Below are 56575 nucleotides of genomic sequence, written 5' to 3'. Positions count from 1 at the left end.
GCCTGCCCAAGCCGGGCCCGTGGATGGAAACGCTCAAGCACGTGCTGGCCTTCCCGATGTATGCCACCGCGCTGTGGCTGCTGTGGGTGCTGGGCAAGCAGCGTGGCGTGGATGGCATGGCGCTGGTGCTGGGTGGCCTGCTGCTGCTGGCGTTCGGCCTGTGGCTGTTCGAGCGCAACCGCTGGACCGGCTCGCGTGCGGTGACACTGCTGGGCGTACTGCTGGCGATCGGCGCGCTGGTGCCGGCCTGGGGTGTGACCCAGCTCGCACCGCCGGCGCGGGCCGCACAGGCCGCCAGCGACAACGTGGTCGAGTATTCACCGCAGTTGCTGGACCGCCTGCGCGCCGACAACCGCGTGGTGTTCGTCAACATGACCGCCGACTGGTGCGTAAGCTGCAAGGCCAACGAGCGCGCCGTGCTGTCGCGGCCGGAATTCAAGGAACTGCTCAAGCGCACCAACGCGGTGTACATGCGCGGCGACTACACCAATGTCGACCCGCAGATCACCACGTTCCTGGAAGAGCACAAGGCCGTCGGCGTGCCACTGTACGTGGTGTACGGCCCCGGCGCGCCGCCGACCGTGCTGCCGACCCTGCTGACCCAGGCGGTGGTGGAGGAAGCGCTGCTGCGCACCGCACGATGAAGTGGCAACGGCCAGCGCTGCTGTGGACAGCGGTGCTGGCCGCCGGCCTTGGCCTGTGGGCCGGCCATCGATTGACACCGGCGCCGGTGGCGCCTGAGGCCGTGCCGGGAGCGCCTGCTGTGGCGGCTGCCGCACCCACCCTGCAGGTCGGCGACAGCCTGCCCACACTGTCGCTGCCGGATCTTGAAGGCCGGCCGCTGGACCTGCGCCAGCACGCTGGCGGTCGCCCGCTGTTGATCAATGTCTGGGCCAGCTGGTGCGCGCCCTGCGTTGAAGAAATGCCCGAACTGGCGCGTTTCGCACATATCCAGGGCGAGCACGGTGTGCAGGTGCTGGGACTGGCGCTGGATACGCCGGAGGACGTGCGCCGTTTCCTGCAGCGGGTACCGGTGGATTACCCGATCGTGATCGAGACCCCGGGGCCGCGCGATGCCAGCGTGCAGCTGGGCAATACACAGGGCCTGCTGCCCTACAGCGTGCTGTTCGATGCACAGGGGCGGCTGGTGAAGGCGAAGCTGGGGCCGTTCGCCCACGGCGAGATCGACAGCTGGGTGAAGTGAGGGTGTTTTTTTGCAGGGCTTGCAGCCCTGCACCCTGCTCAATGCAACGGCAACGGCCAGAGCCAAAGCCAAAGCGGGCTTTCCGTGGGATGGCGGGGCGCTGTGGCTGTGCAGGACACGCCGTAAACCCGTCCATGGGGGCTCGATGGCGCCATCCATGGCGCCAACGGTCCTGCACAGCCACACCGCCCCACCTTCGACAGTTCCGCCGGCTGTTGGTAGGTGTCGACCTTGGTCGACACATCTGTCAGATATCGATATTCAGAATGGAATCAGACCCCGTGCCGACCAACGGTCGGCACCCACCAAAGCAGAACGTCGTTCCGACAGATCGCGGAAATCTGTCGAAGGCGGGGTGGGTCCGGTTGAGGGGGCGTGAGCCGCATGGGCCTGAGGCATGCCTCAGGCGGGTTGGGCAGGACGCCCAACCCCGGTCTTGCCGTGTGCGCAGGACTGCGCACACGAGCAAGCGGCGACCGAGCTTACATGGACGTACTTGCAGCGTCCCCCTCAACCGGACCCACCCCGCCAACCCACGGAAAGCCAGCTTTTGACGTTGACGTTGCTCCGGCTTGTAGCGGGTGCAGGGCTGCAAAGCCCTGCAACAAAACCCTCCTTGACCGTAGCCCGTCCGCCACGGAGAATTCCGCGATTAATTCTCATTTGCTGTTGCGCAGGATGCGGGCGGCAGCCTTCGGGGCCCCCTCCTTCGATGTTCAAGAACGTCCTGTTCCAACTGCACTGGCTGCTGGGCATCACCGCCGGCGCCGTACTGGCCATGATGGGCCTCAGCGGCGCCGTGCTGTCCTTCGAGGATGAGCTGCTGCGAGCGGCCAACCCCGGCTTCGCCGAGATCGCTGAACACCATGCTGATGGCCAGCTTCCGCTCGAACTCAGCGAACTGGCAACGCTGCTGCAGGCCGGCGGTGATCGCCCCCTGCAGCGCCTGCGCGTGGATGCCACCGGCCAGCGACCGTCGGTGGCGCGCTTTGCTGGCGGCAAGGAACACTGGGTGTACTTCGACCCCTACAGCGGTGAGCGCTTCAGCGCCCTGCGCGGGCAGGCGCTCTTTGACTTCGTCGAGGACCTGCATCGGCATCTTGCCGCCGGTGAGCGCGGCAAATGGATCACCGGCAGCTGCGCCATCGCCCTGCTGTTCTTCACCTTGTCCGGGCTCTACCTGCGCTGGCCACGACGCTGGTGGCACTGGCGCAGCTGGCTGGCAGTGGAGTGGAAGCGCAGTGGACGCGGCTTCCTGTGGAGCCTGCACTCCGTGGCCGGCACCTGGGTGCTGTTGATCTACCTGATGAGTGCGCTGACCGGCCTGTGGTGGTCCTTCGACTGGTACCGCAGCGCAGCCAACACCCTGCTGGGCGTCGCACCGGCCGCCAAACACAAGGTCGCCGCCGACGCCGCCCTGGACCTGGAGCGCATCGAAGCCACGCTGTATGCGCTGCCCGGCGTGCGCACCGGCTACATCGACCTGCGTCTGCCGGAGAAACCGGGGCAGGTACTGAATGTGCGCGTGATGGCCGGTGACCCGTCGCAGCGCGGTGGGCGGCATGACCGCGCGCACGATCTGCTGCAGCTGGATCCGGCCAGCGGGGCCATCCTCGATTCACGCCCCTACGCGCGCCAGGGCACCGGAGGACAGCTGGCCACCAGCGTGTTCGCATTGCACTCGGGCAGTTACTTCGGCATGCCCGGGCGGGTGGTGGTGATGCTCAGCAGCCTGGGCATGAGCCTGTTCTTCATCACTGGCTGGCTGCTGTACCTGGACCGGCGCAGCAGCCAGCGCGCTGCGCGCGGGCTGCGCAAGTCGCTACCAGCAACACCTGCAGATGGCGATGGCACGCCGTGGCTGGTGGTGCATGCCAGCCAGAGCGGACTGGGCGAACAACTCGCATGGCGCGCTGCCGCGCAGCTGCAAGCATCCGGCCATGCAGTGCAGGTTCTGCCGCTGGCCCGCGTCGATGCCGCGCGGCTGGCACGCACCGCACAGGCATTGTTCGTGCTGAGCACCTTTGGTGATGGCGAACCTCCGGATGCGGCGCGGGGCGCTGCGCGACGGCTGCTGGCACAAGCGCCGGATCTGTCGGGCCTGCAGTTCGGCCTGCTCGCCCTGGGTGACCGCCAGTACCCGCATTACTGCGGCTTTGGCCGCCAATTCGATGGCTGGCTGCTGGGCAACGGGGCACGTGCGCTGTTCGAGCGCATCGATGTCGATGCCGCTGCGATACCGGCGCTGCGCCAGTGGCAGCAACATCTCGGCGCGCTGACCGGCATCGCCACCGATGACAGCGTGTTGCCGACCGCGACGCAGATGCACGAGTGGCGCCTGCTCGGCCGTGACCGCCTCAATCCAGGCAGCGTGGGCGGCGCCATCTGGCACATCCGTCTTGCGCCACCGGCCGATGTGCAGTGGCAGGCGGGCGACATCCTGCACATCGCGCCCCGCCACAACGCGCGGCACGCCGTTGCGGTGCTGAAGGCACATGGGCTGGATCCCCAGCAGCCGCTGCTGATTGACGGCCAGCCGCGCACGCTGTTGGCGCTGGCCAGCGAGCGCGAGCTGCCCGATGCCGATGCTGCGCTGGCGGTGCAGGATGCCTGCCTCTGGCTGGCAGGGCTGCCACTGCTGCCGGGGCGCGAGTACTCCATCGCATCCTGTACGGATGACGGTGCGGTCGAACTGGTGGTACGGCTGGTCCATGACGAAACCGGACGCACCGGCCTGGGTTCGGGCTGGCTGTCGCTGCATGCGCCTGTCGGTGCCAGCATCGTGGCCCGTGTGCACCGCAACCCCGGTTTCCATCGCGTTGGCGGTGCGCCAATGGTGCTGATCGGCAATGGCACCGGCATCGCGGGCCTGCGCAGCCTGCTGCGCGAAGCCGCGCATGCAGGTGAGCACGGGCACTGGCTGCTGTTCGGCGAACGCCAGCGCGCGCACGACTTCCTGTTCGCCGATGAGATCGAAGCGTGGCAGGGCGATGGCCATCTCGCGCGGGTGGACCTGGCGTTCTCGCGCGATGGTAAGGGCGGCTATGTGCAGGATCGCCTGCGTGCAGCAGCCGATGCCCTGCGCGACTGGATGCAGCGCGGTGCGGTCATCCACGTCTGCGGTTCGCTGCTGGGCATGGCCGAAGGTGTGGACCAGGTGCTGCGCGAAGCACTGGGTGATGAAGCAGTGGAAACGCTGCTGGAGACCGGGCGCTACCGTCGCGACGTGTATTGAGCCACAAGGGTAGTACCGGCCGCCGGCCGGCATGATCAGGGCGTGCCGGCCAGCGGCCGGCACTACCGGAGCAGGATCAGGCCGCAGCGCGCGCCTGTGGCATCGACTGCAACTGGAACGCGCCCACCGCTTCGGCCAGCGCGTGTACCTGCGCCTGCATCTGCGCGGTGGAGGCACCAGCCTCTTCCACCAGGCTGGCGTTGCGCTGGGTGCTGGCTTCCATCTGCACGATGGTCTGCTTCACCTGCGCGATGCCGGCATGCTGGTCCTGCGATGCACTGCGGATACCGGCCAGCAGCTCGGCCAGCTGCTGCACGCTGCCAACGATTTCGCCCATCGTGATGCCCGCCTGCTCGGCCTGCTGGTTGCCCTGGCCAACACGCGCCACCGAATCCTCGATCAGTCCTTTGATCTGCTTGGCCGCTTCGGCACTGCGCTGGGCCAGCAGGCGCACTTCCGCAGCCACCACGGCGAAGCTGCGGCCCTGCTCACCTGCGCGCGCAGCTTCCACCGCGGCATTCAGCGCGAGGATGTTGGTCTGGAAAGCGATGCCATCGATCAGCTGGGTGATGTCGCCGATCCGCCGCGAGGCCTCGCTGATGCCATGCATGGTTGCGACCACCTGGCCGACGGCCTCGCCACCGCGCTGGGCCACCGCGGCCGCCCCCTGCACCAGGGCATCGGCGCGGCCCGCGGCATCGGCATTGCGGCCAACGGTGTCGGTCAACTCGTGCATCGACGCTGCCGTCTCTTCCAGGTTGGCCGCCTGCTGTTCCGTACGCTGCGACAGATCATGGTGACCGGCAACGATCTCACCCACACCGGTGTCGAGGCTGGACGTCGCCTGCTGGATGCGGGTGACGATGCGGCCCAGTTGCGCGACCGTGGCGTTGGCATCGTCGCGCATGCGTGCGAACACGCCCTGCAGCTCACCTTCCATGCGCACGCTGAGGTCACCACGGGCCAGCGCCGCCAGAAGCGCCTGCAGATCGCCGAGGTTGGTCTCGAAGGTCGCCAGCAGGCGGTTGATGCTGGTCGACAACGTGCGCACGAAGCCCTGTTTTCCCTCCAGCGCGATGCGGCCGTGCAGGTCGCCATGTGCGGCGGCGTCGACCAGTGCTGCCACTTCGGTTTCCAGCAGCGTTTCCAGCGCGCGGCTGCGCCACTCCACTGCCACGCCGAGGAAATGCCCTTCGTCGGTGATGGCATTGGCGATCAGCTGGTAGCGCACGCCGGCATGGCCGATCTCGCGCTCCTCGCGCTGGCGTACGCCGGCCAGGCTGGCCAACGCCGGATGCAGGCGTACCGCGTCGCTGCCCACCAGCGCTTCGTTCGTCAGTTCAAGCAGCTGCAGCAATGCCGGGTTGGCGTAGGCGACCTGCCCTTCCGCATCGATCACCATCAGGCCGGTCTGCGCGCTGTCCAATGCCTGGCGCACGCGGGTGTTGCCGCGGGCCACCGCACGCTCGATCTCGATGCGCGCGCGCAGGCGCTGCTGCATGTCGACCAGGCGCTGGGCCAGTTGGCCGATCTCGTCGTTGGCGTTGTAGACGCGCAGGGTGGTGTCGAGGCGGTCGTCGGCGATGTCGCTGGCGAAGCGCAGGGTGTCCTGGATCGGCCGGCGCACCGCACGCAGCACCAGCACCAGGCTGGTGATCAGCACGCCGGCCACCAGCAGCAGGGTCAGTGCGAACAGCACGCTCATGGTGCGCGCGCCGGCCTGCTGGCGTGCCTGCGCCCTGGCCAGCGCCGCCACCTGCGCCCGCTGGAATGCGGCCAGTGCAGGCGCTACGTCCGCAGCGGCACCCAGCAGCGACTGCGCTTCCACATCCAGGCCGACACGGGCAGCGGCATACCCCAGCAATGCGGCCTGATACGCCTCCATCCCGGTGCGCAGGGTGTCCTGCACATCCGCAGGCAGGCCCGCCAGCGCGAGGTCGAACGGCAGCTTCTCCTCGCTGGCGCGGTCGGCGTGGGTGGAATCACCGTCGAGCAGCAGCAGTGCCTCCTGCCTTCGCATCTTCTGCAGGGACAGCGCCAGCGCGGGCCGTTGCTGCACATCCACCTGCGCCTGCAGAGTGTCGGCGGCCTGCTGCAGCTGCGCAGCGAGGCCGGCATCACCACGGCCCATCTCGTCGACCCGTTCGAACAGGGCGGCCACACCCTGCGAGAACGCGTCGGCGGCTTCGGTCAGCGCCTGCAGAGCCTTGCGCCGGCCAGCATCCATCGGCATCGCGCGCAGCGCCTGCAGATCGGTCTGCAACGCCTTCTGCGTGGCCAACAGCTGCGCGCGGTCGGCATCATCGAAACTGCGTGCATACTGGGCCTGCAGGCGACGCGCTTCGGCCACCCGCGTGGACAGGCTGGCAGCCAGATCGCTGCCGCGCTGGTAGCTGGCCTGGCTGCGCGCAGCCAGTGCGTTGGCATGGCCAGTCCAGGCGTAGACAGCAGCGATCGCCACCAGGCCCAGGCCGCAGATCCACAGTGTGGCCTTGAGCTTGTTGGCCACGCTGAGCCGATGTGGCTGCAGCCAGCGCAGCAGCCCGGGGGACGCCGAGTGCAACGCAGCAAGGCGCGTGCGCAGGGACCGGAGGTGGGGGACAACGGCCGACATGACAGACTCCAGGCGGAAAGACGCACCTGTATCGGCCGTATGCGAAGAAACTTTAGGTCTAATTTTCTTCTTCGCGGATCCGATCTCGCTTCTTGTACCGGCAACAAGCGACGATGCGATGACAGAGAACACCTCCATTTCTCATCTCCTGAGAATCCCGACTGATAGAACTACGTTTCACACAACTACCTTGGAGCAACTGCAGCCATGCTTAGCAGCACGGTACTGAATCAGATTCAGACGCTTGGCATCCCTGTCGGGATCGGTACTGTCATAGTTGTCCTCGCAACTATCGTGCGCTGGTTCTTCGGACCTCCTATGGACAGTTTCCACCGCTGGAGAGAGTCAAAGCATCGGGATCGCGAGTACTTGCTGAAGATCGCGGATCATTCAGAGGATGATCTGGAAGCAAGCTAGGTAAAGGAGTCCACGTTGCAGGAGGCATTTCGAGGGCGCTATGGCCTCCTGGTCGGGCGCGAGGAGCGCCGGGCCTACTTCAACCTCATGCGCTGCTACTCGCCAAGCATAAAATGGCGCCATATCAGGGGCATAAGCACACTGGCACGGCGCAGCATGGATGGCGCCGGCATTGAATTTCACATGCCCAAGCGAGAGCGCCGCTGGCGATACGCTGCCGCTGCTACTGGCATGATCTTCTATCTGTTCGGCAGCGTGCTTTGGGTTGAAGGCCTGCTTTCCGCCATGCATGGCTCTTGGGCGGGAATTGTTCTGGGGGTTCCGGTCGCAGTAATGGGCGCTTTCACAACGCGCGTATCCCTGTTCCCTCTGCAGAGCTACGACGCAGTTGGAAAAGTTATCCAGCCTAATGAGCGTAATGAGTTTCTTTTGATTCCGATCCCCGAGGCAAAGAAGCCAGAGCCCTCCTCTCTCAAACCGGCGCCAATTGACGCTATTCCGCGCCACCGCGCTTGACCTCAACCCCGGTTTGGGGAGCACAGTGGACGCCCCTCCCCCGCCCGGTGTCTCCATGACGACGCTCGATGTCCCCCGCTACCTGCAGCGCCTGCAGCTGGATGCACCGCCACCGCGGACTCTGGCCGGCCTGACCCTGCTGCAGCAGCGCCACAACGCACTGCTGCCCTTCGAGACCCTCAGCTGCCTGCTGCGCGATGCGGTGCCGATCGACCTGGACAGCGTGCAGCGCAAGCTGCTCGACGAGCGCCGCGGTGGTTACTGCTTCGAACTCAATGGCGGGTTGCTGGCGCTGCTGCAGGCATTGGGCTTCGATGCGCAGCCATTGAGCGCGCGGGTACTGCTGGCCGCCCAGAACGGCGAACTGACCGCGCGTACCCACCTGCTGCTGCGCGTGAACGTAGACAGCGACGACTGGCTGGTGGATGCCGGTTTCGGCAGCCTGACCCCGACCGTGCCGCTGCGCCTGCATGATCCGCAGTCGCAGGCCACGCCGCACGAACGCTATCTGCTGCAGCGCCTGCCCGACGAGGGTGATTTCGTGCTGTCGGCCGAGTCCAACGATGGTTGGCGGGCGATGTATCGGTTCGACCTGCAGGCGCCGGCACCGATCGACAACGTGGTTGGCAACTGGTACGTGTGCACCCATCCCGATTCCAGTTTCCCCGGGCAGCTGCGCGCGTCGCTGACCGGGCCGGACTGGCGCCGCACCATCGGCAGCGGCAACTACACCGAGTATCGCCCCGGGCAGGCACCGGACAAGCGCCCGCTGCATGATGTGGGTGATGTGCGTGCCGTGCTGCAACACCGCTTCGGCATGCAGCTACCGGACGACCCGCGACTGGACCCGGCCATCAATGACTGGCTGCAGCGCTCGCGCGCCGCGACCTTGTAGGGCCGAGCCCATGCTCGGCTGAGCTGGAGCGGCTGGGCCAACAGCAGCCGAGCGTGGTCTCGGCTCTACAGAGCTGCGCGCGCCTGCAGCGCAATGCCGTTGCCTTCGCTGTCGCGGATCTCGGCCACGCTCCAGTCGCCCGCGTCGGCGGGTCCGAAGCACAGCTCGGCGCCCGCTTGCAGTGCTCGCTCCAGGCTCGCATCCAGATCATCGACGCCGATGTAGACGCGCGCCCCCTGTTCGGAAGGCCGGTAGTCCGCGCCGAGCACCAGCGCAATGCTGGCACCGGCGGCCTCATCGGAGAACGGCAGGTAGGCCATCCGGCAGTCGTGCAGCACGACAGGTTCGTCCACCGCGACCTGCAGCCACCGCTGGTAGAACGTGATGGCACGGTCCAGGTCACTGGCCGGGATTTCCACATGCAGGATCGGATTCACTGGCACTCCTTGCTCGGTCCACTCAGATGATGCGCAGGGTAATGGCCTTCAGCACCGCACGGGTGCGATCGCGGGTGCCCAGCTTGTCGAGTATGGCGGACACGTAGTTCTTCACCGTGCCCTCGGCCAGGAACAGGCTGCGCGCGATCTCCTTGTTGCTGTAGCCACCGGCCAGCAAGCGCAGGATCGCCACCTCGCGTTCCCCGAAGGTATCGGTGGGCGGTGCTTCATCGTGGAAGCGGTAGCGGGCGCGTACCGGCTCGGTGCTGACCGGCAGCAGCAGGGTTTCACCTGCGGCGACGCGCTCGATCGCCTCGCGCAGGTCTGCGGGTGCGGCGTCCTTGAGCAGGAAGCCCTGTGCGCCGGCCTCGCTGGCACGCAGCAGCAGGTCACTTTCATCAAAGGTCGTCAGCAGCAGCCACGGCGTGGCATCGCCGCGCGCGCGCAGCTGGCGCACTGCTTCGATGCCGTCCATCCCGGGCATGCGGATGTCACTGAGCACAACATCCACGCGCTGGGTGGACAGCGCGTCCAGCAACGCCTGGCCCTCCTCGGCCTCCAGCGCCACGTCCACGCCCAACCCCTGCAACAACGCACGCAGCCCGGCGCGGACCAGCGCCTGGTCGTCGGCCAGGGCAACACGGATCGCGCTGCCGTTCATGCCGGCACCCAGGCGGTCAGGTGCATGCCGCCCTGTGCGGTGCGGGCCAGTTCCAACTGGCCACGCACTGCGGCCAGGCGCTCACGCATGCCGGCGATGCCGTTGCCCTCGCGGATACGTTCGGCGCGCTGGCCGTCGTCACGGATGTCGATACGCAACCGGGAGTCCTCCTCGTTGATCGTGAGCCATACGGTGTCTGCGTTGCCATGCCGGGCGGCATTGGTCAGCGCTTCCTGTACCAGGCGCAGCACGGTCTCGGCCATCAGCGGGTCAACCACGCGCACGCACTCGCCGATCTGCAGCTGCAGCTTCGGGCGCGGGAACGGCGCGGCCAGCGCGTGCAATGCGGTCGCCAGATCGAGGCCGCGATCATCGCGCATCGATTGCACCACCTGGCGGATGTCGGTCAGCAACTCGCCGGACAGCTGCTCGGCCAGCACCAATCCTTCGCGCCCGGCCAGCACAGGGTCGGCCGCAAGGGCACGCAGGTTCAAGCGCATCGCGGTGAGCTTGTGCCCGGCCACATCGTGCAGTTCGCGCGCCAGGCGCAGGCGCTCGGCATCGCGTGCGCTGTCGGCCAGCAGCGCGCGGGTGGCCAGCAGGTCGGCGTTGACGCGGGCCAGGTCATCGCGGGCCAGCGCCGTGCTGCGGGCATAGTGTGCGGTCAGTGCGGCAAAGGCCTGGAAGCCGCCATAGAGCAGCACCACCAGCAGCGGCTGGCTGAAGCCGCTGTAGCGCAGCACGAGATACATGGCGAGGTTGGCCAGCAGTGCAACAGCCAGCACGAAGCGCGGTGGCCAATGCTCGGCCAGCTGCGCCACCAGCACCACCAGCAGTACCGGTGCGGTGCCGGTACGCGGCTGCAGCGCAACCAGCACGACCGCCAGCAACGCCTGCAACACCGCCGCGACAGCGCGCACGCGGGATGGCACCGACGCCCAGCCGTGCACCACGAACAGCAGCAGGAACACGGCAAGCAGCAGCAGGCTCAGCCCGGCACCGTTGCGCTGCACCGCGAATGACAGGCCCACCACCAGCACGGTGGCCAGGCCGGCGAGGCTGAGGGGACGCAACAGATGGCGGAACAGGCTGGGCATGGCCAGATGCTGACCGCCGCGCACGCCGGCGGCAATGGGTCCGGCGCAGAAAGTGACTTCTGGCACGTCGAATCGATGACCACTGGCCCTGAACCCGGTGCAGCGCCGCACGCAGACTGGCGCCACACCGCCACACACACTTCCGGAGCCACTGCCATGATCCGCACCGCCCTGCTCAGCACCGCCCTGACTGCCCTCGCCCTGGCCGGCAGTGCCCACGCCGCCGACCTGGCCGTGACCGTGCACGACGTCCGTGTGCAGACCGGCACCCTGCGCGTTGCGCTGGTCGACAGCGCCGCCGCCTGGGACGGCAAGGCCAGGCCCGTGCAGGCCCAGCAGGCAGCGCCCAGCGGCGACAGCGCCCACTTCACGTTCAAGGGCGTTCCGGCCGGCAGCTATGCCGTGCTGCTCACCCACGACGAGAACGACAACGGCAAGCTCGACACCAACCTGGTCGGCATGCCGGTGGAGGGCTACGGCTTCAGCAACAACCCGCAGGTGATGCGCAAGCCGACCTTCGACGAGGCGCGCGTCGACGTACCGGCCGCCGGCACCGCCATCGACATCACCCTGCGCTGATTCCTGCATCCAGACCCGAGGCCACCATGGACCGTCGCCGCTTCCTTCGTACCCTGCTCAGCAGCAGTGCCTGTCTGGCCCTGGGCACCACCGCGCTGCGCAGCGCTCCCGCCTTCGCCGGCGACCCGGCGCGGTTCGCGCAGGGCATGCAGGAACACCCTTGGCTGCTCGGCTGGCGTAGCGTCGACAGCGAAAGCCTCGGTCCGGCCACCGTGCAGTTGCAGGGAAAGCTGCCGTCAGGCCTGGCCGGCACGCTGTACCGCAACGGTCCGGCGTGGACCGAGCGCGATGGCTTCCGCTACGACCACTGGTTCGACGGCGACGGCATGGTGCATGGCTGGCGCTTCAATGGTGATGGCAGCCTGACCCATCACGGGCGCATGGTTGCCACGCCGAAATTCACCCGTGAACAGAAGGCCGGCCGCTTCCAGTATCCGGCCGCCGGCACCAGCATTCCCGGTGCGCTGGCGGTACGCAACAACGATGATGCCAACGTGGCCAACACCTCGGTGACGATGATCAATGGCCGCCTGTTCGCCCTGTGCGAATCCGGTTCGGCGTTCGAAGTGGACCCGGATTCGCTGCAGACGCTTGGCCCGGTCACCTGGCGTCCGGACCTGGCGGCGCTGCCGTTCTCGGCGCACCCGCTGGCCGACCACGACGGCAGCCTCTGGAACTTCGGCTCGATCAGCCTGATGGGGGGCCATGGCCTGCTGGTCTGGCACATCGGTGCGGACGGCCAGCTGCGCAGCGCCAATGTGATCGAAACACCCGAGCATGGCTACCTGCATGCCTTCGCGATGACCGACCAGCACCTGGTGTTCGTGATGATGCCGTTCGATTTCACCGGCGCAGGTGGCAGCTTCTTCGAGCGCATGCAGTTCGCACCGCAGCGTCCGGTGCGCATCGCGGTGGTCGCCAAGGATGCGCCGGACAAGGCGCAATGGTTCGAGGCCCCGTTCGCGGCGATCTACCACTTCGGCGACGCGTTCACCCGCGATGGCGGCATCGTGCTGCGCGCAGTGCGCCACGACGACATCAATGAGGCGCGCTCGCCGATGAAGGAAGCGATGGCCGGTGATGGCGCACACGCGGCCAACAGTGGCGCCAGCCTGGTCGAGCTGCATCTGGACCTGCGCCGTGGACAGGCCCGCTGGCAGACGTTGGGCATCAGCGCCGTGGAGTTCCCGTTGTTCGACCCGCGCTCGGCGAACACACGTGGCGCACGGCTGTATGCGCCGACCATCGACGGCACGGCCACTGCGCCGTACTTCAACGCGGTGGCCGCGTTCGAGATCGAGCACGGGCGCCGCCAACTCTGGAACTACGGGGCGGACATCATGGCCGAAGAGCATGTGTTCGTACCGCGCCCGGGCAGCCGCAACGCCGATGACGGCTGGCTGATCGGCACCCTGCTCGATCCGGTGAACCAGCGCAGCGGTCTGGCCGTGCTGGATGCGCGCCATGTGGATGACGGTCCGCTGGCCCAGGCGTGGCTGCCGTATGCGGTGCCACTGGGCTTCCACGGCACCTTCGCCGCGCGCGGCTGAGTCCACGCCACGCGGACACCGTTGTTGGCATGCTGGGTCTCCCCTGCCCCGTGGAGTCCTGCATGTCCCTGGCCGACCACCGACGTACGCTGGCACCGCACGGTTTCCTGCGCGTGGCGATCAACCTGGGCAACCCGGTGCTGGCACAGGGCGATGCGCGCTCACCGCGCGGCCCCTCGCTGGAACTGGCTACCGCGTTGGCGCAACGGATGGGGGTGCAGGCACGCTTCACCTGCCACGGTGCCGCAGCCTCGGTGGTCGCCGCAGCGGGCGAAGACGGCTGGGATCTGGCCTTCCTGGCGATCGATCCGGCGCGTGCCGACCGCATCGCCTTCAGTGCCCCGTACGTGGAGATCGAAGGCACCTATCTGGTGCGCGAGAACAGCTCTGCGCAACACGTGACCGACCTCGACCGCGACGGACTGCGCATCGCGGTGGGGCGTGGCGCGGCCTATGACCTGTTCCTGAGCCGGGAACTGCGCCATGCCACGATCGAGCGGGCGGACACCTCGGCAGCGGCCATCGCCCTGTTCGACCAGCACCGCCTGGATGCCGCCGCCGGTGTACGCCAGCCGCTGGCGGCCTGGGCGAAGGCACATCCCGGCCATCGGGTGCTGGCCGATCGCTTCACCGCGATCCAGCAGGCAGTGGCGGCACCGGCCTCACGCCCGGCCAATGCGCTGCGGGCGCTGTTTGAGGAAGTGGAAGCGATCAAGGCGGGCCCGTTGCTGGAGGAAGCGTTCGCGCGTGCCGGGCAGGCGGTCACCCTGGTGCAGTGACTGTAGAGTCGGGATCGAGCACCGCGCGGCGTTACAGATGCGCGTCCGCCATGTGCTGCACATGCTCGGCGGCCTGCGCATGCAGCCAGTCGCGGAACGCGAGGAAGCCGCGATGGCTGGCCGAGCGCTGCGGGTACACCAGCCAATGCGGCCACGCCGTCTTCAGGCGCTGGCTGGACAGCGCGACCAGCTGGCCGGATTCCAGCAGCAGGCGTGCCCGCGTCACCCGGCCAAGGGCCACGCCTACGCCATCCAGTGCGGCGCGATGGTGCGCCTCCGAATCATCCAGCACCGCCACGAAGCGCGATGGCGGGCTCTGCCCGCTCAACGCGAACCAGGCGCCCCACGCGCCGTCGGGATCACCGAGCAGCGGCCACTGGGTCAACGGTACACGGTCGATGCCCCCCATGCGCTCGATCAGCGCGGGGCTCGCCATCGGCACCAGCCACTCGTCGAACAGCGGTTCCACCACCAGGCCCGGCCATTGCCCGCTGCCCAGCCGCAGCGCGGCGTCGAACTGGCGCTGCCGCTCGAAATCAATCAGGCGCTCACTCGACTGCAGGTTGATCTCGATCTGCGGATGCTCAGCCACGAAGTGACCCAGGCGCGGCACCAGCCAGGCCGATGCCATCGATGGCACCGCACTGATCGTCAGCACGTGCTCGGCACGCGCGGCATAGGGCTGGAAGGCTTCGTTTATCGCATCCAGATGCGGCCCCACCTGCTCGAGCAGGCGCTGCCCCTCAAGGGTAAGGGTGATACCACGCGGCTGGCGGATCAGCAGCGGCTGCCCGAGCCGTTCTTCCAGCTGCCTCATCTGGTGGCTGAGCGCGCTGACGGTCAGGTTCATCGACGCCGCCGCGCGCGACAGGTTGCCAAGCCGGGCGGCAGCCACGAAGCCCTGGAGGGCGTGGAGCGGAGGGCGGGACATAAGGCTTGAAATTCTCTCAAGTCATAATTGCGGAAATGTCGCTTTTTGCCCGTCCATGCTGCCCGTATCGTGCAATCCACTCAAGTGGAGGCACGCTCATGAACATCTTCGGCGGCTTGTTGTTCCTGCAGGGCCACGTGGCCAGCGCCGAGCTGGCACGCCAGCTGGCCAGCCCGTCCACACCTGCCCCGCAGTGCGCGCGGCAACCGGCCGCGCCGGTTCAGCCGCCGCGAACCCGTTGAAGGCTCCTCAACCTGCATACCAGCGTTGGACGTGTTCAGGCAGCCACGGGATCGGATCGATGTCCAATGCCTGACAACCGTCGAGGGTGTCACGCAGCGCTCTTTCGCCGGGGCCACCGGGGATCCGCAGGCCTTCCTCTTCGGGAAGCTGCACCGCAGCCCAGTCGTGCAACCGGTCCATGCGCAGGCGAAGCGCGGCTCGCAGCCACCCCTTCAGTGGATAGCAGCGATAGCCCTGTTCGCCCAGGCCGGCAACCGCAAGCGACAAAGCGTGGTTGGCACCACGTACCCATTCGGTGCGGCCTCCAGCCTTGTCCTGGACCGTCATCGGCGCCGGCGCGCGGTGCGCCTTGAACGGCGAACGCAGCTGCAGCTCCAGATCCCGCGCATCGCGCTCGCTTTCCGCTTCCACCAGCGCACCGGCGTCGAGATCGAAGAACTCGAACCAACGCCGGTGCAATGCGCTGATGCGCCCAAGCGGATCACGTGAGAAACCAATCTTCGCGTAGTCTTCCCATGCACAGGGGAAGACGTAGGCGAAGACACGACCGTCGATGCGGATATCCGACTGCATGTACGCAGGCTGCCTCGACAACAGCCCGCGTGCAACCGGGCGTTACCGTGGACGCTGCAGCGCTTCCTGCACTGCGGCAGCCACGTCGGTATTGTCGATGTAGCTGCCGTCGTTCCAGCGCACGTGCTGACGGTAGCCGGCATCGACGCCCCGCACGCGCTTGCCCAGCAGCTCCGCGCCGGCGCCCCTGGCCCACAGCGGCACCAGCGCGTTGGAGTGGTTGCCGGTGGGGCGGAAGCTGATTCCGGGCATGCGGCCGCGACCGTTGTTGCGTACCGGCGCGAAAGCCACGTCCTGTGCATCCGGGCCCATCGGCATGCTGTTGTCGTGGTCGGTGGTGACGATCAACAGGTTGCGCTCCCAGCCACCGTTGCGCTCGATCCAGTCGACCACCGCCGCCACCGCGTCATTGAACTCCACGGTCTCTTCGATCAGCCGGCCATGCTGCGGCTGATCGCTGCACTGGCCGTAATGCCATTCGGTGCCGCACGCACTGGTATGTGCGGCCCAGTCGGTGGCGCCGCCTTCCACCATCAGGTACAGCCCCTTGGACGAGCGCTGCTGCAGGAACTGCAGTGCGCCACGCGTCATCGTCGCCAGATCGGGCACGCTGTCGATCTTCCTCACTCCCGAAGGCGTGGCTGCATCCTTGCCCAGCACCTGCAGCTGGCGCGCCTGCTGCAGTGTGTTGGCCACGCGCGGTACACCGATCAGCGGCCGGTCGGCCGGCAACCGTCCCTGCGCCAGTGCGGCGAACGCTTCCTTGCTGCGGATCAGGCGCCACGGTCCCGCCAGATTGCCGCCGATGGTGCTGCCCGCTTCCAGCTGCTGCCAATCCTGCTGCGACACCCACTCCCATGGATTCGCACAGCCCTCCGCCTTCGCCGCGTCCGTACCTTCATGGCAGGCGCGGCCGTCGACGCTGTAGCCCGGGCCACCCGTGCCCATCACTAGGTCCATGTGGCCCTGCGCCAGCATCTGGTGTGCGATGGCGTGATGGTTGCTGCGCGATTCGTTCTGCGCCGCGAACGCGGCCGGCGTGGCATGCGCGAACGGCACCGAGGTGACCACGCCGGTGGCCATGCCCAGGCGCTTGGCGCGCAGCGTATTGAACTCGACCGGCTGGCCATCGTTGTTGAAGTTGATGGCGTTGTTGTAGGTCTTGATGCCCGAGGACAGCGCAGTGCCCGCCGCCGCACTGTCGGTAGCCACCGCGGCCAGGTACTGGTAGCCCGCAAAAGGCAGGTCCTGCGCAGGAACCGGCGCGTCATCCCAGGCCTTGCCCGGGTCGTAGCCAAGCGTCTGCGCGTTGTCACCGGTCGGCTGGCTGCTCGCGTTCAACGGAAAGGTGGTCACCGCCAGGCGCAGTGGGAAATCCGCATAGGGTGCGCCTTCACGGCTGCCGTACTGCCAGTAGGCGGCGGCGTCCCAGGTACCCCAGCCGGCACCGTCGTTGATCATCACGATCACATTGAGCGGACCGGCTTCGGCGCTGGAAACAGCCTCGGCGCGCAGGTTGGGCTGGCAACCGCCAAGTGCGGCCAGCGCGAGCAGCAACGAAGAATGAAGCCAGCGGCGTGGAATGCGTGCAGTCATCGGATGTCCCGTCGGGCCATCGGCGGCCCACAATGACGATACGTTATATCGTTTCAATATTTCAGCTTCGTGCAGTCGCCGCACACTATCCTCCTGGGTCCCCACTGCCATCGTCGCTTCCATGCCGTCTCCTGCTCCTGCGCGTGCACCGCTGTCGTCCATCACCCTCGATGCGGCAACTTTCGCGGTGATTCACCAGCACAACGCGGATATCGCCAGGCAGCCGGCCTCGCTGACCAAGCTGATGACCGCCTACGCGGCTTACGAATGTGTCGAGGAGCGCGGGCGCTCGTGGGGCGACGAAGTCACCATCGCCGCCGGCGACGTGCATGCGGTTGCCGACGATGAAACGCGCATGGGCCTGGTGCCCGGCGAAACGGTCACGCTCGCGCGCCTGCTGGAAGGGTTGATGATCGTCTCCGGCAATGACGCGGCGCTGGCCATCGCGCGCCACCTGGACGGATCGCAGCCTGCGTTCCTGGAGCGCATGAACCGGCACGCACGCCAGCTCGGCCTGCGCAGCAGCTGGTTCGCCAGCGTCTCCGGCATCACCACGCCGCACCATGCATCCAGCGCGCGCGACATGGCAGTGCTGGCCGCCTGCCTGCTGAATGACCATCCGCAGATACTGGCAATCACCGCGCAGCGCGCGTTCGTGCATGGCAGCTTCAGCCGCAACAACCAGAATGCGCTGCTTGGCGATGACGGCGTGGATGGCTTGAAGACCGGCTACACCCAGGCAGCAGGCTTCTGCCTGGCCGCCACCGCATGCCGGGCAGTGCCCGGGCGGGATCAGCCGGTACGCCTGATCACCGTGGTATTGGGTTCTGAAAGCCGCGACGCGCGCGACGCACTGGTGCGCGATCAGCTGGCGGCAGGATTCGCCACGCTGGCCAGCACCACCGCCGGGGCCTGACGCCCGAAGCCGCTCAGCGCCGCTTGACCGTCGCCACGATCAGCCGCTGCAGCTCGGCCTCGGCGTTGGTCTTGTCCAGCGCGCCTGCCGCCACGGCTTCGGACAGGGCTTCAGCCGCACCGAGAATCGCCCAGCGCCCAGCAAGTGGCACCGTGCCATCGGCGGCAAACGGACCCAGCCATACGTCGCAGTTGTCGATGAAGTCCTGCTGGTAACGCCGCCGCACCTCGTGCAGTTCCGGCGCTCCCACCAGCGCGGCGAGGATGCCCTGCACTTCACTGCCCTGGCTGAGGATGCAGTCGATGTAGCCGGAGGCGATGGCCGCCGCACGATCGGCCAGCTGCGCGCGGACGCGGCCGATACGCTCGTGGAAGACCACCGTCTGCCGCCCGTCATAGTCATCGTAGAGCGCGGCCAGCAGGCCGTTGCGGGTCACGAAGTGATCGTAGGCCACCGGCTTGGTCACGCCCGCCGCCTCGGCCAGCCGTCCCAGCGTCAACGCGTCGGTGCCTTCTTCACCGACCAGCGCCCAGGCCACGTCCAGCAACTGGCGGGCGCGTTGCTCGCGGGTCAATCGGCGGCGCGTGGGAGCGGCGTTGGCGGGCATCGGCGGAACACGGCGATCAGCACATCGGAGTGCCTATTTTACGGCCGATCGCCAGCGCGGTCTGCAGATGCGCTCCGGCCGCACCGGTATCGGCATCCAGCAGCAGGTCGGACGTCAGCACGCGTGCGCCACAGTAGTCGAAGATGCCCATGTCGATCTGCGTCTTCATCGCCGCATCGTAGCCGCGTCGTTCGACCATCGCTGCGTCGGCACCGCCCAGCCCCACCAGATGCACGTTCAGGCGCTGCAGCTTCTTCACCAGCTTGCCCTGCGCGTCCTGTGCGTAGGCCCATTCGTTGGTGAAGACACGGTCGATCCAGCCCTTCAGCAGTGCCGGGAACGACCACCAGTACAACGGGAACACCAGCACCAGCGTATCGGTGGCCTCCAGCCGTGCGTGCTCGGCGGCGATGTCGGCCGGTACCGCGCCAGTGCTGCGGAACAAGGCCTGGTCCTGGGCGTTGAAGCGCGGATCGAAGCCTTCGGCCATCAGATCGGCGTAGGCCACGGTGTTGCGGGCGTCGGCGGCAGTGATGGCATCGCCGATGCGATGCGCCATCGCATGGGTCAGCGAACCGGGTTCAGGGTGGGCGATGACAATGAGGCTGTGCATGGGGGGGTCTCCAGAAATCAATACCTACCAATAGTAAGTAGCGATTTACGGGATACCAGCGCCATCGATGGGACGCTGTTTTCGCATCCACCGTATAGTGCGGCGGTGCCCTGTGAGACACCCGAACATGGATCGACGCCTGCCCCTGACGATGCTGATGCTGCTGTCGCTGTTGCTGTTGCTGCCATCCGCCTTCGCAGGTGAACTCAGTCCCAGTGATGCGAAGGCTCTGCGCGAAGATGTGCGCGCCATGATGGCTGCATACGCCCGCGGCGATGCGGACTTCCTCATCGAACGCACCCATCCCAGCCTCAAGCGACTGGCCGGCGGCGATGACGCCTTCCAGGCGATCACCCGTGATGCGTTGAAGAAGCAGCACAACGCCGGTGTAGTGATCATCAGCGAAGATGTAGGTGTGCCGACCCGGACCTATGCTGCCGGAGAGGAAGAAGTCTGCTTCGTGCCACGCCAATCCCTGATACGGGTGCGTGAAACCCCAATGCGCAGCACCACGTTCATGGTGGCCGTGCGCCGCGTTGGTGGTTCCGGCTGGACGTATCTGGATGGCACCGGGCTGCAGGGCAATCCAAACCTGCTTCGCCAACTGCTGCCAGCGCTGGAACCCGACGTGACCTTACCCAAGCGGGAGATCGAGGCGCTGTAGTCGCCGGCCCCTCCCGCCTTGCACGGCGTGGATCTAGCGGAACAGCGCGTTCAAGGCAGCCCCGGAGGCCGCCTGCTGCAGGCCATCGAAGCGTCCGTCCTGCACGATCGGCTGTGCCGCCTGCATCAACCCGCCCCACGCAGCACGGGCCAGCGCGCCGCCCAGGCTGACCCGGCGCACGCCGAGCGCGGCGATGTCCTGCAGGCTCAGCGACGTCGGTCCACCGACCAGCAGGTTCACCGGCTTCGACCCGGCAGCGGCGACCACCGCGCTGATCTGCTCGCGCGTGCTGATGCCAGGTGCATACAGCACATCGGCACCGGCCTCTGCGTAGGCACGCAGGCGCTGCAGGGTGTCCTGCAGATCCGGCACGCCGACGAAGAAGTTCTCCGCACGCCCGACCAGCAGCACGTCGCCACCCGCGCGGTCGATGGCTGCACGGGCAGCGCGCAGGCGCTCGACCGCCTGGTCGATCGGACGCAGCGGTGCATCGGCCACGCCGCTGGCATCCTCGATCGACAATGCCGCAATGCCGGTGTCGATCGCCGCGGCCACCGCCTCCTGCACCGCCTGCGGCGTGGCGCCGAAGCCATCACCGAAGTCGGCATTCAACGGCAATGGGGTCGCTGCCGCCATCACGCGCAGATGCGCCAGCGTGGCCTGCAGCGAAACCGCTCCGTCCGGCCGTCCTTCGCTCCAGGCGCAGCCGGCACTGGTGGTGGCCAGTGCCTGGAAGCCCTGCCGCTGCAGGTAGCGGGCACTGCCCACATCCCACGGGTTGGGCAGCACGAAGCAACCCTGCGCGTGCAGCTGGCGGAAGAACGCGCGCTTTTGCTGTGTGTCGGCATCGGGCGAGATCATGGAAGGGCTCCGGGCGGCAGACCTGCACCCTAGCCCGCCCAGCGGCCACGCTCAACGACAACGGGGCGCACCTGCATGAGGTGATGCCCCCTGCTTATTGGACGCTGTGGATGCGGGTGCCCGAGCGTGCTTGCCTGCCCACACGATGCCGCCACGGAGCCCTTCATGCACCCGGACCCGCAGACCCTCACCGACGCCGGCGATGATGACGCCCACTGGGCCGACCTGCTGTCGCCGGCGCGGCGCCGCCTGATCGCTTCGGCGGGTCTGGCCGCTGGCGGCCTGGCCAGTGCATCGACCGCCGCCGCAGCACCGCGCGGCAACGACGCGGTGAACACCACCGAGCCTGGCCGCCCCGGCTTCCGTGCCATCGTGCCGCCAGCACCGGAAGGGCGCAGCCCCTGGGGCCAGGCCACGGCCAGCGAACCGACCCCGCGCCCGGCCAGCGTGCGTCCCGGCGAGGCCACGCTTCCCACGCGCCCGCGCGCCTACACCGACATCAAGAGCTACCACGCTCACATCTACTTCGATGAGGACAGCTTCGAAAAGGCCGCGCTGCTACGGCGCTGGGCCGCCGAGCGGTTCCCGGTGGAGCTGGGCAACTGGAACCTTGAGCCGCGTGGGCCGCATGTCACGCCCTCGTTCTATTTCGGCTTTACCAACGACCTGCTCCCCGTGCTGGTGCCCTGGCTGCAGCTCAACAGCCTGGGCCTGACCATCCTGATCCATCCCAACACCGGGGACGGCCGAGCCGATCATCTGCATTACGCGTTGTGGGTGAACCGCGCGCAGCCGGTGAACGCGTACAACTGGCCGGCACCGAAGCCTGGGGAACGGGAGCCGCTGGAAGAGGTGTTCCCGAACGTGGTGCCGACGGTGCCGCTGGAGACCTGACCCGCCCTTCCGGTGGGTGCGTGGCTTGCTGCATATGGAACTTCCTTCATCCACGCATGGCGTGGATCTACTGACCGCCGGCCCCGTCGCCCGCGCTTGGCGCGGATCCCCCGGCGTGGCCCTTGCCGCCATCGTCGGCCTACGTGCATCCATCCCCCGCCCGCAAGGCATTCAGCGCGCCTTGATCCGCCGCCCCGCATAGGGCCGCAAGCGCTTCCGCAGATTTCAAACGGTCGATTGAAACGCTGCAAACTTCGCCGAACTGGACAGCATCCGCCGGTTCCGCCAGACTGCCGCCCTTTCCCGTCTTCCGGATCCCATGGCGAAGCTGCTGGTCCTGCACGGCCCCAACCTCAACCTGCTCGGCACCCGCGAGCCGGAGGTCTACGGCCACACCACGCTGGCCGACATCGACCAGGCCCTGGTTGCCCAGGCCTCGGCCGCCGGGCACGCCGTAGAGAGCCTGCAGTCCAACGCCGAGCATGTACTGGTGGACCGCGTGCAGGCCGCACGCAACGACGGCACTGCCTTCATCCTGATCAACCCCGCCGCGTTCACCCACACCTCAGTGGCCTTGCGCGATGCGCTGGCGGCGGTGGCGGTGGCGGTGCCGTTCATCGAAATCCACCTGTCCAACCCGCATACCCGCGAACCGTTCCGCCAGCACAGCTACTTCAGCGACAAGGCGATGGGCGTGGTGTGCGGCTTCGGTGCCGACAGCTACCGCTACGCGATGGACGCGGCGCTGCTGCGGGTATCCGCCACCTGATTGTCGACCCGGGCGCCCACGGCGCTCTCCTCACCTAGAAGAAACCAAAGAGGCCCTCATGGATCTGCGCAAAATCAAGAAGCTGATCGACCTGCTGGAAGAGTCGAACCTGGCTGAGATCGAAATCAAGGAAGGCGAAGAGTCGGTGCGGCTGTCGCGCGCGCCGGTGGCCGGCTACGCCGCCCCGGTCGCCGCCCCGGTGTATGCCGCTCCGGCCGCTCCGGCGGCGCAGGCGATGCCGATGCAGTCGCCGACCGAAGCCTCCACCGGCGGCACCGCCAAGCCGGGCCCGGCACTGCCGGAAGGCCACGTGCTGCGCTCGCCGATGGTCGGCACCTTCTACGCCTCGTCCGCCCCGGACAAGCCGGCCTTCGTTACCGTTGGCCAGCAGGTCAAGGAAGGCGAGACCCTGGCCATCATCGAAGCGATGAAGATGTTCAACCCGATCGAAGCCGACACGTCCGGCACCATCGTCGCCATCCTCGGCGAGAACGGCCAGCCGGTCGAATTCGACCAGCCGCTGTTCGTGATCGGCTGAGGGGCACGCCATGCTCGACAAAGTCGTCATCGCCAACCGAGGGGAGATCGCGCTGCGCATCCTGCGCGCGTGCCACACCCTCGGCATTCGCACGGTGGCCGTGCACTCCACGGTCGACCGCAACCTCAAGCACGTGGCCATGGCCGACGAGTCGGTCTGCATCGGTCCGGCGCCGTCGCCGCAGAGCTACCTCAACATCCCGGCCCTGATCGCCGCCGCTGAAGTCACCGACGCCCAGGCCATTCACCCGGGCTACGGCTTCCTTTCGGAGAACGCCGACTTCGCCGAACGCGTGGAGGAGTCCGGCTTCATCTTCATCGGCCCCAAGGCCGACACCATCCGCATGATGGGTGACAAGGTCGAGGCCATCCGCGCGATGAAGGCCGCCGGCGTGCCGTGCGTGCCCGGTTCGGGCGGCCCGCTGGGTGAGGACATCGTCGCCAACACCAAGATCGCCCGCGAGATCGGTTACCCGGTCATCATCAAGGCGGCCGGCGGTGGCGGTGGTCGCGGCATGCGCGTGGTGCACGCCGAAGCCTCGCTGAAGACCTCGATCGAAACCACCAAGAGCGAGGCCAAGGCCGCGTTCGGCAATGGCGAGGTCTACATGGAGAAGTTCCTGGAGAATCCGCGCCACGTGGAAATCCAGGTGCTGGCCGACGGCCAGGGCAACGCCATCCACCTGGGCGAGCGTGACTGCTCGATGCAGCGCCGTCACCAGAAGGTGGTGGAAGAAGCGCCGGCACCGGGCATCACCGCCGAGCAGCGCGAGCAGATCGGCAAGGTGTGCGTGGAAGCCTGCATCCGCATTGGTTATCGCGGCGCCGGCACATTCGAGTTCCTGTACGAGGACGGCCGCTTCTACTTCATCGAAATGAACACCCGCATCCAGGTGGAGCATCCGGTCACCGAAATGGTCACCGGCATCGACCTGGTGGCCGAGCAGCTGAAGATCGCCGCCGGCCAGAAGCTGTCGATCAAGCAGAGTGACGTGGTGCTGACCGGCCATGCCATCGAATGCCGTATCAACGCCGAGGATGCAGAAACCTTCGTGCCGAGCCCGGGCACCATCACCGGCTTCCATCCGCCGGGCGGTCCCGGCGTGCGCGTGGACACCCACATCTACAGTGGCTACCGCGTGCCGTCGAACTACGACTCGATGATCGGCAAGCTGATCGTGCACGGCCCGGACCGCGAAACCGCCATTGCCCGCATGCGCGTGGCACTGAGCGAAATGGTGGTCGATGGCATCAAGACCAACGTCGCGCTGCAGCAGCGGATCATGCGCGACAAGGGCTTCCAGGCCGGTGGCCAGAACATCCACTACCTGGAAAAGCGCCTGGCCGAACGCAAGAACAAGCCGATCGCGCTGACCTGATCGGCGCCGCGTGCTGGACATGAAAAGGGCGGGGATATCCCCGCCCTTTTCCGTTTGCTGCAGCGCCGAGCCCATGCCCGGCGCTACAGCAGGCGCATCAGCGCTTGTCGGCAGCTTCGGCCGGGATCTGCGAGTTCGCCAGCGGACGCACGCCGTTGGGCGAGGTCGGGTCGACGATCACCATGGTCTCGGTCGAACCGTCCGGCCACACCACCTGGAAGGTGCTGCCCGCCGGCAGCGACGCAAACGGCATGCCGCTCTGCGCCCGATAGACCGCAGCCACCTGGCTGGCACCGGCACGGCGCACGTCTTCCTGCGCCTTCACAGTAGTCAGTTCCACCTTCGACAGATGCCGGTAGCGATCTTCATAGGTATCGATCATCAACAGGCCAACGGCGCCGGCCGAGTAGGCCACGAACAGGGCCACCCAGAACCAGAACTTGGCCCCGTGCAGGAATCGGCGGTAGTTCATTGCTCGTTCCTCTTTCCAACCAATCGCTTGATCCATTCCTTCATCTTCCCAGCGCCCTGCCGCGATACCGCAGCGTCATACACGAAATCCCGGAAATCCTGCGTACCATCCTGCGAACAGATCCCTCCGTTCGCACAAAAACTGTTGACCAGCACACTGTCTGCCCCACACGGTAGACCGAGTTCGCAGGCCGCGAGCCGCCATGCGAGTTCACTCAGCTGCTCGCCCGCCACCAGCCCGCTGAGCGCGCGGTCACCCGAGGCACGCACGCCCATCCCCGGAGCGATGGCCATGAAGGCCTCCGGGTCGCGCGAGGTGCGCACCCGTTCAACCAGGTCACGGCGGTACTCGGGGCTGTCCTGCAGCGGTTCGCCCTCGGCGAACAGCGCAGCCTCGGCAGCCAGGTTGCCCTGTGCAGCCGCCTTGCGCCGTTCGGACAGCACCAGGGCCGTGCCCAGCTTGTCGCCCGGCACGAACCCGCCGCAACGCTGCGCGACGCGTTCGCGCGCCTGCACCATCGCCGGTGCGGCAGTCAGGCCCAATCCGGCCAGCACGTTGTTGTCCAGGCGGTAGCCACCCGGATCGACCGCATACTGCGCGCAATAGTCGTAGACACGGCTGAGCATCCAGCGCGCCTCGTGATTGCCTTCGTCCGCCTGCGCACGCAAACGCTGCGCATAGGCGTAGAGGTCGGTGGCCTCTTCGAGATCAGCGCGGATATCCAGGGGCAGCCCGGACGGCAATGCACCGCCACGCTCGAAGGGTGCCAGCCGGCGCGCGAGCGCCTCCGGCATCACCGGCAGCGGGGCCGCACTGTCAGTGGCCGCCCCCCCAACCGCCAGATCCGTCGAGGCTACCGAAGAAGCCGGAGCATGGCCGCTGGCCCGATAACCGGCCACGCCCAGCACGGCCACGGCCGGCAGCACGAGCAACCAGGTTTTCAGGGTAGGAGCGAAGGCCATCGGCGGCGGCGGAAGATACGGCACACAGGAAAGCACGAAGTTTAGCAAGGCCCGACGGGCCTGTCTGAACGGGCTTCGTTCATCCAGGCACAGCATCTCAGGCAATACGGAGACGCTCCGATGGTCTAGCATGGCCCCCTTTCCTGCGATTGCCCCCACCACCATGCCGTTCCTGGAACTGACCCTGCGCTGCACCGAAGCCACCCAGCCCCGCTATGAAAATGCGCTGGAGGACGTGGGTGCACTGGCCGTGACCCTGCTCGATGCCGAGGCCGATACCAGCAACGAACAGGCCATTCTCGAACCAGGCGTGGGCGAGACCCCGCTGTGGGACACCCTGGTGCTGAGCGCGCTGTTCCCCGCCGACAGCAACGCGCTGTTGCTGCTGGCCGCACTGGAATCCTTCGATCCAGAACTGGACTGGAGCAGCGGCAGCTTCCGCGCGGTCGAGGATGAAGACTGGGAACGCGCCTGGCTGGACCAGTTCCAGCCGATGGATTTCGGCAGCCGTACCTGGATCGTGCCGTGGAATCACGAACTGCCCGACGCCGCACAGGCCGCCGACGCCGCCGTGGTACGGCTGGACCCGGGCCTGGCGTTCGGTTCGGGTACCCACCCGACCACCGCACTGTGCCTGCGCTGGCTGGACCAGTTGGCCGTGGATGGCCTGCTGCAGGGCCAGCGCGTGCTCGACTTCGGTTGCGGCTCGGGCATCCTTGCACTGGCCGCGCTGAAGCTGGGCGCCGCTGAAGCCATCGGCGTGGACAACGATCCGCAGGCGCTGGTCGCCACCGCCGACAATGCCGAGCGCAACGGCGAACAGGCCCGCATGCACGTGTACCTGCCGCAGGACGAGCCGGCCGCGACCTATCCGATCGTGGTCGCCAACATCCTCGCCTCGGCGCTGGATGCGCTGGCCGAACTGCTGGCCGCACGCGTCGCCGCCGGCGGCCGCATCGCCCTGTCCGGCATCCTGCATGGCCAGGAAGGCGAACTGCTGCAGCGCTACGCGGCCTGGTTCGATGATCTGCAGGCCACCCAGGACGGCGACTGGATGCGCATCACTGGCGTGCGCCGCGCCTGATCGTGGTTGAATGACCGCTGGATCCGAGCCCGCGCCCTGAGCATGTCCGAGCCGAACCCACCCCGCCGCCCCCTGGCCACCTTCCTGCGCAAGACCCCGGAAGGTGAGGTTGCGCCTGCGTCCGATCCGCGCATGCAGGATCAAACCGGGCAGACAACGCCTGTGGAGCAGGTGCAGGCCGAGCCCAGCAATCTGGCGCAACCACCGGCCACACAAATGCGACACGACGATGACGCTGTCATCGTTGCTGAAGCTGCAGCCATCGAACCGGCGCTGGCCGCGGTGCAGGCAACGGCGGTCACCAGCGATGCCCCCAGCTTCCTCGGCAGCGCACGCCAGCGCACGCTGCCAGCCCCCCGCTGGCACTGGCTGCTGGTCGCCGGGCTGGCGTTGTTGCTGGTCCTGCAGAGTGTGCTGGCCGACCGTGCGCGGCTGGCCGCCGACGCCGGCAACCGCGTATGGCTGGGTGCACTGTGTGGCGTGCTGCGCTGCAGCCTGCCCGCCTGGCACGAGCCCGCTGCGTTCACCATGACCAGCCGCGAGATCCGCCCCTTGCCAGGCCAGGCCGGCGTGCTGCAGGTGCAGGCCAGCATCCGCAATGATGCGCGCTGGGCACAGGCGTGGCCGGACCTGCGGCTGTCATTGTCCGATGCCGATGGCCGGGTGATCGGCAGCGGCGTGTTCACGCCCGCGCAATACCTGGGTGAGAACCCCGGCGCAGCCCTGCTGGAACCGGGCCAGAGCGCGCGCGTCGCGTTCCGGGTACAGGAGCCCGCTGCGTCCACCGTCGCATTCACCTTCGACTTTCTCTGACCGGGGGCAGGCGACCAGCCGTGGCAGGCTGGGCACGCTCGCGCTAGACTGGCCGCCACCACCTCGTCCGGCCGCGCGCTCCGCGCGCACGGGCCAACCGAATCGGGAACCCCCTTGAACGCTGTCCTTTCTCGTCCTGACAACAGTCGTGGCGCTCCCCGGCCACCGCTGCGTGAACACGTCGCCCAGTCCGTGCGCCGCTACCTGCGTGACCTTGATGGCTGCGATGCGGACGATGTCTACGAGATCGTGCTGCGCGAGATGGAGATCCCGCTGTTCGTGGAAGTGCTCAACCACTGCGAAGGCAACCAGAGCCGCGCCGCGGCGATGCTGGGCATCCACCGTGCCACCCTGCGCAAGAAGCTGAAGGAATACGGCATCAGCGCGTAAGCGCGCGCGTGGGTGGCGCCAGCCGCTGGCGGGCAACCCAATGATGCACGATGGCACGATGTTGCAGTTGCCGGCCAGCGGCCGGCACTACCGGTAGATCCACGCCATGCGTGGATGGAAGCCGGCAGAATCAACCGCCGCCGCCCGCCTTCCAGTAATACCGCACCACGTGGAAGAACACCGGCGCGGCGAAGCACACCGAATCCAGCCGGTCGAGCATGCCACCATGGCCCTCGATCATGTGGCCCCAGTCCTTGATGCCACGATCACGCTTGATCGCCGACATCACCAGGCCGCCCCAGAACCCCATCAGGTTGATCAGCAGCGACAGGCCGAACGCCTGCAGCGGCGTGAACGGGGTGATCCACCACAGCGCTGCGCCCAGCGCGCTGGCACTCAGCACGCCACCGACGAAGCCCTCCACCGTCTTCGATGGCGACAGCTTCGGCGCAATCAGATGCTTGCCCAGCAGCTTGCCCCAGATGTACTGCAGCACGTCCGAGGACTGCACCACGATCACCAGGAAAGCGAACAGCAATACGTTGCGCGCCGGATCGTAGCCCGGCACGTGCAGGTTCAGCAGCAGCGGCACGTGCGAGATGCAGAACACGCAGATCATCAGGCCCCACTGCACCTTCGCGGTCCGCTCCAGGTAGTGCGTGGTATCACCGCCGATGGTCGACAGGATCGGCAGGAACAGGAACGCATAGACCGGAATCAGCAGCGTGTACATGCCGTACCAGTCGATCCACACCAGGTAGTACTGCCACGGCAGGACGATGTAGAACGCGGCCAGCAGCGCGTAGTAGTCGCCCGAGCGGGTCGGCGCCAGCGTGATGAACTCGCGCAACGCGAACAGCGAGATGATCGCGAACAGCACGATCACCCCGGCACGTCCGAAGAACAGCGCCAGCCCGACCACGATCGCCATCACCCACCAGGCGCGGATGCGTGACACCAGGTTGGCGATGACTGCACTGGGCTGGCCGCGCTGGCGCCAGCGCAGGGTCTCGGCCACCAGCGTGGCCAGCACCAGCACCGCCCCCACACCGGCAAACAGCAGGCCGGTCTGCTGGCCGACACTCTGCGTTGCCAGATCGCCAGATACATCCAGCACGAAACTCATGCACGACCTCCATTCGGGGCCAGGTCCAGCAGCGCCTGTCGGCTGCGGGCCAGGAAGGCGGCCTTGTCCTCGTCAGCCTGCAGCCGCAGCGGCGTACCGAAGGTGGCCGTGCACAGCAGCGGCAGCGGCAGGAACCGGCCCTTGGGCATCACCCGCTTCAGGTTGTCGATCCACACCGGCACGAACTCCAGTTCCGGTCGTTGCCGTGCCAGGTGGTAGATGCCGCTCTTGAACGGCAGCAGCGGCTCATCGCCCACATTGCGCGTGCCTTCCGGAAACAGGATCAGCGAGCAGTCTTCGTCCACGGCCTCGCGCAGTACCTGCAGCGGATCCTGCTGACGATGCCCGGCCTCGCGCTCGACCAGCACACCGTTGAACACCGCATCGATCAGGTAGCGGCGCAGGCCGTCGCGCTGCCAGTACTCGGCAGCAGCCACCGGGCGCACCTGGCGCCGCAACCCCGGTGGCATCGACGACCAGATCAGCACGAAATCACCATGGCTGGCGTGGTTGCCGTAGTACACGCGGCGCTCGCTGGACGGCGCACAGCCGATCCACAGGGCGCGTGCCCCGGTCACTACATGGATCGCGCCACTGCAGGCGCGTGCAATCAGTTCGGCGAACATCGGCCCCTCCGGTTCACGTCTGCGGCCACAACACGGCAATTAGCAGCAGTGCAAACTGCACGGCCGTCAGCAGGTACTGGCGCAGCAGCAGGCGGCGCATGCCGGCCCAACGCGCATCCCAGCCGCGCAGTTGTGCAGCGGGCGAGGCACGGCGCAGGCCACTGTCGTGCAGCAGCTGATCGGTGCGGCGCGCGGCGGCTTCGTCGTGCAGGCCCTCATCGCGCAGCAGCTGCAGCAGGTCGGCATCCAGCCCCACACGCCACGCGTGGTAGGCCTGTGCGATGCCCGCGGCAACACTGAGCAGCAACAGCCCGGCAGCGATCATCGCCAGCCCCGTCTCGATGCCGAGCAGCAGCAACGCCACCAGCAACAGGCCCAGCGACAGGCATGCCGGCCAACGCCCCTGCCGCAGCAGCAGCTGCATGGTCGCCAGATCGGGAACGGTGCTCATGCGCGCGCTCCTGCTGCAGCGGTGATGGCATGCAGATGCGCCGCGCCCAGCACGATGCCGGGGCGTGCCACACGCACGATCGCGACCGCAGCGTCAGCATCGGCCGCACGACCGCTGCGCAGCAGCCAGGTGGCCACGCTGGCCGCACTGCGCGAATAGCCCAGCGCACAGCACACCAGCAACGGTCCGTGCGCATGGAGCCGCTCGATGGCCTCGACTGCCTCGCGCAGCTGCTCGGGCGTGGGCACTACCAGGTCCAGCATCGGCACACTGGCGTACGCCGCGCCTGGCGCGCGGCAGGACAGCTCGGCACAGGCATCCACCACGCCCGACAGTGGCGGCGGCAACGCGCCGTCGGGAATGCGCCCCAGCCACACGCCGTCCATCACCGGCACCGGCTGCGGCACACGCCGCGTCCATAGCCGCGAATTGATCCAGGCTGCACCCAGGTACGGCGCCAGCAGCCAGCGCGCGGCCACGGTCAGGCGACCATCGGCGCGTTTCTGGAACACCGCCGTACCCAGCCCCGCATAGGCCAGCGCCACCAGCAGCAGCGACACCACCGGCCACAGCAGCCAAAGCGCCGTGCCCCCCAGCACCACCACCGGCACCAGCAGCCCCCCCGCGCCCAGCAGATAGAACGAGGCCAGACGCCAGCGCTTTGGATCACGCGCCGTGCGCCAGGCCCGCAGTGGCGGCGTGCCCTGCTCGGGCCACAGCCAGACGCACAGCCAGCCGGCCAGCAGGCCGGTCGGGATATCGATGAAATGATGCTGGAACGTGGTCAGCACCGAGACGCCGATCAGCAGCGCCCACACATGCAGCACCCAACGCCACACGCCGTGCAGATACTGCGCGAACTTCACCCACAGCACGATCAGCAGCACGATGTGCAGCGACGGCGCCTGGTTGAACGGCTTGTCGAAACCCAGCAGCACATCGAACAGCCAACCGAACACGCCGCCGATCTCCGGCCGCTCGAAGCTGAAGCGCAGTGGCCACAGCAGGAAACAGGTCACCGCGATCAGCTGTGCACTGAGCAGCCGCAGCGCGTGCCGGTCCAGTTCGAGGCGCTGACGGCACAGGAAGAACGAGACCGCATAGAACAGGTCGATCGACCAGTACGGCACGATCGTCCACGGCACGAACGGGATGCGCGTCTCCCAGGCGAACGCCATCACCGGCAGCGTAGCGTGGCGGCCGGCCATCCAGTTGGCGAAGCCGTAGCTGACAAAGAAGAACGGACCCAGCAGCGCCAGCCACAGCAGCGCGCGCCGCCAAGGGCGCCCTTCCACGGCCAACGGGATTGCAGCCAGCATCGCCATCACGCGGTCCGGCGCGCCAGCGACACGGTGAAGATGCCGAAGTCGTCGATACGCTGCGTCACCTTCTCGAACCCGGCCAGGCGCACCAGCTCATCCATCTCCTGCTGGGTGCGGCGACGCATCACCCATGCTGCACCACCACGGTGGCTGGTCAACGCGCGGGCGATGAACTCCAACTGCGGGTGCCAGGGCTGGCCGGTGTAGGCCAGATAGCCGCCCACTGGCACTGCCGCAGCGATGCCCTGCAGCGATCGCAGCACCGCATCGTTGTCGGGGAACAGCTCGTACAGGCCGGACACCACCGCCAGCGTCGGCGCCGGGTCCACCGTGGCCAGCTGTGCCGGGTCGAACGCATCGCCCTGCTCGAAGCGCGCAATGTCGGCCGCACCGAGGCGCTCAATCAACGCCTGGCCCTGGGTCACGTTCAAGTCGCTGAAATCACGCAACACGATGCGGTCGGCGCGCTGTTCGCCCTGGCCCAGCGCTTCCAGCACATAGCGGCCATGGCCGGCGGCCACGTCCAGCACGCGCACCGGCGTGCCCTGCCCGCGCAGGCGCTGGGCAGCATCGCGCAGCAGTTCCTGCAGGTGCTGGCCACGGATGCGGATGCCGCGCCAGCCGATTGCGTCCAGGTAATTGCGGTCGACCATGCGGCCCAGCGGGCCCTTGCCGCGCGCTTCGTTGCGATAGATGTAGTCGAGCGTGCTGCCGGAATCGAAACCGGTCTGCAGGCCCAGCGCAATGCCTTCGGACAGCGTGCCACCGAAGCGCAGGCCGCCGCGCACCACGCGCCAGCGCAGGTCGGCCAGGCTGTTGCGTTCGGGTGGCCACGCCAGGATCTCTGATTCCTCGAAGGTCGGTCCATGACGGTGCGCGTCACGCCGCGGCAGTTCGCGCAGCGGCTCGGCAAAACGCGTCTGGATGAAGCTGCGGATGCGCGCCAGTGCTGGTGCCCGATCGCGCTCGCCCAGCGTGTCGTGGAAGAAGCCCGGCAGATGCACCCGCTCCTTGATCGGGCTGGACAGGCGTTCATAGAAGCGATCCTGCGGGCCACGGTGCACCACGAAGTCCGAACCGGACACCAGCAGCTGCACCGGCACGCTGATGGCCTGCGCATCGGCGACGATGCGGTCAGCCGCTTCGTACAGGCCCAGCAGCACGCGCACCGAGATCGGCCGGGTGATCAGCGGATCGGTACGGTAGCTTTCCACCCGCGCCGGATCATGGGTCAGCCACTGCGGCTTGACATAGCTGTTGACGAAGAAGTTGCCGCGCAGCTTCTGCATCAAGGCCAGGCCCGGGCGCGCGAACGGCACGTACAGCTTCACCTTGAACGCCGGCGAAGCCATCACCAGCGCACGCAGGCGCGGCGCGTAATCGTGCACCCAGGTCGCGGCGACCACCGCGCCCACGCTCTGCGCGATCACCACGATATTTTCCACCGCGATGCCGTGCTCGGCACCGATGTGGGCAATGAAGCTATCGAGGTCGCGCACCAGCGCCGGGAAGCCCGGTGCATCGCCACGTGCGCCCGGCGAACGGCCATTGCCGCGCGCATCCCAGGCGAAGAAGGCGGTGTCGGGCAGGTCCAGCTCATCGACCAGGTGGGTGACCCGGCCGGAGTGCTCGTGGCCGCGGTGCAGCAGCACGATGGCCTTGGTGGCCGGGGTTGCGGTGGTGCCCGCCCAGTACCGGTAGAACAGCGGTACCTGGTCGAAGCTGTGGAATTCCCGTTCCTGCGCCTGACGCATGCAATCTCCTGATTGTCTTTTTGTATCTGCTTGATTAATTCGGCGAAACCGCCGCTTCCCGCAGTCCGCGACGGACGCGGTTGATCATCGTCAGCACGCACAACACTGCCATGGCTGCAGCCACGCCGCTGGCCGTCAGTGCACCGCCCCAGCCGAAGGCCAGCAGCAAGCCCAGCGCACCGATCACGAAGGCGCGGTCGCTCTTGCCCATCGGGCCGTCATAGCGGCGGCTGGCACCGACCATCAGCCCCAGCACGCCGGCGTACTCGCTCAGCGCCGCCGTCCAGGCCAGCAGCCACAGCGCCTCCGGGCGCACGCCGGGTACGCTGAGCAGGCTCAGGTACAGCGCCGCATCGGCGATCACATCGCACAATTCGTTCAGATAGGCGCCCAGCCGCGATTGCTGGCCGAATTCGCGCGCCAGCATGCCGTCCACCGCGTTGAGCGCCATGCGCAGCAGCATCCACAACGGCAGCAGCAGGTACAGCAGAGGCTGGGCAGGCGCGCAGCACCACACGGCCGCGGCCACCAGCAGCGAGACCACGGCAGCGGCCACGGTCACCGTATTGGCAGTGATCCCCATGCGGAACAGACCGCGTACGGCCGGACGCAACAGGTCCTGGAAACGTCCTTTCAATGCGTAGATCGACATGATCCGTACCCGCTGATCCTTGGCAGTGCGGGGCACAGCCTACCCCATCGTTGGCAGATTCCAACAACCCTGCTCCGGTCCGCAGCCCAGCCCCCGGATCGGGCCGGATCGATGTGCCCGACCCGCCTTTACGTCAACTGCCACGGCAAATCTGCCCCTGCGGCGCCCGCCACCGGCCCCCACCGCCTACAATATCGGCCCCGCTCCGCTGCCGATTCCGTCCCATGACTGCTGATCTGTTGCCCGTCCGCCGGGCCCTCCTCTCCGTTTCCGACAAGACCGGTCTGGTCGAGCTGGCCACTGCGCTGGCGGCACGCGGCGTGGAGCTGCTGTCCACCGGCGGCACCGCCAAGGCGATCCGCGAGGCGGGCCTGGCCGTGAAGGACGTGGCCGAGGTCACCGGTTTCCCGGAAATGATGGACGGCCGGGTCAAGACCCTGCACCCGATGGTGCACGGCGGCCTGCTGGGTCGCTCCGGCCTGGATGACGCGGTGATGGCCGAGCACGGCATCGGCGCCATCGACCTGCTGGTGCTGAACCTGTACCCGTTCGAATCGGTCACCGCCAAGGCCGACTGCACCCTGGCCGACGCGGTCGAGAACATCGACATCGGCGGCCCGGCCATGCTGCGTTCGGCGGCCAAGAACTTCGCCCGCGTGGCAGTGGCCACCGACCCGTCGCAGTACCCCGAGCTGCTGGCCTCGCTGGAGGCCAACAACGGCCAGCTGACGGCTGCCACCCGCTTCGCGTTCTCGGTGGCCGCGTTCAACCGCGTCGCCCAGTACGATGCGGCGATCAGCAACTACCTGTCGGCGGTCACCGCCACCGACGCCGCCGTGCCGGTGCGTGCCGAGTACCCGGCACAGATGAACTCGACCTTCGTGAAGGTGATGGACCTGCGCTACGGCGAGAACCCGCACCAGAGCGGCGCGTTCTACCGCGACCTGTACCCGGTGCCGGGCACGCTGGCCACGTTCCAGCAGCTGCAGGGCAAGGAACTGAGCTACAACAACCTGGCCGATGCTGACGCGGCGTGGGAATGCGTGCGCCAGTTCGATGCGCCGGCCTGCGTCATCGTCAAGCACGCCAACCCGTGCGGCGTGGCCGTCGGCGCCGGCAACGGCGATGCCTACGAGCTGGCCTACGCCACCGACCCGACCAGCGCCTTCGGCGGCATCATCGCCTTCAACACGCCGCTGGACGCCGCCACCGCCAAGGTGATCCTGGACCGCCAGTTCGTGGAAGTGCTGATTGCCCCGGACTACGAGCCGGCCGCGCTGGAGTACGCGCAGAAGAAGGCCAACGTACGCGTGCTGCGCATCCCGCATGGCGACGGCCTGAACAACTTCGACAGCAAGCGCGTCGGCTCGGGCCTGCTGCTGCAGTCGTCGGACAACCGCGGCATGACCCGCGACGAGCTGAAGGTGGTCAGCAAGCTGGCGCCGACCGACGAGCAGTTCAGCGACCTGCTGTTTGCCTGGAAGGTGGCCAAGTTCGTCAAGTCCAACGCGATCGTCTATTCCAAGGACAACCGCACCATCGGTGTCGGCGCCGGCCAGATGAGCCGCGTGTACTCGGCCCGCATCGCCGGCATCAAGGCCGCCGACGCGAACCTGGTGGTCGAGGGTTCGGTGATGGCCTCCGATGCGTTCTTCCCGTTCCGCGACGGCATCGATGCCGCCGCTGCCGCCGGCATCAAGGCGGTCATCCAGCCGGGCGGTTCGATGCGCGATTCCGAAGTGATCGCCGCTGCCGACGAACATGGCCTGGCCATGGTGTTCACCGGCGTGCGCCACTTCCGCCACTGATCCGCATCACCAAGCCGGGCCCTGCCCGGCTTTTCTTTTCCGTATCCGAGAACCCTGTCCCATGAAGATCCTCGTCATCGGCTCCGGCGGCCGCGAACACGCCCTGGCATGGAAGCTGGCCCAGTCCTCCCGTGTCACCGACGTGATCGTGGCGCCCGGCAACGCCGGTACCGCCAGCGAAGACAAGTGCTGCAACGTGGCGGTGAAGGTGACCGACATCGACGGCCTGCTGGCGCTGGCCCAGGCTGAAGGCGTGGCGTTGACCGTGGTCGGCCCGGAAGTACCGCTGGTGGCCGGCGTGGTCGACCGCTTCCGCGCCGCCGGCCTGCGCATCTTCGGGCCGACCGCAGCCGCCGCGCAGCTGGAAGGCAGCAAGGCCTACGCCAAGGACTTCCTGGCCCGCCACAACATCCCCACTGCGTTCTACGCCGTGCACACCGACGTGGACGCCGCGCTGGCCTACATCCGCGAGAAGGGCGCCCCCATCGTGGTCAAGGCCGATGGCCTGGCCGCCGGCAAGGGTGTGATCGTTGCGATGACCCAGGCCGAAGCCGAGGACGCCGTGCGTGACATGCTCTCGGGCAACGCCTTCGGCGATGCCGGCGCGCGCGTGGTCATCGAGGAGTTCCTCGACGGCGAGGAAGCCAGCTTCATTTCGATGGTCGATGGCGTGCATGCGCTGCCGATGGCCACCTCGCAGGACCACAAGCGCGTCGGCGACGGCGACACCGGCCCGAACACGGGCGGCATGGGCGCGTACTCGCCGGCGCCGGTGGTCACCCCGGAAGTACACGCCCGCGTGATGCGTGAGGTGGTGAATCCCACCGTGCAGGGCATGATCGCCGACGGCATCCCGTTCACCGGCTTCCTCTACGCCGGCCTGATGATCGATGCCAGCGGCGCACCGAAGGTGATCGAATTCAACGTGCGCTTCGGCGATCCGGAAACCCAGCCGGTGATGCTGCGCCTGCAGTCGGATCTGGTGGACCTGGTGGAAGCGGCGATTGATGGCCGCCTGGACCAGATCGAGGCACAGTGGGATGCGCGCCCGTCGCTGGGCGTGGTGCTGGCGGCGAAGCCCTACCCGGAAGCGCCGATCACCGGTGACGTGATTTCCGGCCTGGACGACGTGCCGGCCGCTGCCAAGGTGTTCCATGCCGGTACCGCATTGGATGCGCAGGGCCAGGTGGTCAGCGCCGGCGGCCGCGTGCTGTGCGTGGCCGCACTGGGCGACAGCGTGCGCGACGCGCAGGCCAATGCCTATGCCGGCGTAGCCAAGGTGAGCTGGGCCAACGAATTCCACCGCAACGACATTGGTTGGCGCGCGATCGCACGCGAAGAGTGACGACCGCGCCGCAGCCACGCATGGCGTGGCTCTACTGACATTGGGTAGATCCACGCCATGCATGGATGAGAACGCCACCGAAAAGAAAAGGCCCGGCAGTGCCGGGCCTTTTCATTGCTTCAACGCCTCCCCGCCTTACGCGGTGAACAGCGCCTTCATCTTCTTCAGGGCATTCGCCTCGACCTGGCGGATGCGTTCGGCCGACACGCCGTACTCGTCTGCCAGTTCCTGCAGCGTCACCTTGCTGTCGGCATCCAGCCAACGGCGGCGGATGATGTCACGCGAACGCGCATCCAATTCGGCCAGGCCTTCGCGCAGCAGCTGCATCTGGTTGTCTTCGCTGTCCTCGCGCTCGTAGGCCATCGACGGGTCTTCGTCATCGGCAACCAGGAACGCAGCCGGCGACGGCGGGGCGTGTTCGTTGTCCTCGTCGGACGGCGCATCGAAACCGATATCGCGGCCGGACAGGCGCGACTCCATTTCCATGACCTCGCGCTCGGACACGTTCAGGTCCTTGGCCACCGCGCTCACTTCCGCCGCGTTCATCCAGCCCAGGCGCGTCTTCGACCTGCGCAGGTTGAAGAACAGCTTGCGCTGCGCCTTGGTGGTGGCGACCTTCACGATGCGCCAGTTCTTCAGGATGAACTCGTGCATTTCGGCACGGATCCAGTGCACGGCGAAGGAGACCAGGCGCACGCCCATGTCCGGGTCGAAGCGCTTGACCGCCTTCATCAGGCCGATGTTGCCTTCCTGGATCAGGTCGCCCAGGGCGAGGCCGTAGCCGTTGTAGCCGCGGGCCACGTGCACCACGAAGCGCAGGTGCGAATGCACCAGCTCGCGGGCGGCGTCCAGATCATTGCCGTCGCGGAAGCGACGGGCCAGGTCCTGTTCGTCATCGACCGACAGCACCGGGATCTGGTGCACGGCACCGATGTAGGCGTCCAGCGAACCGAGCGCACTGGGAATCGGGAGATTGTTTGCCACAAGGGCAGTAGAGGTGTTCTGGCTCATAGGCACCCATCTTAGCAGTCCGGGATTTGGACTGCTAAAGGAGGAAAAAGTTCCAGCATCCTATTGATGCAACACTGGTCCCAAACAGAGCCCTACCGTAGCGCGATTTGATGACAGTGGCGAGCGCGCTTTTCGGGATTCACAATCCCTTGGAATTCAAGCAATTACCTGCCGGGAACCGGCCGATTCCGGTCAAGCGGAGCTGAACGGGCCGTTCTGGAGGCCCATTCAGGCCAGGGAACGTTGTCCGGCGTTCAGGCCCGGCCGCCAGCCGGCGCTCAAAGCACCGAGCGCGGCGGCAGCGACCAGTCGATCGGGGCCTGGCCGCGACGCTGCAGATACTCGTTGGCCATCGAGAAATGGCGGCAGCCGAGGAAGCCACGATGGGCCGACAGCGGCGACGGATGCGGGGCCTTCAGAACGCGATGGCGACGGGTATCAATGACCTTGCCCTTCTGCTGCGCATAGGCGCCCCACAGCATGAACACCAGGCCTTCGCGTTCGCGGTTGAGCACGTCCACCACGTGATCGGTGAAGCCTTCCCAGCCACGGCCCTGGTGCGCGCCGGCCTTGCCCTCCTCCACCGTCAGCACGGCATTGAGCAGCAGCACGCCCCGTTGCGCCCACGGGATCAGGCAGCCGTGGTCCGGGCGCGGGATACCGAGATCGCTCTCGATCTCCTTGTAGATGTTCAGCAGCGACGGCGGCACCGGCACGCCGGGCGGTACCGAGAAACTCAGGCCGTGGGCCTGGCCGCGCCCGTGGTACGGGTCCTGGCCGAGGATCACCACCTTCACCTGCTCGAACGGCGTGGCGTCAAACGCTGCGAAGATCTGCGGCCCGGGCGGGAACACCGCCGCACCGCTGGCCTTGCGCTGGCGCAGGAAGGCCGACAGCTCGCGCATCTGCGGCTGCAACAAGTACTCACCGACGTGCTGCTTCCAGCTCGGTTCCAGCTGGATCGTCGGGGTGTCGGTTACTTCATCGATCATCGCAACAAAGGTCCATCATTCAATCGAGCCAGGCGCAGCTGGAACAGCACCTTGGTGACCAGCAGCCGCTCTTCGATCGGCTTGAGCACCAGGTCGTTGGCACCGGACTGCAGCAGCCCGGTCTGGTTGTGGGGGTTGCCGTCGCCGGTCATCACCAGCACGGGCAGGCGGCGCTTGCCGTAGCCGAAGTCCACGCGCACGCGCTGCACCACGTCGCGGCCGCTCAGCTCGCCCTTCAGGGTGACGTCGGTCAGCACCAGGTCGATGCGGTGGCGGCTGCGGCCCAGCGACTCGGCGGTGAGCAGGGTGAAGGCCTCTTCGGCGCTGACCACGTGCAGCACGTTCAACTGCTGCCGCTCGAGCATGCGCTTGGTGGCCTCGGCCACTACGCGGCTGTCCTCGATATAGAGGATGGTGGCGCCGGGGATGGTCTGCGGCTGCACATAGCCACGGATGAAGGTCGCCAGCGCTTCATGGCCCAGGGATTTGTCGAAATAGTCGGTGACGTACTCGGTGAAACGGCGCTGCTCCAGGTGCTGCTGGGCGTCGCCGGAAACCACGATCACCGGCACATAGGCCTGTCCGGCCGCTTCGCGGACCATGCGCGCCAGCGCCAGGCCGTCGCCATCACGCAAGGTCAGCGAGGTCGTCACCAGGTCCACCGGGCCCTGCGCCAGCGCCTGCTGCGCGTCTTCGATGCTGTCGCAGCCAATCACCTCCACGCCCGGCAGGTCGCGCTGCAGGACGTCGGCGATCAGCTTGCGGACCAGCTTCGAGCCATCGACCACCATCACCCGCGTCGCGGGCCCTTCAAGGTGCTTCAGCGCTTGCGGTTGCATGCCGGTCTCAGGTATCGGTCGGGCGGGTCTGGCGGAGGAAGTGGCCGGTCACCAGCCAGGCACCCAGCCAGCCCAGCAGCAGCGTGCCGAGCAGGACCAGGCCACCATGCAGCAGGTCCAGGCCATGCAGCACGAACGGGCTGCCGTAGCTGCGCGAGAGTTCGGCCAGCGGCACGCGCAGCGCGGCACCGGCGGCGCCGATCAGGGCCAGTGCAACCGCGCCTGCGCCCAGGCCATACCACGCACCCAGATACAGGAAGGGGCGGCGGATGAAGCCATCGCTGGCGCCAAGCAGCTGCAGCACGCCGATCTCTTCGCGGCGCGCCTGGATGTCCAGGCGCACCGTGTTGCCGACCACCAGCGCGGCACCCGCGCCGAGCAGCACCGACAGCACCTGCACCAGCCGCGCGCCGAACGCCAGCCAGGCATCCAGGCGCTGGCGCCACAGCGCATCGTGCTGCACCAGGTCGGCCTCGGGCAGGCTTTCCAGCGCGCGCGCCAGGCGTGCGTCGTCCTTGCCCTGGCCGGGGGTGATCACCAGCAGCGAGGGCAGCGGATTGTCGTTGAGCGCATCGATCGCCTCACCGAGGCCGGCATCGCGCAGTTCCTGCAGGCCCTGCTCGGGCGTGCGCACGTTCACTTCGGCCACGTCGTCGCGGTCGCGCAGCTGGCCAGCCAGGCGCAGCGCGCCGGGGCCATCGACGTTGCCCTTGAGGAATACGTTGATGTCGCGTGATTGCTGCACGCTGCCGGCGAACTGCTTGAGGTTGTCCAGCGCGATCGACAGGCCCAGTGGCAGGGCCAACGCCAGCGCCATGACCATCACCGTCAGCAGGGTCGCCCACGGCTTGCGGCAGGCACGGCCCAGGCTGAACACCACGCTGTGCACGTGGTGCTGGAACCAGACGCCCACGCGCGAGGGGGCGGCGGCTTCGCTGTTTTCGTTCTTCGCCATGGTTACTCCGCCAGGTCCTGCGGCGAGATGTCATCCACCAGCCGGCCGTGGTCAAGGATCAGCACGCGCTTGCGCATGCGGCGCAGCAGCGGCAGGTCGTGACTGACCACCAGCACGCTGGTGCCGCGCGCGGGCAGCTCGGCGAACAGGGCCATGATCTCCGCTGCCAGGGTGGGGTCGAGGTTGCCGGTCGGCTCATCGGCCACCAGCAGCTTGGGCTCGCCGACGATCGCGCGGGCGATGCCGACGCGCTGCTGTTCGCCGGCCGACAGCTGCGAGGGCAGCGCCTTCTCGCGATGGCCCAGCCCCATCCGCTCGAGTACCGAGCGCACGCGCTTGTTGATGTCACTACGGCGGGTACCGCGCAGGATCAGCGGCAGTGCAACGTTCTCGGCGATGGAGCGGTCCATCAGCAGGCGGTGGTCCTGGTAGACCGCCCCCACCGCGCGCCGGTGGCGCGGCACGTCGCCGCCGCGCACCTTCAGCAGGTTGCGCTCGTCGAACACCACCGCGCCGCGGCTGGGCCGCTCGTCGAGGTGGATCAACTTGAGCAGCGTACTTTTACCCGCACCGGAATGGCCGGTGACGAACAGCATCTCGCCCGGCGCGACCTCGAAGCTGACATCGGTCAGCGCCTCGTGGCCACCGGCGTACTGTTTGCTGACATTGTCGAAGCGCAGGACACTCATGCCCCGATTATGCAGGACCGGCGCGACGTCGTGGAGACGGTGGGTGCCACCGGCCCCGCCTGGTGGGTGCCGACCGTTGGTCGGCACACCTTTCAAAGCCACCCGACCAACGGTCGGGTGCTACCCGCTGATCGGCAGCGCCGATCAGCTGCCCGACAGCATCCGGCGGATCTTGCGGCCGATGCGGGTCAGGAACGAGTCACCGGTATCGGCGGCGGTACGCACCGGCTTGGCCACCACCTGCACCGGGGTCACCGGGCTGGCGCCGTTGCCGGCGTTGGCCTGTACACCCTCGGTACCTTCGACCGGACGGCCGTGGCGACGACGACGGCGCTTGCGCGGCTTGTGCTCACCGTCCACCGTGGCTGCCGGTGCGCCTTCGGCACGCGGCGGGCGCGGCGGACGCGGGGCCTGGGCGGCGGCGCCTTCGGCACCGGCAACCGCGGCGGCAGCGCCCTGCTCGCCTTCCACGCGCGGCTTGCGCGGGCCACGCGCACGGCGTTCGCCGCTGCGTTCACCGTCGCGACTACCGCGGCCACCACCACTGCCTGAGCGGCCGCCGCTGCGGCCACCGCCCCGACGCTCTTCCTCGGCGGCGCGGGCTTCGCGCGCTTCGCGGAAGATCTGGCCGACGCTTTCGTTGTCCTCGCCTTCCTCGCCTGCCGCCGGCGCCGGGCGTTCCGGGCGCGGCAGCGGGGTCAGCAGTTCCTTGGTGACCGGTTCGGACGGAATCTTCTGCTCGATATAGGCCTCGATGTCCGGCAGGCCCATGGCGTAGCGTTCGCAGGCGAAGCTGATCGCATCACCCTCCTCACCCAGGCGCGCGGTACGGCCGATGCGGTGCACGTAGTCTTCGGCGTCGAACGGCAGGTCGTAGTTGTAGACGTACTTGATGCCGTCGATGTGCAGGCCGCGCGCGGCCACGTCGGTGGCCACCAGGATTTCCAGCTGGCCCTTCTGGAAGCGGTTGAGCAGGCTCTCGCGCTTCTTCTGCGGCACATCGCCGGACAGCACGCCGACACGGTAGCCGGCCTTTTCCAGCGAACGGGCGACGCGTTCGACGAACACCTTGGTGTTGACGAAGACCATGGTGCGCGCGCCTTCGCTGCGCGACAGCAGGCCCAGCAGCAGCGGAATCTTTTCGTCGTCGGCCGGGAAGTAGATGCGCTGGCGCACGCGCGCGGCGGTGATGGTCTCGGCTTCGACCACCAGCTTCTGCGGTTCGTTCATGTGCTCGTAGGCCAGCTCCAGCACGCGATGGCTGAGGGTGGCACTGAACAGCAGGGTCTGGCGGGTGGTGCGCTCGGGCATGCGGCGCAGCAGGAAGCGGATGTCCTTGATGAAGCCCAGGTCGAACATGCGGTCGGCTTCGTCCAGCACGCAGATCTCGCAGGCGTGCAGCGACACCACCTTGTGCTGCTTGACGTAGTCGATCAGGCGGCCCGGGGTGGCGATGATCACGTCCACGCCCTGCTGCAGCAGCTCGCGCTGCTTGTCGTAATCCACGCCGCCGTAGACCAGGGCGAAGCGCAGGCCCAGGTCGGAACCGAACTTCACCGCATCCTTGTGGATCTGGATGGCCAGCTCGCGGGTCGGGGCGAGGATCAGCGCGCGCGGATCTTCCGGCTTGCGATCGGCCAGCGCCGGACGCGTCAGCAGGCGGTTCACGACAGCGACCAGGAAGGCCAGGGTCTTGCCGGTGCCGGTCTGGGCCTGGCCGGCAACATCACCGCCGGGCAGCGCGACCGGCAGGGTCAGCGCCTGGATCGGGGTGCAGCGGGTGAATCCGGCTCCTTCAAGGCCGGCCTGCAGGGCCGGATGCAGCTCGAAGGAGGAGAAGGTCAAATCGGTCAGCGGTTTGTCGCTCATGAGTCCGTCTTGGTATGGCCGCCGGCCCGTGGGGCGGCTGGCACTTCAGCGTCTGGGGGCACCGTCGCAAACTGCGGCCCCTGCGGCGGGTTGGCAGGCTGGGACCACCCGGTCCGCGCGCCGCACAATGCCCCAGTTTACCGCACTCGGGCAGGCAAACCGGAATGCGGCGTCTCATGGCATCCAGAGACGCCACCTTCACCCAGCCACACCGGACTTGAACGGCCTGCCCGGGTTCGCTGGTGTCGCCCACTGCCAGCCCCATGTACAGGAAGACAGTGAAATCCGACACATACCGGCCATCGAAGCGATCACGATACGCTGGGTTCCAACCGGCGCCTGTCCCTGCCCTGCGATAGGGGTACACTGCCGGCCGTGAGCGTCCAGGCATCCCGCCGAACGCACCGCGGCAGTGCGCCGCGAGGCAACGACGAGGGTCGCGCCACCGGGCATGGCCCAGTTCACCCACCTCCGGCATGGCCGGGTGCAATCCAAGACGAGAAACCAAGATGAGCGACAAGGTTGTACATGTCGGCGATGCCGACTTTGATAGCGCAGTGCTGAATTCCAAGGAACCGGTGCTGGTCGATTTCTGGGCCGAGTGGTGTGGCCCGTGCAAGATGATCGCCCCGGCGCTGGACGAACTGGCCGATGCCTACCAGGGCCGCGCCAAGATCGCCAAGGTCAACGTTGACCACAACCGTGCGCTGGCCGCCAAATACCACGTGCGTTCGATTCCGTACCTGGTCGTGTTCAAGGACGGCGAGAAGGTCGGCGAGCAGATCGGTGCGGTGGGCAAGGCCCAGCTGGCCGGCCTGCTGGACAAGGCCCTGGCCTGATCCTGCGGTTCTCCGGCAGCCGCCGAACGCGGCTGCCGGCGGCGCCCCTGCGCCCATGATGAATGCTGTTCCCGGCGACCCTTGCATGGCGCCGCAGGCCGATGATAGTGTCGGCATATCCGGCCGCGTTCGCGTGCCGCACCCTCTGGACGCAGTTTCTTCCAGACCCATTCCCAACGTTCGCCGCCCCAGCCGGGCGCTCGCACCTTCAAGCGAGGAATAACGCTCTTGTCCGATAACACTTCCGAAACCGGCAGCGCCGATGCGCCCGCCGAAAAGCGTGTGCGCAAGCCCCGCGTGAGCAAGGCCGCCGCCCCGGCAGCCGCCGAAACCAGCGCCGCTCCGGCGCAGCCGACGCTGCCGTTGGCCTCCGCGCCCGAAGCTCCCGCGCCGGCGCCTGCCGCAGCACCTGCACCGAGCGCGCCCGCCGCCGAGGCCCCTGCCAGCAGTGGCGGTGGCGAAGGCAGCGAAGGCCGCGAATCCGGCCAGCCGCGCCAGCAGCACAACCATCAGGGGGGCGGCCAGAACCAGGGCCAGAACCCATACAACCAGAATGGCCAGCAGGGCCAGGGGCAGGGCAACCGCCGCGACCGCTTCCGCAACCGCCGCGACCGTGACCGCAACAACCGCTTCCGCGACGAGGGCATGCCCAACGACGGCGGCGAGCAGCAGCCGTTCGTGCCGCGCCCGCACGCCAACGTGCCCGAGGGCTTCCCGGTCTATTCGCTGAGCGACCTCAAGCGCATGCCGGCACAGAAGCTGCTGGAAATCGCCGAGCAGCTGCAGATCTCCGAAGGCGTGGCCCGCGCCCGCAAGCAGGATGTGATCTTCGCCCTGCTGAAGGTGCTGACCCGCCACGGCGATGGCGTTGCCGCCGACGGTGTGCTGGAAATCCTGCCGGATGGCTTTGGCTTCCTGCGCGCGGCTGAAGCCAGCTACCTGGCCGGCCCGGACGACACCTACATCTCGCCCAGCCAGATCCGCCGCTTCAACCTGCGCACCGGCGACCACATCTCCGGCCGCATCCGCTTCCCGAAGGACGGCGAGCGCTACTTCGCGCTGAACATCGTCGACACCATCAACGGCGAGCCGATCGAAGCGTCGAAGAACAAGGTGCTGTTCGAGAACCTGACCGCGCTGTTCCCGCGCCGCCGCTTCACCCTGGAGCGTGGCAACGGTTCGTCGGAAGACATCACCGGCCGCATCCTCGACCTGATGGCGCCGCAGGGCAAGGGCCAGCGCTCGCTCATCGTGTCGCAGCCGAAGGCCGGCAAGACCATGATGATGCAGCAGGTCGCTACTGCCATCACCACCAACCACCCGGACGTGCACCTGATCGTGCTGCTGATCGACGAGCGCCCGGAAGAAGTGACCGAAATGCAGCGCACCGTGCGCGGCGAGGTCATCAGCTCGACCTTCGACGAGCCGGCCGCGCGCCACGTGCAGGTGGCCGAAATGGTCATCGAGCGCGCCAAGCGCCTGGTCGAGCACAAGAAGGACGTGGTGATCCTGCTCGACTCGATCACCCGCCTGGCCCGTGCCTACAACAACGTGGTGCCGAGCTCGGGCAAGGTGCTGACCGGTGGCGTGGACGCCAACGCCCTGCACCGCCCGAAGCGCTTCTTCGGTGCCGCGCGCAACGTGGAAGAAGGCGGCAGCCTGACCATCATCGCCACCGCGCTGGTGGACACCGGTTCGAAGATGGACGAGGTGATCTACGAAGAGTTCAAGGGCACCGGCAACAGCGAAGTGCACCTGAGCCGCCGTATTGCTGAAAAGCGCGTGTTCCCGGCCATCGACATCAACCGTTCGGGCACCCGCCGCGAAGACCTGCTGATCGAGCCGGAACTGCTGCAGAAGATCTGGATCCTGCGCAAGCTGCTGCATCCGATGGACGAAATGGCCGCGATGGAATTCCTGCTGGACAAGATGAAGAACACCAAGTCCAACGACGAGTTCTTCGGTTCGATGAAGCGCTGATCCGGCGTTGCATCGGAAGAAGCCTGCCGCTCGCTGCGGCAGGTTTTTTTTTGCCTGCAGGGCGACCTGTTTCACTTTGCCGCCTCCTACTTTTGGCGATAATTCGCCCTATACCCTGCCCCCCGAGGGCCTGGCCACCGATTCCCGCTGTCGCCCCTTCCGGAGAACCGGTCGGGTCCAGCCTCCTGCCGGATCCGTCGACGCATGCGAACGCTGTCTCCCCGCCTCAACCTGGGCAAGCTGATCCTCGCCCTGGCCCTGCTCAGCGCCATCATTGCCCTGGCCAATACCCTGCTGGCCAGCTACCGGGTGCAGCGCGACCAGCTGGTCGGCAATACCCTGGAAGCCAACCGCGTCTATGCCACCAAGCTGGCCGAGACCACCCAGAACTTCCTGCTGGCCGCGCAGCAGGAGTTGGCGTATGCGGCCACCCGGCTGGGCCAGAGCAATCTCGATCCGGCACAGGCGCAGGACGAAGCCAGCCGCCTGCAGTTGCAGACCAACAGCTTCAATTCCTCGCTGGTGGTCGATGCCGATGGCCTGGTGATCGCCACCTCGCCACAGACCCTGCAGTTGCAGGGCGAGATCCTGCACAGCGTCGGCAACAACGCGGCACTGGCCGCGCGCCAGCCGATGATCAGTGACCCGTACCAGTCGGCCACCGGCAAGCTGCTGGTCTCGCTGTCGCACCCGATCTTCGACCGCCAGGGTCGCTATCGCGGCTACGTCAGCGGCACCCTGTACCTGCGCCAGCGCAGCGCACTGCACACGCTGCTGGGCAAGCACTACTACCGCGACGGCTCCTACCTGTACGTGGTGGACCGCAATGGCCGCCTGCTGTACCACGCCGATGGCAAGCGGGTCGGCGACTATGTGGTCGGCAACCCGGCGGTGAAGGCAGTCGTGCGCGGTGAACGCGGTGCGCAGCAGGTCCGCAACAACCTGGGCGTGTCGATGCTGGCCGGCTATGCGCCGGTACCGGCCACCGGCTGGGGCATCGTCGCCCAGCGGCCGACCGAGGCCACGCTGCAGCCATTGTCGCGGTTGATGACCGCGGTGATCTGGAACGCGATCCCGCTCGGCCTGCTGTCACTGCTGGTCACCTGGTGGTTCGCCCGCCGCATCTCGCTGCCACTGTGGCAGCTCGCACGCAACGTGCAGGGCGGCGAAGACACTGGCAATGCGATCAGCCACGTCAGCGGCATCCGCGCGTGGTACTTCGAGGTCGCCCAACTCAAGCAGGCAGTGCTGCACAGCTTCAATGCCCTGCAGGACCGTATCGGTACGCTCAACCGTGCCAGCCGTACCGACCCGCTGACCGGCCTGCTCAACCGCCGCGGCCTGCAGCAGGCGCTGGACGCGCTGCAGGTGCAGGGCATCCCGTTCGCGATCCTGGCGCTGGACATCGACCGCTTCAAGTCGATCAACGACAGCCATGGCCACGACGTCGGCGACGCCGCCATCGTCCACATCGCCGACCAGATGCGCCGCTATTCGCGCGACAGCGACATCCTCTGCCGCGCCGGCGGCGAGGAATTCCTGCTGCTGCTGCCGGGCATCAGTACCGACTCGGCCCGCCAGGCCGGTGAACGCCTGCGCCAGCACATCGCCGATCACCCATTCGAACCGGTCGGCACCATCACCGTGTCGCTGGGCGTGGCTCACTTCCCCAGCTTCCATGTCGACGCCGAGCAGGCATTGCGGCTGGCCGACAAGGCGCTGTACATGGCCAAGGAACAGGGCCGCAACCGGGTGGTGGTCTACCCGTACGCCGACTGACGCGGAGCCGGGCTGCCCGGCTCCGCAGCGGGTCTCAGCTCTGTTGCAGCGGGGTCAGCAGGCGCAGGCCGCGCTTGGCGCCGTCCACCATGTAGACGCCGCCTTCCGGCAGCAGATCGCTGCCGGCCTGCTCGACCGGGTCAGCCTCGTGCCACGGCACGCTCTGCCGCGGCCCCGGAATGAAGGCGCGCCAGCGGCCATAGCGTTCCGCCTCTGCATTGGGATCATGGTTCAGGGCGAAGTTCACCGGGATGCGAACCGTCCAGCTGTCCCGGGTGCTGTCCTCGCCGGTGGTCGGCGGCTTGAAGGTCCAGGTACGGGCGGTGCTGACGCTGGCTCTGGCCAGGATGTCGCGCATCTTGGCCAGGGTCCGCTCGGACGCGACCACAGCCATGTTCACCTGCTCGGCGGCCACGTCGGCCACTGTTCCGTCGCGCGCCACCTTGACCAGCAGCAGCACCTCACCCTGGCCACCGTTTCGGTAGGCCGCCTCCGGGTAGCGCGGCGGTGTCATGTGCAGCGGGGTCACCGAATCAGTGGCCTTCGGATCGTACTCGCTGAAGTCGACACTGGTCATGCTGATTTCATAACCGCCATCGGCCGCAGCCTTGCCGCGCAGGCGAACGCGCAAAGGGGCCCGCGTGGCCACCGCCTGGCCAGCGCGCAGCGTGGGCTCGAAGCGCCAGCCCCCGATGGTGCCTTCGACGAAGGAGGCGATGCCCGGGGCGACCATGGCTTTCTGGTCCAGCACCAGCGAACTGACAGCGCCCTCCGGCGTGACCTCGATATGACCGGACAGCACCATGCTCATTTCCGCAGTCGCACGTACAGCACGTGCGGTCTGCGCAGTGGCGTCACCTGCAAGCAGGGGGGCGCCGGCACCGACGGCCAGCGCGAGGGCGAGAAACAGTGGAGAACGCATCATTGCCGGATCCTTGGTGATGATCGGCGAGAGTACCTCAGCCCAAGCGCCCAGGACAGCCGGCTCAGGCCAGCCGGTGCGCGCCCGAATAGGGCGGCGTGTCCGGATAGTCACCTCGGCCGAAGCGTTCCTGCAGGCCCTGCCACCAGCCCGGGTCGAACAGGTGCCGGTAGTGCTCGCGCACGGCTGCCAGCTCCGCAGCCGGCAGGCCCATGAACGGACCGAAGCGCTCGGGAAACACATCGCGCGGGCCAACATGGAACCAGGGCTCGTCGGCCATCGCCTCCTCCGGCGTACGCGGCTGCGGCCAGGCGCGGAACACGCAGTCGCTGACCAGGCACAGCTCGTCGTAGTCGTAGAATACGGCCCGCCCATGCCGTGATACGCCGAAATTCTTCGGCAGCATGTCACCGGGGAAGATGTTGTTGCGCGCCATGTCGGTGATCGCCTGCGCATAGTCGAGCACCGCCGCCCGCACCGCCTCCGCGCCCTGCTCGCGCAGGTACAGATTCAAGGGACGAAAACGACGCTGCACATAGCACAGTGCGACTTCGACCTCATCGCCATCGATGCGTACGCTCTGCGCGCACTGCTGCAACAGTTCATCCAGCAGGGCCGGCGCGAAGCGCTCGCGCGGGAAGCGCAGATGACGATACGGCTGCGCATCGAGCAGGCGGCCGACACGATCGAGATTGAACACCAGCGCGTACTTCTCTTCCACCTGCTGCCGCGACATCGCCTTGGGCCACGCGAAACGGTCGCGGATCAGCTTGAACACCAGCGGATAGCTGGGCAGGGTGAACACCGCCATGACCATGCCCGGCGTGCCTTCGGCATGCACCAGCCGCTCCTGCGGGTGCTCGTTGAAGTGGCGGAAGAACGTGCGGTAGCGCTCGGTCTTGCCCTGCTTGGCACGTCCCAGCACCGTGTAGATCTCATCGATGGGCTTGCCCGGCAGCAGGCTGCGCAGGAACACCACGGCATCGCCCACCGTACCCAGATCGGCCTGGAAGTAGCTGCGCGACACGCCAAACAGATGGGCAACATCACGACGCCGGGTCAGCACCGCATCGGCACGCAGGCCGCGCGCGTCGTTGACCAGGGCAATCACGCAGGGTGAGAAGCGGTGCTCGCCGAATACACGTCCAACCAGATAGGCGCGGCGCTCGCGGTAGAACACGGTATCGAGCAGCTCGATGCTGCGCACCGGCGTGTCACCCCAATGGGCGAGGTCGTCCTGCAGGCGCACGGCGATGGCCGCCGCGCAACGCAACTGGTGCGCGTAGGGAATGTCGAAGCGGTAGTCGGCCAGCACGCGTTGCAGGGCCTCCACCGGCCGCGTCGGCGAGACCGCGTAGGTATGCCGCGCGACGGGATGGGTGATCGCATCGGACGGCTCGACGTCGAAAGCGATGAATTCCAGCGCCGGGTCCACGCCGCGGGTGGCGAACAGGCGCCGCGCCAATGTGTTGTAGAACGTCTTGTACAGCTCGGCGTCAATCAGGCCCTGCAGCAGCGCGCTGTACCGCGCGTGCACCTGCAGCCACAGCGCACGCTCGCCGATCGCGTCACCGGCGAGCCGACGCAACGCATCCATCTGCTCGGCGATGCACAGGTCGTACAGGGCGATGCGCTCGACCGCATCCTGCCGCGCACCGGCCCAGTCGCGCTGCTCGAAGCGCTGCCGTGCCCGCGCGGTGATCGCCGCGAAACGGGCATGGTACTGCTCGAAACCGTCGCGGATGGCACCTGCGATACGCGGTGCCAGCTCGGCAGCGATGTCAGGCTTGGACATGCGTAGCTAACCTGGGGAGGACCGGCTTCACCATACGCTGGCGTGTGCGATGCCGTCGAGCGCGAAGGTAGTGCCGGCCGCTGGCCGGCAGCACCTGGACCGACGGTGGATCCATGCGGATGCCGGCCAGCGGCCGGCACTACCGTCCCAGATCGCACTTCTTCGCCACCGGGCGCATGATGTGGTACGCCTTGCCCAGCGAGATCAGGATGTCCTCGATGCCGTCGTTGAGGTTCAGCGACGCGGCGGTCTTCATCTTGGCGCGGATCACTTCGGTGTTGCCAGCGGCCGCCACTTCCATGTCCATGCCGGCACCGGCCTCGCCCAGCAGCATGCCGCTTTCGTAGTCGACCAGCACCACGCCCTGCGCGCCGTCGATACCCATCAGTGCGTTCAACGCGACGACCGACGGATGTCACGGTTTTATCGCGCGGGATCAGATCCCTTTGCAGGGCAAAGGGATCTGACCCCCAAAAGCCCAAAAAAGAAACCCGCGCCGAAGCGCGGGTTCCGGGGTCACGACCGAACGGCGACGGATCAGCCGCGCAGCTGCTCCAGCGCGGCATTGAAGGTCGCGCTCGGGCGCATCGCCTTGCTGGCCTTGGCCACGTCCGGACGGTAGTAGCCGCCGATGTCCACGGCCTTGCCCTGCACCGCGACCAGCTCTTCGACGATCTTCTGCTCGTTGTCGGTCAGCGCCTTGGCCAGCGGGGCGAAGCGCGCCTTCAGGGCGGCGTCTTCGTCCTGCGCGGCCAGGGCCTGGGCCCAGTACAGCGCGATGTAGAAGTGGCTGCCACGGTTGTCGATGCCACCCAGCTTGCGCGACGGCGACTTGTCGTTGTCCAGGAACTGGCCGTTGGCTTCGTCCAGCGCCTTGGCCAGCACACGGGCAGCGGCGTTGTCGTAGCGGTTGCCCAGGTGTTCCAGCGACGCGGCCAGGGCCAGGAATTCACCCAGCGAATCCCAGCGCAGGTAGTCTTCCTCGACGAACTGCTGCACGTGCTTCGGAGCCGAACCACCGGCACCGGTCTCGAACAGGCCGCCACCGGCCATCAGCGGCACGATCGACAGCATCTTGGCGCTGGTGCCCAGCTCCATGATCGGGAACAGGTCGGTCAGGTAGTCACGCAGCACGTTGCCGGTCACCGAGATGGTGTCCTCGCCCTTGCGGATGCGGTCCAGCGAGAACGCGGTGGCTTCCACCGGCGGCAGGATGCGGATGTCCAGACCGGCAGTATCGTGGTCCTTGAGGTACTGCTCGACCTTGGCGATGACCTGCGCGTCGTGGGCACGGGCGGCATCCAGCCAGAACACGGCCGGGGTGCTGCTCAGGCGGGCGCGCTCGACGGCCAGCTTCACCCAGTCCTGGATCGGCGCGTCCTTGGTCTGGCACATGCGCCAGATGTCACCGGCTTCGACGGCATGCTCGAACACCACGGTGCCAGCATCGTCGGTGACCTTGACCACGCCATCGGCGGCGATCTGGAAGGTCTTGTCGTGCGAGCCGTACTCCTCGGCCTTCTGCGCCATCAGGCCGACGTTCGGCACCGAACCCATGGTGGCCGGATCGAAGGCACCGTGCGCCTTGCAGTCGTCGATGACGGCCTGGTACACGCCGGCGTAGCAGCGGTCCGGAATGACGGCCTTGGTGTCCTGCAGCTTGCCTTCGGCATTCCACATCTTGCCGGAGTCGCGGATCATCGCCGGCATCGAGGCGTCGACGATCACGTCGCTCGGCACGTGCAGGTTGGTGATGCCCTTGTCCGAGTTGACCATGGCCAGCGCCGGGCGCTGCGCGTACTCGGCCTTCAGATCGGCTTCGATGGCGGCGCGGGTAGCCTCCGGCAGCGAAGGCAGGCGTGCGACCAGGTCACCGATGCCGTTGTTGGCATCGAAGCCGGCCTGCTTGATGGCGTCGGCGTGCTTGGCCAGCACATCCTTGTAGAACTCCTCGACGACCACGCCGAACATGATCGGGTCGGAGACCTTCATCATGGTCGCCTTCAGGTGCAGCGAGAACAGCACGCCCTGGGCCTTGGCATCGGCAATCTGCTCGCCGATGAACGCGGCCAGTGCCTTGCGGCTCATCACGGCGGCATCGACGATCTCGCCGGCCTTGACCGCGGTCTTTTCCTTCAGCACAGCGGTGCTGCCGTCATTGCCGTGGAAGGTGATCTTCAGCGAACCAGCATTGGCCAGGGTGGCCGACTTCTCGCTGCCGTAGAAATCACCGGCGGCCATGTGCGCGACATGCGACTTCGAATCCGGCGCCCAGGCGCCCATGCGGTGTGGGTGCTTGCGCGCGTAGTTCTTCACCGACAGCGGTGCACGGCGGTCGCAGTTGCCTTCGCGCAGCACCGGGTTCACCGCGCTGCCCTTGACCTTGTCGTAGCGCGCCTTGTAGTCGCGCTGCTGGTCGTCGGCCGGGGTTTCCGGGTAATCCGGCAGCGGATAGCCCTGGTCCTGCAGTTCCTTGATGGCCGCCTTCAGCTGCGGCACCGAGGCGGAAATGTTCGGCAGCTTGATGATGTTGGCGTCCGGGGTGGTCGCCAGCTGGCCCAGCTCGGCCAGGTCGTCGCTGACCTTCTGCGCGTCACTGAGCAGTTCCGGGAACTGCGACAGGATGCGGCCGGACAGCGAGATGTCACGGGTTTCCACCACGATGCCGGCCGTACCGGTGTAGGCGTCAACGATCGGCAGCAGCGACTGGGTGGCCAGGAACGGGGCTTCGTCGGTCAGCGTGTAGAGAATCTTGGACATGGGGGACTTGGACTCTGTAGCAGTGCTCAGGGGAAGGCCGGCGCCAGCGCCGGGCCACGTGCAACCGTGTCGCGCGCGGGGCCGGGCCCCACGCTTTCCCCCGTCGCCGTCAGGGTGGGCGCGCGGCAGGGGAAACCCCTGCATTGTCGCGTTTTCAGCCGCGCGGGGCAAAGCCGCGCCATACGCGGCGGTACTGGACCGCTGTGTTTCGTCGTTGGCTCGCTTCCGGTCTGGAAGCTGGGGCTTGATGGCTAGTTCGACTTCCCGCTCGTGGAGGCACGCATGACCCACTCCGACAATCGCTGCCCCCACTCGGCACGCCTCGGACAGGTCAACGTCTGTGCGCGCTTGCTTTGCTGGAAGTTGCAGACACGGAATCCCCCGACGACGGCGGCCAGGCTGGCGAGTTCATCCGCCGTCGCTGCAGAACCTCGGATGTGCAGCGAACCGGCGCCAGACGATCCGGGCCGAACGTAGACGTCGTACCGGGTGGAAGGTCCTTCCGACCTTACGTATCCCGACACGGCATATCCGCCGCCCGTTAAACGCAGATCCGGCGTGCTTCCTGCAGGCTTTTCGGGGGCGTCGCCCTCGTAGATCAGGGCGACTTCCTTACTATCGTGCCTGATAAGGTGCAGACCAGAGTCAACAGGTGCCTCGTAGGTCACAGACATTCCTGTCGGCACCCGCACACAGGCGCCGTATAGGAAGTGGTCGCAACTGTAGCTCCAGAGATTCGCAGGTCCCATTGCGAGTGTGAGCGCAATCCAGCTGAGCATCCTGTCCCCCGATCTGTCCGTGGTCCGTTCAGCGTATCCCGCTAGGCCCCAAAGCGGACATCGCCCAACAAAAAAGGACGCAGCCTCGCGGCTGCGTCCATCGTGAGCCCTGCCGGGAGAGAGTCGGCAGGACTTACTTGACCTCGAACTCCTGCGGCGTTCCGGCCGCCTTGCCATCGACGGTGACCTCGGCGCGGTACTTGCCGGCCGGCCAGCCCTTTGCATTCTTGAACGTGACGTTGGTGGTTTCCGCACCACTGGTGTTCAGGGTGGCGGTCTGTTCGCCGGCCACCTGGCCGTCCTGATAGGTCAGCTTCGCGCCAACGTTGACATTGTTTGCCGCACCGTCGGTCTTGACCGAGACGATGATGTCGTCCTTCGGTGCGAACAGAGCCGTCGTCGCAACCGACTTGTCGGCGGCGGCGGTCTTTCCGACCGTGACCGACGAGACGCTGACAGCAGCGGCTTCGGCCATCGGCGGCGGCGCGCCGGTCATCGGGGCCGGTGCTGCCGGTTCGGCCGGAGCGGTCGCTGCCGGAGCGGCATTGTTGTCGGTCGACTCTTCTTTCTTCTTGCAACCGACCAGGGCGACGCTGCCCAGCAGGGCGGCGATCAGGGCGGTCTGGAGCGGGGTGGTCTTGATCATTCGGGGTTCCTCCCAGGGGTTGTCGGACGGCGTTCTGGCCGGCTTACTTCGGCGGCAGTTTCAGGGTCTGGCCCGGGAAGATCTTGTCCGGGTCATCAAGCACATCGCGGTTGGCTTCGAAGATCTTCTTCCAGGCATTGGCGTCGCCCAGATGCTGCTTGGCGATCTTCGACAGCGAGTCACCCTTCTGCACGGTATAGGTGCCGCCGCTGACAACGTCTGCGGTGCTGTCCACCGAAGCGCTGACGCCGGAGAAGTCCGCCTTCGGCACCTGCTCGGCGGTACTGTCGACACTGCCACTGACGCCGGAGAAATCGGCTTTCTTCTCGGTACTCATCCACAACTCCCGTCTGCATGACTACGTGATTGGCACGGTGCCATGGCGGTTGTTAAATGGGGATGGTGCAGATGTGAAGCCGGCCCCGGGGGCGGCTGAACAATCGGGGGAATGGACACCCGGTAGTGGGGGGCGGGGGGGGGGGGGGGGGGGGGGTGCCGGCCGCTGGCCGGCTGTGCCACGGGATCCGGCCTTGGCCGATTGCCGGCCAGCGGCCGGCACTACCGGTAACCGCCTGCGGCGGTTACTGCCGCAGCTCGCGGTAGGTCGCGGCCGGGGCGACGATGCCCGGGCTGGCACGCCAGGGGTTGATGTCCAGGCCACCACGGCGGGTGTAGCGGGCCTCAACCTCCAGCCAGTGCGGCTGGCAGCGCGCGGACACCTCGCTGAAGATCCGCTCAACACACTGCTCGTGGAACTCGGCATGCTCGCGGTAGCTGACCAAGTAGCGCAGCAGGCCGGCGCGGTCGATCTTCGGCCCACGGTAACGCAGGCTGACCGTGGCCCAGTCCGGCTGGCCGGTGACCGGGCAGTTGGACTTCAGCAGCGCCGAGACCAGAGTCTCCTCCACCACCTCGCCCGCATCGGCGGCGAGGAAGTCCGCCTGCGGCGGGCCGTAGCAGTCGATCTCCACGTCCAGCCCGTCGATGGATTCGCCAAGCGGCGTCTCTTGCAGCTCCGGCAGGCCGAACTCCACCTGGACCGGCGCACCGGCGCAGGCCGACAGATCCGCCACGATGCGCGCGCGCAGCGCCTCGGCGCTGTCGATGCGGGTGCTGTTGAGGGAGTTCAGGTACAGCTTGAACGACTTCGATTCGATCAACCGCGGCGAGGTGCACGGCACCTGGACGGTGGCGACGGCGACCTGCGGCTTGCCACGCGGGTCGAGCCAGCTCAGCTCGAAGGCGTGCCAGCGGTCGTGGCCGACGAACGGCAGCGCGCCGTCATCGAGACCGATCTCGGCGCGGGCGCCGCTGCGCGGGATCGGAAACAGCAGGCCGGGATCGTACT

Annotated in this window: 53 protein-coding genes and 1 pseudogene (2 of these 54 cut by a window edge); 23 read left to right on the top strand and 31 right to left on the bottom strand. The window is 67.3% G+C overall.

The window, feature by feature from the left end:
* The 3 genes from VG543_RS08105 to VG543_RS08095 form a co-directional block, all read left to right on the top strand.
* Positions 1-644: the final stretch of a protein-disulfide reductase DsbD family protein gene (locus VG543_RS08105; RefSeq protein ID WP_423178647.1), read on the top strand. The gene continues 1741 nt to the left of window position 1, outside the view; the window shows 644 of its 2385 coding nt (coding positions 1742-2385); its start codon lies beyond the left edge, outside the window; it ends in the stop codon at positions 642-644.
* Positions 641-1204: a TlpA disulfide reductase family protein gene (locus VG543_RS08100; protein ID WP_312542332.1), complete on the top strand. Its 564-nt coding sequence runs from the start codon at positions 641-643 to the stop codon at positions 1202-1204. Before VG543_RS08105 ends, VG543_RS08100 begins: the two co-directional genes overlap by 4 nt.
* Positions 1205-1916: 712 nt before the next feature.
* The gene (locus VG543_RS08095) at positions 1917-4439 is read left to right on the top strand and encodes a PepSY domain-containing protein (protein ID WP_423178175.1); all 2523 of its coding nucleotides are present in this window, start codon (positions 1917-1919) and stop codon (positions 4437-4439) included.
* Between the two features lie 76 nt (positions 4440-4515).
* Here VG543_RS08095 and VG543_RS08090 read toward each other — a convergent pair whose 3' ends face one another.
* On the bottom strand, positions 4516-7053 hold the full coding sequence (locus VG543_RS08090) for a methyl-accepting chemotaxis protein (protein WP_329858734.1): 2538 nt from the start codon (positions 7051-7053) through the stop codon (positions 4516-4518).
* A 432-nt stretch (positions 7054-7485) separates the two neighbouring features.
* On the opposite strand from VG543_RS08090, the gene VG543_RS08085 reads away from it, so the two are divergent.
* Entirely contained in the window at positions 7486-7986 is a 501-nt protein-coding gene (locus VG543_RS08085) for a hypothetical protein (RefSeq protein ID WP_423178176.1), read from the top strand.
* A gap of 55 nt (positions 7987-8041) precedes the next feature.
* Positions 8042-8881 carry an arylamine N-acetyltransferase family protein gene (locus VG543_RS08080; RefSeq protein ID WP_423178177.1) on the top strand — a complete coding sequence of 280 codons (840 nt, stop codon included), beginning with the start codon at positions 8042-8044 and terminating at the stop codon, positions 8879-8881.
* Positions 8882-8946: 65 nt separating this feature from the next.
* Here VG543_RS08080 and VG543_RS08075 read toward each other — a convergent pair whose 3' ends face one another.
* From VG543_RS08075 to VG543_RS08065, 3 genes are read right to left on the bottom strand one after another with little or no spacing between them, the layout of a single operon-like run.
* Complete coding sequence (locus VG543_RS08075) at positions 8947-9318, bottom strand: VOC family protein (RefSeq protein ID WP_423178178.1); 372 nt, start codon at positions 9316-9318, stop codon at positions 8947-8949.
* A gap of 22 nt (positions 9319-9340) precedes the next feature.
* Positions 9341-9979: a response regulator transcription factor gene (locus VG543_RS08070; RefSeq protein ID WP_005411236.1), complete on the bottom strand. Its 639-nt coding sequence runs from the start codon at positions 9977-9979 to the stop codon at positions 9341-9343.
* Complete coding sequence (locus VG543_RS08065) at positions 9976-11076, bottom strand: sensor histidine kinase (RefSeq protein WP_423178180.1); 1101 nt, start codon at positions 11074-11076, stop codon at positions 9976-9978. Before VG543_RS08065 ends, VG543_RS08070 begins: the two co-directional genes overlap by 4 nt.
* Before the next feature lie 156 nt (positions 11077-11232).
* Here VG543_RS08065 and VG543_RS08060 point away from each other — a divergent pair, with 156 nt between their 5' ends.
* The 3 genes from VG543_RS08060 (at position 11233) to VG543_RS08050 (ending at position 13984) form a co-directional block, all read left to right on the top strand.
* On the top strand, positions 11233-11655 hold the full coding sequence (locus VG543_RS08060) for a DUF2141 domain-containing protein (RefSeq protein ID WP_012481398.1): 423 nt from the start codon (positions 11233-11235) through the stop codon (positions 11653-11655).
* A gap of 26 nt (positions 11656-11681) precedes the next feature.
* The gene (locus VG543_RS08055; protein WP_423178182.1) at positions 11682-13205 is read left to right on the top strand and encodes a carotenoid oxygenase family protein; all 1524 of its coding nucleotides are present in this window, start codon (positions 11682-11684) and stop codon (positions 13203-13205) included.
* A gap of 62 nt (positions 13206-13267) precedes the next feature.
* The gene (locus tag VG543_RS08050) at positions 13268-13984 is read left to right on the top strand and encodes an ABC transporter substrate-binding protein (RefSeq protein ID WP_024958366.1); all 717 of its coding nucleotides are present in this window, start codon (positions 13268-13270) and stop codon (positions 13982-13984) included.
* Positions 13985-14015: 31 nt separating this feature from the next.
* Here the strand turns inward: VG543_RS08050 and VG543_RS08045 are convergent, their stop codons facing one another.
* Positions 14016-14915 carry a LysR substrate-binding domain-containing protein gene (locus VG543_RS08045; RefSeq protein ID WP_005411241.1) on the bottom strand — a complete coding sequence of 300 codons (900 nt, stop codon included), beginning with the start codon at positions 14913-14915 and terminating at the stop codon, positions 14016-14018.
* Positions 14916-15013: 98 nt separating this feature from the next.
* Here VG543_RS08045 and VG543_RS08040 point away from each other — a divergent pair, with 98 nt between their 5' ends.
* The gene (locus VG543_RS08040) at positions 15014-15157 is read left to right on the top strand and encodes a hypothetical protein (protein ID WP_172958424.1); all 144 of its coding nucleotides are present in this window, start codon (positions 15014-15016) and stop codon (positions 15155-15157) included.
* A gap of 7 nt (positions 15158-15164) precedes the next feature.
* On the opposite strand, the gene VG543_RS08035 is transcribed toward VG543_RS08040, so the two are convergent.
* On the bottom strand, positions 15165-15731 hold the full coding sequence (locus tag VG543_RS08035; protein ID WP_049418031.1) for a GIY-YIG nuclease family protein: 567 nt from the start codon (positions 15729-15731) through the stop codon (positions 15165-15167).
* 42 nt (positions 15732-15773) lie between these two features.
* Positions 15774-17327, bottom strand: a complete 1554-nt coding sequence (locus VG543_RS08030; protein ID WP_423178184.1) for an alkaline phosphatase — start codon at positions 17325-17327, stop codon at positions 15774-15776.
* Positions 17328-17448: 121 nt separating this feature from the next.
* Between VG543_RS08030 and VG543_RS08025 the strand changes: the two genes are divergently transcribed.
* Positions 17449-18243, top strand: coding sequence for a D-alanyl-D-alanine carboxypeptidase family protein (locus VG543_RS08025; RefSeq protein WP_005414646.1), 795 nt, complete (start codon positions 17449-17451; stop codon positions 18241-18243).
* A 13-nt stretch (positions 18244-18256) separates the two neighbouring features.
* On the opposite strand, the gene VG543_RS08020 is transcribed toward VG543_RS08025, so the two are convergent.
* Both VG543_RS08020 and VG543_RS08015 read right to left on the bottom strand, forming a co-directional pair.
* On the bottom strand, positions 18257-18850 hold the full coding sequence (locus VG543_RS08020; RefSeq protein WP_423178185.1) for a TetR/AcrR family transcriptional regulator: 594 nt from the start codon (positions 18848-18850) through the stop codon (positions 18257-18259).
* 16 nt (positions 18851-18866) lie between these two features.
* Complete coding sequence (locus VG543_RS08015) at positions 18867-19463, bottom strand: NAD(P)H-dependent oxidoreductase (RefSeq protein WP_099561445.1); 597 nt, start codon at positions 19461-19463, stop codon at positions 18867-18869.
* Between the two features lie 127 nt (positions 19464-19590).
* Between VG543_RS08015 and VG543_RS08010 the strand changes: the two genes are divergently transcribed.
* Positions 19591-20127 (top strand): hypothetical protein, encoded by a 537-nt coding sequence (locus VG543_RS08010; RefSeq protein ID WP_005414649.1) that lies wholly within the window; start codon positions 19591-19593, stop codon positions 20125-20127.
* 33 nt (positions 20128-20160) lie between these two features.
* Here the strand turns inward: VG543_RS08010 and VG543_RS08005 are convergent, their stop codons facing one another.
* Positions 20161-20988 (bottom strand): isocitrate lyase/PEP mutase family protein, encoded by an 828-nt coding sequence (locus VG543_RS08005; protein WP_088431081.1) that lies wholly within the window; start codon positions 20986-20988, stop codon positions 20161-20163.
* 165 nt (positions 20989-21153) lie between these two features.
* Between VG543_RS08005 and VG543_RS08000 the strand changes: the two genes are divergently transcribed.
* The 4 genes from VG543_RS08000 (at position 21154) to accC (ending at position 24567) form a co-directional block, all read left to right on the top strand.
* Positions 21154-21882: a DOPA 4,5-dioxygenase family protein gene (locus VG543_RS08000; RefSeq protein ID WP_423178187.1), complete on the top strand. Its 729-nt coding sequence runs from the start codon at positions 21154-21156 to the stop codon at positions 21880-21882.
* Positions 21883-22201: 319 nt separating this feature from the next.
* The gene (gene aroQ / locus VG543_RS07995) at positions 22202-22651 is read left to right on the top strand and encodes a type II 3-dehydroquinate dehydratase (protein ID WP_423178189.1); all 450 of its coding nucleotides are present in this window, start codon (positions 22202-22204) and stop codon (positions 22649-22651) included.
* 58 nt (positions 22652-22709) lie between these two features.
* Positions 22710-23189: an acetyl-CoA carboxylase biotin carboxyl carrier protein gene (accB, locus tag VG543_RS07990; RefSeq protein WP_019660824.1), complete on the top strand. Its 480-nt coding sequence runs from the start codon at positions 22710-22712 to the stop codon at positions 23187-23189.
* A 10-nt stretch (positions 23190-23199) separates the two neighbouring features.
* A complete protein-coding gene (accC, locus tag VG543_RS07985) occupies positions 23200-24567 on the top strand; it encodes an acetyl-CoA carboxylase biotin carboxylase subunit (protein WP_019660825.1) in 1368 nt (455 codons plus the stop codon).
* A 97-nt stretch (positions 24568-24664) separates the two neighbouring features.
* Here the strand turns inward: accC and VG543_RS07980 are convergent, their stop codons facing one another.
* Positions 24665-25039: a hypothetical protein gene (locus VG543_RS07980; protein WP_010481078.1), complete on the bottom strand. Its 375-nt coding sequence runs from the start codon at positions 25037-25039 to the stop codon at positions 24665-24667.
* Positions 25036-26001 carry a hypothetical protein gene (locus tag VG543_RS07975; protein WP_312543782.1) on the bottom strand — a complete coding sequence of 322 codons (966 nt, stop codon included), beginning with the start codon at positions 25999-26001 and terminating at the stop codon, positions 25036-25038. The genes VG543_RS07980 and VG543_RS07975 overlap by 4 nt, the downstream gene beginning before the upstream one ends.
* Positions 26002-26164: 163 nt before the next feature.
* Here VG543_RS07975 and prmA point away from each other — a divergent pair, with 163 nt between their 5' ends.
* The 3 genes from prmA (at position 26165) to fis (ending at position 28288) form a co-directional block, all read left to right on the top strand.
* Entirely contained in the window at positions 26165-27085 is a 921-nt protein-coding gene (gene prmA / locus VG543_RS07970) for a 50S ribosomal protein L11 methyltransferase (RefSeq protein ID WP_026347109.1), read from the top strand.
* A gap of 42 nt (positions 27086-27127) precedes the next feature.
* A complete protein-coding gene (locus VG543_RS07965; RefSeq protein WP_019660828.1) occupies positions 27128-27898 on the top strand; it encodes a DUF3426 domain-containing protein in 771 nt (256 codons plus the stop codon).
* A 114-nt stretch (positions 27899-28012) separates the two neighbouring features.
* The gene (fis, locus tag VG543_RS07960; RefSeq protein ID WP_005419706.1) at positions 28013-28288 is read left to right on the top strand and encodes a DNA-binding transcriptional regulator Fis; all 276 of its coding nucleotides are present in this window, start codon (positions 28013-28015) and stop codon (positions 28286-28288) included.
* A 130-nt stretch (positions 28289-28418) separates the two neighbouring features.
* Here fis and VG543_RS07955 read toward each other — a convergent pair whose 3' ends face one another.
* The 6 genes from VG543_RS07955 to VG543_RS07930 are packed head-to-tail and all read right to left on the bottom strand — an operon-like array spanning position 28419 to position 34219.
* Positions 28419-29414, bottom strand: a complete 996-nt coding sequence (locus tag VG543_RS07955) for a phosphatidate cytidylyltransferase (RefSeq protein WP_021203256.1) — start codon at positions 29412-29414, stop codon at positions 28419-28421.
* Complete coding sequence (locus VG543_RS07950) at positions 29411-30040, bottom strand: lysophospholipid acyltransferase family protein (protein WP_423178190.1); 630 nt, start codon at positions 30038-30040, stop codon at positions 29411-29413. Before VG543_RS07950 ends, VG543_RS07955 begins: the two co-directional genes overlap by 4 nt.
* Positions 30041-30053: 13 nt before the next feature.
* Positions 30054-30491, bottom strand: coding sequence for a hypothetical protein (locus tag VG543_RS07945; protein ID WP_423178191.1), 438 nt, complete (start codon positions 30489-30491; stop codon positions 30054-30056).
* Positions 30488-31816: a dual specificity protein phosphatase family protein gene (locus VG543_RS07940; protein ID WP_423178192.1), complete on the bottom strand. Its 1329-nt coding sequence runs from the start codon at positions 31814-31816 to the stop codon at positions 30488-30490. The genes VG543_RS07945 and VG543_RS07940 overlap by 4 nt, the downstream gene beginning before the upstream one ends.
* Positions 31816-33567: a bifunctional alpha/beta hydrolase/class I SAM-dependent methyltransferase gene (locus tag VG543_RS07935; protein ID WP_312542371.1), complete on the bottom strand. Its 1752-nt coding sequence runs from the start codon at positions 33565-33567 to the stop codon at positions 31816-31818. Before VG543_RS07935 ends, VG543_RS07940 begins: the two co-directional genes overlap by 1 nt.
* A gap of 34 nt (positions 33568-33601) precedes the next feature.
* Entirely contained in the window at positions 33602-34219 is a 618-nt protein-coding gene (locus VG543_RS07930) for a CDP-alcohol phosphatidyltransferase family protein (RefSeq protein ID WP_207049533.1), read from the bottom strand.
* Positions 34220-34443: 224 nt separating this feature from the next.
* Between VG543_RS07930 and purH the strand changes: the two genes are divergently transcribed.
* Both purH and purD read left to right on the top strand, forming a co-directional pair.
* Positions 34444-36027 (top strand): bifunctional phosphoribosylaminoimidazolecarboxamide formyltransferase/IMP cyclohydrolase, encoded by a 1584-nt coding sequence (purH, locus tag VG543_RS07925; protein ID WP_423178193.1) that lies wholly within the window; start codon positions 34444-34446, stop codon positions 36025-36027.
* Between the two features lie 61 nt (positions 36028-36088).
* The gene (gene purD, locus VG543_RS07920) at positions 36089-37372 is read left to right on the top strand and encodes a phosphoribosylamine--glycine ligase (RefSeq protein WP_423178194.1); all 1284 of its coding nucleotides are present in this window, start codon (positions 36089-36091) and stop codon (positions 37370-37372) included.
* Positions 37373-37507: 135 nt separating this feature from the next.
* Here purD and rpoH read toward each other — a convergent pair whose 3' ends face one another.
* The 6 genes from rpoH to rhlB form a co-directional block, all read right to left on the bottom strand.
* The gene (rpoH, locus tag VG543_RS07915) at positions 37508-38383 is read right to left on the bottom strand and encodes an RNA polymerase sigma factor RpoH (protein ID WP_423178195.1); all 876 of its coding nucleotides are present in this window, start codon (positions 38381-38383) and stop codon (positions 37508-37510) included.
* A gap of 278 nt (positions 38384-38661) precedes the next feature.
* Entirely contained in the window at positions 38662-39375 is a 714-nt protein-coding gene (ung, locus tag VG543_RS07910) for a uracil-DNA glycosylase (protein ID WP_423178197.1), read from the bottom strand.
* Positions 39372-40214 (bottom strand): response regulator, encoded by an 843-nt coding sequence (locus VG543_RS07905; protein ID WP_019660837.1) that lies wholly within the window; start codon positions 40212-40214, stop codon positions 39372-39374. Before VG543_RS07905 ends, ung begins: the two co-directional genes overlap by 4 nt.
* A 7-nt stretch (positions 40215-40221) precedes the next feature.
* Positions 40222-41169: a permease-like cell division protein FtsX gene (ftsX, locus tag VG543_RS07900; RefSeq protein ID WP_019660838.1), complete on the bottom strand. Its 948-nt coding sequence runs from the start codon at positions 41167-41169 to the stop codon at positions 40222-40224.
* A 2-nt stretch (positions 41170-41171) separates the two neighbouring features.
* Positions 41172-41858, bottom strand: a complete 687-nt coding sequence (gene ftsE, locus VG543_RS07895) for a cell division ATP-binding protein FtsE (RefSeq protein ID WP_032129538.1) — start codon at positions 41856-41858, stop codon at positions 41172-41174.
* A 144-nt stretch (positions 41859-42002) separates the two neighbouring features.
* On the bottom strand, positions 42003-43727 hold the full coding sequence (rhlB, locus tag VG543_RS07890) for an ATP-dependent RNA helicase RhlB (RefSeq protein WP_019660839.1): 1725 nt from the start codon (positions 43725-43727) through the stop codon (positions 42003-42005).
* Between the two features lie 509 nt (positions 43728-44236).
* On the opposite strand from rhlB, the gene trxA reads away from it, so the two are divergent.
* The 3 genes from trxA (at position 44237) to VG543_RS07875 (ending at position 48325) form a co-directional block, all read left to right on the top strand.
* The gene (gene trxA, locus VG543_RS07885; RefSeq protein WP_005411275.1) at positions 44237-44566 is read left to right on the top strand and encodes a thioredoxin; all 330 of its coding nucleotides are present in this window, start codon (positions 44237-44239) and stop codon (positions 44564-44566) included.
* Positions 44567-44794: 228 nt separating this feature from the next.
* The gene (gene rho / locus VG543_RS07880; RefSeq protein WP_019660840.1) at positions 44795-46546 is read left to right on the top strand and encodes a transcription termination factor Rho; all 1752 of its coding nucleotides are present in this window, start codon (positions 44795-44797) and stop codon (positions 46544-46546) included.
* Positions 46547-46750: 204 nt separating this feature from the next.
* A complete protein-coding gene (locus VG543_RS07875) occupies positions 46751-48325 on the top strand; it encodes a sensor domain-containing diguanylate cyclase (protein WP_134730114.1) in 1575 nt (524 codons plus the stop codon).
* A gap of 34 nt (positions 48326-48359) precedes the next feature.
* Here the strand turns inward: VG543_RS07875 and VG543_RS07870 are convergent, their stop codons facing one another.
* From VG543_RS07870 to queF, 7 genes and pseudogenes are all read right to left on the bottom strand, one after another.
* Positions 48360-49250, bottom strand: coding sequence for an energy transducer TonB (locus tag VG543_RS07870; protein ID WP_134730138.1), 891 nt, complete (start codon positions 49248-49250; stop codon positions 48360-48362).
* 61 nt (positions 49251-49311) lie between these two features.
* Entirely contained in the window at positions 49312-51042 is a 1731-nt protein-coding gene (aceK, locus tag VG543_RS07865) for a bifunctional isocitrate dehydrogenase kinase/phosphatase (protein ID WP_423178199.1), read from the bottom strand.
* Positions 51043-51199: 157 nt separating this feature from the next.
* Positions 51200-51427, bottom strand: a pseudogene (locus VG543_RS07860) (hypothetical protein); the annotation flags it as partial.
* 152 nt (positions 51428-51579) lie between these two features.
* Entirely contained in the window at positions 51580-53802 is a 2223-nt protein-coding gene (locus tag VG543_RS07855) for an NADP-dependent isocitrate dehydrogenase (RefSeq protein WP_423178201.1), read from the bottom strand.
* A gap of 912 nt (positions 53803-54714) precedes the next feature.
* A complete protein-coding gene (locus tag VG543_RS07850; RefSeq protein WP_019660848.1) occupies positions 54715-55227 on the bottom strand; it encodes a hypothetical protein in 513 nt (170 codons plus the stop codon).
* Positions 55228-55270: 43 nt separating this feature from the next.
* Entirely contained in the window at positions 55271-55564 is a 294-nt protein-coding gene (locus VG543_RS07845) for a LysM peptidoglycan-binding domain-containing protein (protein ID WP_005419771.1), read from the bottom strand.
* A 244-nt stretch (positions 55565-55808) separates the two neighbouring features.
* Positions 55809-56575, bottom strand: partial view of an NADPH-dependent 7-cyano-7-deazaguanine reductase QueF gene (queF, locus tag VG543_RS07840; protein ID WP_019660849.1) — the 3' portion only. Its footprint extends 52 nt past the window's final position; 767 of the gene's 819 nt are visible here — the last part of the coding sequence; its start codon lies beyond the right edge, outside the window; it ends in the stop codon at positions 55809-55811.

Origin of the sequence: Stenotrophomonas sp. CASM101, assembly GCF_049384845.1 — a bacterium.
In the GTDB taxonomy this organism is placed as follows: Bacteria; Pseudomonadota; Gammaproteobacteria; order Xanthomonadales; family Xanthomonadaceae; genus Stenotrophomonas; species Stenotrophomonas hibiscicola.
This window is presented reverse-complemented; position numbering and strand designations above follow the sequence as displayed.

Coding starts and splice junctions, on each gene's coding strand:
- VG543_RS07975 (WP_312543782.1), bottom strand. CDS start 26,001: ATGGCCTTCGCTCCTACCCTGAAAACCTGGTTGCTCGTGCTGCCGGCC.
- VG543_RS08015 (WP_099561445.1), bottom strand. CDS start 19,463: ATGCACAGCCTCATTGTCATCGCCCACCCTGAACCCGGTTCGCTGACC.
- VG543_RS07905 (WP_019660837.1), bottom strand. CDS start 40,214: ATGCAACCGCAAGCGCTGAAGCACCTTGAAGGGCCCGCGACGCGGGTG.
- rpoH (WP_423178195.1), bottom strand. CDS start 38,383: ATGAGCCAGAACACCTCTACTGCCCTTGTGGCAAACAATCTCCCGATT.
- VG543_RS07965 (WP_019660828.1), top strand. CDS start 27,128: ATGTCCGAGCCGAACCCACCCCGCCGCCCCCTGGCCACCTTCCTGCGC.
- VG543_RS08030 (WP_423178184.1), bottom strand. CDS start 17,327: ATGACTGCACGCATTCCACGCCGCTGGCTTCATTCTTCGTTGCTGCTC.
- VG543_RS08000 (WP_423178187.1), top strand. CDS start 21,154: ATGCACCCGGACCCGCAGACCCTCACCGACGCCGGCGATGATGACGCC.
- VG543_RS07845 (WP_005419771.1), bottom strand. CDS start 55,564: ATGAGTACCGAGAAGAAAGCCGATTTCTCCGGCGTCAGTGGCAGTGTC.
- VG543_RS07940 (WP_423178192.1), bottom strand. CDS start 31,816: ATGGCGATGCTGGCTGCAATCCCGTTGGCCGTGGAAGGGCGCCCTTGG.
- VG543_RS07850 (WP_019660848.1), bottom strand. CDS start 55,227: ATGATCAAGACCACCCCGCTCCAGACCGCCCTGATCGCCGCCCTGCTG.
- VG543_RS07950 (WP_423178190.1), bottom strand. CDS start 30,040: ATGTTCGCCGAACTGATTGCACGCGCCTGCAGTGGCGCGATCCATGTA.
- VG543_RS08045 (WP_005411241.1), bottom strand. CDS start 14,915: ATGTCCCGCCCTCCGCTCCACGCCCTCCAGGGCTTCGTGGCTGCCGCC.
- VG543_RS08005 (WP_088431081.1), bottom strand. CDS start 20,988: ATGATCTCGCCCGATGCCGACACACAGCAAAAGCGCGCGTTCTTCCGC.
- VG543_RS08100 (WP_312542332.1), top strand. CDS start 641: ATGAAGTGGCAACGGCCAGCGCTGCTGTGGACAGCGGTGCTGGCCGCC.
- VG543_RS08040 (WP_172958424.1), top strand. CDS start 15,014: ATGAACATCTTCGGCGGCTTGTTGTTCCTGCAGGGCCACGTGGCCAGC.
- VG543_RS07855 (WP_423178201.1), bottom strand. CDS start 53,802: ATGTCCAAGATTCTCTACACGCTGACCGACGAAGCCCCGTTCCTGGCC.
- VG543_RS08010 (WP_005414649.1), top strand. CDS start 19,591: ATGGATCGACGCCTGCCCCTGACGATGCTGATGCTGCTGTCGCTGTTG.
- VG543_RS08020 (WP_423178185.1), bottom strand. CDS start 18,850: ATGCCCGCCAACGCCGCTCCCACGCGCCGCCGATTGACCCGCGAGCAA.
- purH (WP_423178193.1), top strand. CDS start 34,444: ATGACTGCTGATCTGTTGCCCGTCCGCCGGGCCCTCCTCTCCGTTTCC.
- accC (WP_019660825.1), top strand. CDS start 23,200: ATGCTCGACAAAGTCGTCATCGCCAACCGAGGGGAGATCGCGCTGCGC.
- VG543_RS07945 (WP_423178191.1), bottom strand. CDS start 30,491: ATGAGCACCGTTCCCGATCTGGCGACCATGCAGCTGCTGCTGCGGCAG.
- VG543_RS07930 (WP_207049533.1), bottom strand. CDS start 34,219: ATGTCGATCTACGCATTGAAAGGACGTTTCCAGGACCTGTTGCGTCCG.
- VG543_RS08095 (WP_423178175.1), top strand. CDS start 1,917: ATGTTCAAGAACGTCCTGTTCCAACTGCACTGGCTGCTGGGCATCACC.
- VG543_RS08090 (WP_329858734.1), bottom strand. CDS start 7,053: ATGTCGGCCGTTGTCCCCCACCTCCGGTCCCTGCGCACGCGCCTTGCT.
- aceK (WP_423178199.1), bottom strand. CDS start 51,042: ATGTCCAAGCCTGACATCGCTGCCGAGCTGGCACCGCGTATCGCAGGT.
- VG543_RS07870 (WP_134730138.1), bottom strand. CDS start 49,250: ATGATGCGTTCTCCACTGTTTCTCGCCCTCGCGCTGGCCGTCGGTGCC.
- VG543_RS08035 (WP_049418031.1), bottom strand. CDS start 15,731: ATGCAGTCGGATATCCGCATCGACGGTCGTGTCTTCGCCTACGTCTTC.
- VG543_RS07955 (WP_021203256.1), bottom strand. CDS start 29,414: ATGAGTTTCGTGCTGGATGTATCTGGCGATCTGGCAACGCAGAGTGTC.
- VG543_RS07875 (WP_134730114.1), top strand. CDS start 46,751: ATGCGAACGCTGTCTCCCCGCCTCAACCTGGGCAAGCTGATCCTCGCC.
- VG543_RS08070 (WP_005411236.1), bottom strand. CDS start 9,979: ATGAACGGCAGCGCGATCCGTGTTGCCCTGGCCGACGACCAGGCGCTG.
- accB (WP_019660824.1), top strand. CDS start 22,710: ATGGATCTGCGCAAAATCAAGAAGCTGATCGACCTGCTGGAAGAGTCG.
- trxA (WP_005411275.1), top strand. CDS start 44,237: ATGAGCGACAAGGTTGTACATGTCGGCGATGCCGACTTTGATAGCGCA.
- VG543_RS08025 (WP_005414646.1), top strand. CDS start 17,449: ATGCCGTCTCCTGCTCCTGCGCGTGCACCGCTGTCGTCCATCACCCTC.
- VG543_RS08060 (WP_012481398.1), top strand. CDS start 11,233: ATGATCCGCACCGCCCTGCTCAGCACCGCCCTGACTGCCCTCGCCCTG.
- VG543_RS08050 (WP_024958366.1), top strand. CDS start 13,268: ATGTCCCTGGCCGACCACCGACGTACGCTGGCACCGCACGGTTTCCTG.
- ftsX (WP_019660838.1), bottom strand. CDS start 41,169: ATGGCGAAGAACGAAAACAGCGAAGCCGCCGCCCCCTCGCGCGTGGGC.
- VG543_RS08055 (WP_423178182.1), top strand. CDS start 11,682: ATGGACCGTCGCCGCTTCCTTCGTACCCTGCTCAGCAGCAGTGCCTGT.
- purD (WP_423178194.1), top strand. CDS start 36,089: ATGAAGATCCTCGTCATCGGCTCCGGCGGCCGCGAACACGCCCTGGCA.
- VG543_RS08065 (WP_423178180.1), bottom strand. CDS start 11,076: ATGCCCAGCCTGTTCCGCCATCTGTTGCGTCCCCTCAGCCTCGCCGGC.
- prmA (WP_026347109.1), top strand. CDS start 26,165: ATGCCGTTCCTGGAACTGACCCTGCGCTGCACCGAAGCCACCCAGCCC.
- VG543_RS08080 (WP_423178177.1), top strand. CDS start 8,042: ATGACGACGCTCGATGTCCCCCGCTACCTGCAGCGCCTGCAGCTGGAT.
- ftsE (WP_032129538.1), bottom strand. CDS start 41,858: ATGAGTGTCCTGCGCTTCGACAATGTCAGCAAACAGTACGCCGGTGGC.
- VG543_RS07935 (WP_312542371.1), bottom strand. CDS start 33,567: ATGCGTCAGGCGCAGGAACGGGAATTCCACAGCTTCGACCAGGTACCG.
- rhlB (WP_019660839.1), bottom strand. CDS start 43,727: ATGAGCGACAAACCGCTGACCGATTTGACCTTCTCCTCCTTCGAGCTG.
- ung (WP_423178197.1), bottom strand. CDS start 39,375: ATGATCGATGAAGTAACCGACACCCCGACGATCCAGCTGGAACCGAGC.
- VG543_RS07980 (WP_010481078.1), bottom strand. CDS start 25,039: ATGAACTACCGCCGATTCCTGCACGGGGCCAAGTTCTGGTTCTGGGTG.
- aroQ (WP_423178189.1), top strand. CDS start 22,202: ATGGCGAAGCTGCTGGTCCTGCACGGCCCCAACCTCAACCTGCTCGGC.